The sequence below is a fragment of the Streptomyces sp. NPDC038707 genome (assembly GCF_040636485.1).
In the GTDB taxonomy this organism is placed as follows: Bacteria; Actinomycetota; Actinomycetes; order Streptomycetales; family Streptomycetaceae; genus Streptomyces.
The window spans coordinates 187,667-236,436 of record NZ_JBEZUP010000012.1; the positions used below are offsets into that span (position 1 = coordinate 187,667).

At 74.0% G+C, this 48,770-nt stretch carries 34 protein-coding genes; 19 read left to right on the forward strand and 15 right to left on the reverse strand.

The genetic code is table 11. The features are described from left to right. Positions 1–432 precede the first annotated feature (432 nt). From AB0E62_RS18995 to AB0E62_RS19005, 3 genes are all read right to left on the reverse strand, one after another. Positions 433–1,560 (reverse strand): mechanosensitive ion channel family protein, encoded by a 1,128-nt coding sequence (locus AB0E62_RS18995; RefSeq protein ID WP_362194484.1) that lies wholly within the window; start codon positions 1,558–1,560, stop codon positions 433–435. A 177-nt stretch (positions 1,561–1,737) separates the two neighbouring features. Further along, positions 1,738–3,273, reverse strand: a complete 1,536-nt coding sequence (locus AB0E62_RS19000) for an amino acid permease (RefSeq protein ID WP_362194487.1) — start codon at positions 3,271–3,273, stop codon at positions 1,738–1,740. Between the two features lie 63 nt (positions 3,274–3,336). After that, entirely contained in the window at positions 3,337–4,323 is a 987-nt protein-coding gene (locus AB0E62_RS19005) for a hypothetical protein (RefSeq protein WP_362194490.1), read from the reverse strand. A 268-nt stretch (positions 4,324–4,591) separates the two neighbouring features. Between AB0E62_RS19005 and AB0E62_RS19010 the strand changes: the two genes are divergently transcribed. From AB0E62_RS19010 to AB0E62_RS19075, 14 genes are all read left to right on the forward strand, one after another. Next, positions 4,592–6,022, forward strand: a complete 1,431-nt coding sequence (locus AB0E62_RS19010; protein ID WP_362194493.1) for an FGGY family carbohydrate kinase — start codon at positions 4,592–4,594, stop codon at positions 6,020–6,022. After that, a complete protein-coding gene (locus AB0E62_RS19015) occupies positions 6,019–7,422 on the forward strand; it encodes an FAD-dependent oxidoreductase (protein ID WP_362194496.1) in 1,404 nt (467 codons plus the stop codon). Before AB0E62_RS19010 ends, AB0E62_RS19015 begins: the two co-directional genes overlap by 4 nt. Beyond that, positions 7,419–8,687: an FAD-dependent oxidoreductase gene (locus tag AB0E62_RS19020; protein ID WP_362194499.1), complete on the forward strand. Its 1,269-nt coding sequence runs from the start codon at positions 7,419–7,421 to the stop codon at positions 8,685–8,687. The genes AB0E62_RS19015 and AB0E62_RS19020 overlap by 4 nt, the downstream gene beginning before the upstream one ends. A gap of 24 nt (positions 8,688–8,711) precedes the next feature. Beyond that, entirely contained in the window at positions 8,712–10,604 is a 1,893-nt protein-coding gene (locus AB0E62_RS19025) for an ABC transporter ATP-binding protein (protein ID WP_362194613.1), read from the forward strand. Positions 10,605–10,719: 115 nt separating this feature from the next. Continuing rightward, positions 10,720–11,250 (forward strand): 2Fe-2S iron-sulfur cluster-binding protein, encoded by a 531-nt coding sequence (locus AB0E62_RS19030; protein WP_362194502.1) that lies wholly within the window; start codon positions 10,720–10,722, stop codon positions 11,248–11,250. Beyond that, a complete protein-coding gene (locus tag AB0E62_RS19035; protein ID WP_362194505.1) occupies positions 11,247–12,242 on the forward strand; it encodes a xanthine dehydrogenase family protein subunit M in 996 nt (331 codons plus the stop codon). The genes AB0E62_RS19030 and AB0E62_RS19035 overlap by 4 nt, the downstream gene beginning before the upstream one ends. A gap of 20 nt (positions 12,243–12,262) precedes the next feature. Next, positions 12,263–14,383, forward strand: a complete 2,121-nt coding sequence (locus AB0E62_RS19040; protein WP_362194508.1) for a xanthine dehydrogenase family protein molybdopterin-binding subunit — start codon at positions 12,263–12,265, stop codon at positions 14,381–14,383. Beyond that, complete coding sequence (locus AB0E62_RS19045) at positions 14,380–16,746, forward strand: glycosyl hydrolase family 65 protein (RefSeq protein ID WP_362194511.1); 2,367 nt, start codon at positions 14,380–14,382, stop codon at positions 16,744–16,746. Before AB0E62_RS19040 ends, AB0E62_RS19045 begins: the two co-directional genes overlap by 4 nt. Before the next feature lie 93 nt (positions 16,747–16,839). After that, positions 16,840–17,835 carry a GNAT family N-acetyltransferase gene (locus AB0E62_RS19050; protein WP_362194514.1) on the forward strand — a complete coding sequence of 332 codons (996 nt, stop codon included), beginning with the start codon at positions 16,840–16,842 and terminating at the stop codon, positions 17,833–17,835. Beyond that, positions 17,832–19,145, forward strand: a complete 1,314-nt coding sequence (locus AB0E62_RS19055) for an ABC transporter substrate-binding protein (protein ID WP_362194517.1) — start codon at positions 17,832–17,834, stop codon at positions 19,143–19,145. Before AB0E62_RS19050 ends, AB0E62_RS19055 begins: the two co-directional genes overlap by 4 nt. After that, positions 19,139–20,098, forward strand: coding sequence for a sugar ABC transporter permease (locus AB0E62_RS19060; RefSeq protein WP_362194520.1), 960 nt, complete (start codon positions 19,139–19,141; stop codon positions 20,096–20,098). The genes AB0E62_RS19055 and AB0E62_RS19060 overlap by 7 nt, the downstream gene beginning before the upstream one ends. Beyond that, the gene (locus AB0E62_RS19065) at positions 20,095–20,964 is read left to right on the forward strand and encodes a carbohydrate ABC transporter permease (protein WP_362194523.1); all 870 of its coding nucleotides are present in this window, start codon (positions 20,095–20,097) and stop codon (positions 20,962–20,964) included. The genes AB0E62_RS19060 and AB0E62_RS19065 overlap by 4 nt, the downstream gene beginning before the upstream one ends. 120 nt (positions 20,965–21,084) lie before the next feature. Then, positions 21,085–21,888, forward strand: a complete 804-nt coding sequence (locus AB0E62_RS19070; protein ID WP_362194526.1) for a LytTR family DNA-binding domain-containing protein — start codon at positions 21,085–21,087, stop codon at positions 21,886–21,888. Between the two features lie 32 nt (positions 21,889–21,920). After that, positions 21,921–22,469 (forward strand): SRPBCC domain-containing protein, encoded by a 549-nt coding sequence (locus tag AB0E62_RS19075; protein WP_362194529.1) that lies wholly within the window; start codon positions 21,921–21,923, stop codon positions 22,467–22,469. A 25-nt stretch (positions 22,470–22,494) separates the two neighbouring features. On the opposite strand, the gene AB0E62_RS19080 is transcribed toward AB0E62_RS19075, so the two are convergent. The 8 genes from AB0E62_RS19080 to AB0E62_RS19115 form a co-directional block, all read right to left on the reverse strand. Next, the gene (locus tag AB0E62_RS19080; RefSeq protein ID WP_362194532.1) at positions 22,495–23,541 is read right to left on the reverse strand and encodes an amidohydrolase family protein; all 1,047 of its coding nucleotides are present in this window, start codon (positions 23,539–23,541) and stop codon (positions 22,495–22,497) included. A gap of 328 nt (positions 23,542–23,869) precedes the next feature. Further along, complete coding sequence (locus tag AB0E62_RS19085) at positions 23,870–24,502, reverse strand: TetR/AcrR family transcriptional regulator (RefSeq protein WP_362194535.1); 633 nt, start codon at positions 24,500–24,502, stop codon at positions 23,870–23,872. A 208-nt stretch (positions 24,503–24,710) separates the two neighbouring features. Further along, complete coding sequence (locus tag AB0E62_RS19090; RefSeq protein WP_362194538.1) at positions 24,711–25,136, reverse strand: cold shock domain-containing protein; 426 nt, start codon at positions 25,134–25,136, stop codon at positions 24,711–24,713. Positions 25,137–25,219: 83 nt separating this feature from the next. Then, on the reverse strand, positions 25,220–25,396 hold the full coding sequence (locus AB0E62_RS19095; RefSeq protein ID WP_362194541.1) for a hypothetical protein: 177 nt from the start codon (positions 25,394–25,396) through the stop codon (positions 25,220–25,222). Positions 25,397–25,421: 25 nt separating this feature from the next. Further along, on the reverse strand, positions 25,422–25,784 hold the full coding sequence (locus tag AB0E62_RS19100; RefSeq protein WP_362194544.1) for a hypothetical protein: 363 nt from the start codon (positions 25,782–25,784) through the stop codon (positions 25,422–25,424). A 98-nt stretch (positions 25,785–25,882) separates the two neighbouring features. Continuing rightward, entirely contained in the window at positions 25,883–26,932 is a 1,050-nt protein-coding gene (locus AB0E62_RS19105; protein ID WP_362194547.1) for a YihY/virulence factor BrkB family protein, read from the reverse strand. A gap of 145 nt (positions 26,933–27,077) precedes the next feature. Next, entirely contained in the window at positions 27,078–27,593 is a 516-nt protein-coding gene (locus AB0E62_RS19110) for a GNAT family N-acetyltransferase (RefSeq protein WP_362194550.1), read from the reverse strand. Positions 27,594–27,780: 187 nt separating this feature from the next. Beyond that, entirely contained in the window at positions 27,781–29,001 is a 1,221-nt protein-coding gene (locus AB0E62_RS19115) for a metallophosphoesterase (protein ID WP_362194553.1), read from the reverse strand. A gap of 290 nt (positions 29,002–29,291) precedes the next feature. Here AB0E62_RS19115 and AB0E62_RS19120 point away from each other — a divergent pair, with 290 nt between their 5' ends. Beyond that, complete coding sequence (locus AB0E62_RS19120; protein WP_362194556.1) at positions 29,292–31,364, forward strand: endonuclease; 2,073 nt, start codon at positions 29,292–29,294, stop codon at positions 31,362–31,364. A gap of 101 nt (positions 31,365–31,465) precedes the next feature. Here the strand turns inward: AB0E62_RS19120 and AB0E62_RS19125 are convergent, their stop codons facing one another. Next, the gene (locus AB0E62_RS19125) at positions 31,466–31,708 is read right to left on the reverse strand and encodes a hypothetical protein (protein ID WP_362194559.1); all 243 of its coding nucleotides are present in this window, start codon (positions 31,706–31,708) and stop codon (positions 31,466–31,468) included. Next, positions 31,705–33,024, reverse strand: coding sequence for a S8 family serine peptidase (locus AB0E62_RS19130; protein ID WP_362194562.1), 1,320 nt, complete (start codon positions 33,022–33,024; stop codon positions 31,705–31,707). The genes AB0E62_RS19125 and AB0E62_RS19130 overlap by 4 nt, the downstream gene beginning before the upstream one ends. A 270-nt stretch (positions 33,025–33,294) precedes the next feature. On the opposite strand from AB0E62_RS19130, the gene AB0E62_RS19135 reads away from it, so the two are divergent. The 3 genes from AB0E62_RS19135 to AB0E62_RS19145 all read left to right on the forward strand — a co-directional run bounded on the left by AB0E62_RS19135 (position 33,295) and on the right by AB0E62_RS19145 (position 35,936). Further along, complete coding sequence (locus AB0E62_RS19135; RefSeq protein ID WP_362194565.1) at positions 33,295–33,420, forward strand: hypothetical protein; 126 nt, start codon at positions 33,295–33,297, stop codon at positions 33,418–33,420. 70 nt (positions 33,421–33,490) lie between these two features. Beyond that, a complete protein-coding gene (locus AB0E62_RS19140; RefSeq protein ID WP_362194568.1) occupies positions 33,491–34,114 on the forward strand; it encodes a lasso peptide biosynthesis B2 protein in 624 nt (207 codons plus the stop codon). A 1-nt stretch (position 34,115) separates the two neighbouring features. After that, a complete protein-coding gene (locus tag AB0E62_RS19145; RefSeq protein ID WP_362194571.1) occupies positions 34,116–35,936 on the forward strand; it encodes an asparagine synthase-related protein in 1,821 nt (606 codons plus the stop codon). Here AB0E62_RS19145 and AB0E62_RS19150 read toward each other — a convergent pair. Then, complete coding sequence (locus tag AB0E62_RS19150; RefSeq protein ID WP_362194574.1) at positions 35,920–37,239, reverse strand: hypothetical protein; 1,320 nt, start codon at positions 37,237–37,239, stop codon at positions 35,920–35,922. The two genes, AB0E62_RS19145 and AB0E62_RS19150, sit on opposite strands and share 17 nt — an antisense overlap. 629 nt (positions 37,240–37,868) lie before the next feature. Continuing rightward, on the reverse strand, positions 37,869–39,038 hold the full coding sequence (locus tag AB0E62_RS19155; RefSeq protein WP_362194578.1) for a cytochrome P450: 1,170 nt from the start codon (positions 39,036–39,038) through the stop codon (positions 37,869–37,871). 841 nt (positions 39,039–39,879) lie between these two features. On the opposite strand from AB0E62_RS19155, the gene AB0E62_RS19160 reads away from it, so the two are divergent. Then, positions 39,880–48,770, forward strand: an 8,891-nt coding sequence (locus AB0E62_RS19160) for an SDR family NAD(P)-dependent oxidoreductase (RefSeq protein WP_362194581.1), incomplete at its 3' end; no start/stop codon positions are given.

Sequence of the window (48,770 nt, forward strand, 5' to 3'; positions counted from 1 at the left end):
AGGCCTTGTGGTCTGGTGCCTGCGGCTTTTCGGTTTGGGGCCCTGGGGTTTTGTGGGTTCGGCGGCCTGTGGGCCCCGGGGTCTGGTTTCTGAGGCTGTGGTGCCGGCTGCCCGTCGGCGGCCTCCTGGCCCGGCCATCTCCCGCCTTCCGGTCCGGTCTCATGAGGCCCGCAGTGCCGGCACCCCTCCGGCCTTTCGGCCTGACGCCGTGCGATCTTCCGGTCCGGCCCCCGTGGCCTTACGGCCCGGTCGCCCGAGGTTCACAGAACTGGCTTCCTCCGGCCCGGCGCCCTGCGGCTGCCCGCCCCGGCGGCCCCCCACGGCCTTCCGCCCGGCTTCCTGCGGCCTCCGGTCCCGGCCCCTGTGACCCTCCTCAGCCCCTTACGCCCCACGACCCTCGGAGCCGGCTTCTACGGCCCCCGCCCCGGCCCCCTACGGCGTTCCCCCCGGCCGTCGGTCCGGGGGCTGTACGGCCGGGGTTTCCGAGACCGCGTCCGTGTCCTCGGGGCTGCGCTGGTGCGGGATGGTCACCGAACCCTGCTGGAGGGCCACCGTGCGGGTGGGGGCCGGGATGCGGATGCCCTCGGCGCGGTAGCGGCGGTGCAGGCGCTTGATGAACTCGTGCTTGATCCGGTACTGGTCGCTGAACTCGCCCACGCCCAGGATCACCGTGAAGCCGATCCGGGAGTCGCCGAAGGTGTGGAAGCGGATCGCGGGCTCGTGGTCCGGGACGGCGCCCGTGACGTCCCGCATCACCTCCGTGACCACCTCCGCCGTCACCCGCTCCACGTGCTCCAGGTCGGAGTCGTAACTCACCCCCACCTGCACCAGTACGGTCAGCTCCTGCTCGGGCCGGGTGTAGTTGGTCATGTTGGCCTTGGCGAGCTGGCCGTTGGGGATGACCACCAGGTTGTTGGAGAGCTGGCGGACCGTCGTCTGGCGCCAGTTGATGTCGACGACATAACCCTCCTCGCCGCTGCTCAGCCGGATGTAGTCGCCCGGCTGCACGGTCTTGGAGGCGAGGATGTGGATGCCCGCGAAGAGGTTGGCGAGCGTGTCCTGGAGGGCGAGTGCGACGGCCAGACCGCCCACGCCCAGTGCGGTGAGCAGCGGCGCTATGGAGATGCCGAGCGTCTGCAGCACGACCAGGAAGCCGATGGCCAGCACCAGCACCCGGGTGATGTTGACGAAGATGGTCGCCGATCCCGCCACCCCCGAGCGGGACTGGGTGACCGAGCGGACCAGGCCGGCGATGACCCGGGCCGCGGAGAAGGTCACCACGGCGATCACCCAGACCTGGAGCACCTCGTTGATGTGGTGCTGCACGGCCCCCTTCAGCGGCAGCACGGCCGTCGCCGCCGCCGCGCCGCCCGCGATGGCCGCCCAGGGGACGACCGAGCGCAGCGCGTCCACGATGACGTCGTCCCCGCTCCAGCGGGTCCGCTTGGCGTGCTTGGCCAGCCAGCGCAGCAGGGTGCGCGACATGAAGGCGAGCGTCAGGCCCGCCGCCAGCGCGATGCCGGCGAGGACGAGGTCGTCCAGGGTCGGCGTGCGGTTCACCGGTCACCTCCGGGGCGCTCGGCGGCTGCGGGAGGCCGGTTGTGAAGTCTCGTCACGTTGTCACCTGCTCGATGTCCGGGATGTGCGACCGCGCCGGCCGGAGGAACTCCGGGAACCGGCGCGCTCGTTCATCCTGCCGCATCCCGCACACCGGTCCGTACCGCGCACGCCCCGCGCTCAGACGATGCCCTCCGCGAAATCCGCCTGGTCACGGCCGCTGCCGTAGGCGGCCGTGGGGGTGCCGTACGACCGGCGGGCGACGAACCACCACACGGTGGCGAGGACCAGCACCACGGCGAGCGCGACGGAGGCGTAGTTCATCGTGCCCACCGTGACCGGCGAGGTCTGCGGCAGGCAGAACAGGACGGTCACGCACGTCACCCACCCGACCGCGATCCACCCCACCGGCCTGCTCCAGCGGCCCAGGTGCCACGGCCCCGGCCGGAAGCGGTCGCCGGCGCGCAGCCGCAGCAGCACGGGGATGGCGTAGGCCGGGGTGATGCCGATGACGTTGATGGCGGTCACCGCGTTGTACGCCGTCGCCGAGTACAGCGACGGCAGCGCGAGCACGCAGGCCACGACCACGGACAGCCAGACCGCGGCCACCGGGGTCTGGGTGCGGCCGCTCACCTTGCGCCACAGGTGCGAGCCGGGCAGCGCCCCGTCCCGGCTGAACGCGAACACCATCCGGCTGGCCGCGGCGACCTCGGCGTTCCCGCAGAACAGCTGGGCGACGATCACGACCAGCAGCAGCGCGCTCGCGCCGTCGGTGCCGAGGCCGTCCAGCATGATCTGCGCGGGTGGCACCCCGGTGTCCGTGGTGCGCGTGGCGTCGTAGTCCTGGATGGCGAAGGTCAGCCCGGCCAGCAGCACGAAGCCCGCGAGCCAGGACACCCAGATGGCGCGGACGATGCCCCGCGAGGCCGCCACCGACGCGTGCGAGGTCTCCTCCGACAGATGGGCGGAGGCGTCGTACCCGGAGAAGGTGTACTGCGCGAGCAGCAGGCCGACCGCCGCCACGTACACCTGGTTGTCCCAGCCGGTCTTGTTGACGAACTCGGTGAACACGAAGGACGCCGAGCGGTGCCGGTCCGGGACGGTCACCAGCGCCCCCACGATCAGCGCCACGCCCGCCAGGTGCCACCACACGCTGACCGAGTTCAGCAGGCTGACCAGGCGCACGCCGAACAGGTTCAGCACCGCGTGCAGCAGCAGGATGACGCAGAAGACCAGCATGGTCCTGCCGGGCGTCGGCACGAAGCCCCACTGGAGGTTGGCGAACGCCCCGGCGAACAGGGCGGCGCCGTAGTCGATGCCGGCGATCGCGCCGAGCAGGCCCAGCAGGTTCAGCCAGCCGGTGTACCAGCCCCAGCGCCGGCCGCCGAGCCGGTCGGCCATGTAGTACAGGGCGCCGGAGGTCGGGTAGGCGCTGGTCACCTCGGCGAGCGCGAGGCCGACGCACAGCACGAACAGGCCGACGCCCGCCCAGCCCCACAGCATCACGGCCGGACCGCCGGTGTTCAGGCCGAAGCCGTAAAGGGTCATGCAGCCGGACAGGATCGAGATCACCGAGAAGCTGATCGCGAAGTTGCCGAAGCCGCCCATCCGGCGGGCCAGCACCGGCCGGTAGCCGAGTTCCCGCAGACGCTGCTCCTCGTCCTGCTGCGGCAGCCCCGGGGAGGGCACGGGCGACGGTTCGGGGGTGGGGGACACGCAGGGGACCTCCGGGTCGTGGGTGCCGAACGGTTGTCGGACTGGCGTGCTCCGGTGCGCGGTTCAGGGGCCGGATCCCGCCGCGGCGGCCCGGCAGCGGTCCCGGGCCTGCGTGAAGACCTCCGCCGCGCGGTCCCGGTCCCGGGTGCGGTACATCCAGGGCGGCGGCGTGAAGTACGGCCCGATCGCCTCGAACACCCGGGCCGCTTCCCGGAACCGGCGGGACCCCCACAGCGCGTGGGCCAGGTGGTTGAGGTCCGGCAGGGTGCGCTCCTGCGGCCGCGTCCGGTCGAACCAGGACTCCAGTGCCCCCCGCGCCTCCCGCACCGCCTCCTCCACCACCCAGTACAGGGTCGGCACCGCGTCCTGCCCGCTGTCCCGGCGATAGCGCTCCACCCGCACGTACAGCGGCAGCAGATGCAGCGCCGAGCCCTGCGGCGCCCGGTCCGCCGTCCACCGCGCGTACCCGGACGCCTCCGCGAGCCGTCCCGTCCCGCCCCGCGCGTACAGGAACTGCAGCATCCGGTGGTGGGCCTCCCGGTTGAACGGATCGCGCCGGTTCGCCTCGGCCAGCAGCTCCCAGGGGCCCGGCGGCAGCGCCGGATCCGGCGGGGCGGCCCGGTGCTCCTCCCAGCGCTGCTCCGGATCGAGCTGGGCCAGCGCCAGCAGACACACCCAGGGCACCGGGTCCCGGGGCGCGGCCACGGTGGCCGTCTGGGCCGCGTCCCACGCCTCGATCCACAACTCGTGGGTGCGCCGGTGCCTCTCCCGCCGGGCCCGCAGCGCCCGCTCCACGCCGACCCGGGCGAGCATCACCGCCGCGTGCGCGCTGTCCGGCTCCTCGGCGAGCCAGGCCCGCACCACGTCGGTGCCGGCCGCGGCCGTCGCCAGCACCTGGGTGCGCTGTGTCCACCGCGGCCACTCGGCGGTCTCCGCCAGCAGGGTGCGCATGGCCATCCAGCGGCCGGTGCGCAGCTCCTGGAGCGCGGCCCGCAGCGCGTGGTCGGGGCCGGCGGGATCGTAGGAGGGGCGGGCTCCGTCTCTGGCCATCAGCCGCCGGCCCCCGGCCGCCGGCACACCTGAGGTAGCAACGGCCCTCCCCTGGGCGGTGAAGTGGTCACGCGTGGTCGGCGGTCACTATAGAGGTGACCGTTCGCCCTATCCATTGTTGCCAAGTCAACTAAGCAATAAGGGCAGTTGACAATTCAGTCAGCAGCGGTCCCGCCCGCCGTGCGGACGGGTGGGCACGCTTGACGCCGGGCCCGCCGCGACGGCAGTCTGGCGCGGTGATCTTCAGGGCCGGAGCGGAGGACGCGCGATGACGGGGCCGGTGCTGGCCGTCGACCAGGGCACGTCCGGCACCAAGGCGCTCGTCGTCTGTCCCGAACGCGGCGTCCTCGGCACCGGCTTCGCCGAGGTACACCCCCGCCACCTGCCCGGTGGCCTGGTCGAGGCGGACCCGCGCGAGCTGTACGACTCGGTGGTCGAGGCCGGCCGGCGCGCGCTCGCCGAGGCCGGCGAGGACGTCGTCGCGCTCGGCCTCGCCAACCAGGGCGAGACCGTCCTCGCCTGGGACCCGGCCACCGGCCGCCCGCTCACCGACGCCCTGGTCTGGCAGGACCGGCGGGCCGCGACCGTCTGCGCGGAACTCACCGACCACGCCGAGGAGTTGCGGCAGCTGACCGGGCTGCCCCTCGATCCGTACTTCGCCGCGCCCAAGATGGCCTGGATCCGCCGCCACCTCACCCGCGACGGCGTCGTCACCACCTCCGACGCCTGGCTGGTGCACCGCCTCACCGGCGCCTTCGCCACCGACGCCGCCACCGCCGGCCGCACCCAGCTCCTCGACCTGGACCGCACCGAGTGGTCCCCGCGCGCCCTCGCCCTGTACGGCCTGACCGGGGAACGCCTGCCCGAGATCACCGACAACGCCCACCCGGTCGGCACCACCACCGCGTTCGGCCCCGAGATCCCGCTCACCGCGTCGATCGTGGACCAGCAGGCCGCCCTCCTCGCCCAGCGGATCACCGGCCCCGGCACCGCCAAGTGCACCTACGGCACCGGCGCGTTCCTGCTCGCGCACACCGGCGACCGGCCCCGGCGCGGCGCCTTTGGCCTGGTCTCCTGCGTGGCCTGGCGCATCGCCGGACACCCCGGCTACTGCCTGGACGGCCAGGTCTACACGGCCGCCTCCGCCGTCCACTGGCTCACGAGTCTCGGTGTCATCTCCGCCGCCGCCGACCTCGACCCCGTCGGCGGCAGCGTCCCCGACAGCGGCGGGGTCACCTTCGTCCCCGCCCTCGCCGGACTCGCCGCCCCCTGGTGGCGCGGCGACCTGCGCGGCTCGCTGACCGGCCTCGGCCTCGACACCACCGCCGGGCACCTGGTGCGCGCCCTGTGCGAGGGCATCGCCGCCCAGGTCGCCGAGCTGGCCGAGGCCGCCGCGGGCGAACTGGGCGCCCCGCTGGACACGCTCCGCGTCGACGGCGGCCTCACCCGCTCCGCGCTGCTCATGCAGACCCAGGCCGACCTGCTGCAACGCCCCGTCGAAGTGTCCGCGCTGCCCGACGCCACCGCGCTCGGCGCCGCCGCCCTCGCCCGCCTCGGCGCCGAACCCGGGCTGCGCGTCGAGGACGCCCTGCCCGACGGGAGACCCGCCGCCGTGTACGAGCCCCGCATCCCGGCCGACCGGGCCGCCGAACGCCGCGACCGGTTCCGCGCCGCCGTCGCCGCCCTCCTCGGCCCGTGACCGTCACCGCGACCGGGCCGCTCCCGCGGACGCCGTACGACGTGGCCGTCGTCGGCGCCGGCGTGGTCGGCTGCGCCGTCGCCCGCGAACTCGCCCGCCACCCCCGGCTGCGGATCGCCCTGGTCGAGGCCCAGGACGACGTCGGCCAGGGCACCTCCAAGGCCAACACCGCGATCCTGCACACCGGTTTCGACGCCACCCCCGGCACCCTGGAGGCCCGGCTGGTCCGCGAGGGACACAGCCTGCTCGGCGCCTACGCCGCCCGCAGCGGCATCCCCGTCGAACGGGTCGGCGCCCTGCTGGTCGCCTGGGACCGGGACCAGCTCGCCGCCCTGCCCCGGCTCGCCGAGAAGGCCGGACGCAACGGCTGCCACGACACCGCCCTGCTCGGCCCCGAGGAGCTGTACGCCCGCGAGCCGCACCTCGGCCCCGGCGCGCTCGGCGCCCTGCACATCCCCGGCGAGAGCGTCATCTGCCCCTGGACGACCACCCTCGCCTACGCCACCCAGGCCGTGCGCGCCGGCACCGACCTGCACCTGAACACCGCCGTACGCGACGTGGCCTGGGACGGCGGCCACCGGCTGACCACCAGCCGGGGCACCCTGTACGCCCGCCACCTGGTCAACGCGGCCGGACTGCACGCCGACACCCTGGACCGCGCCCTCGGCCACGACGACTTCACCGTCACCCCGCGCCGCGGCCAGCTCCTCGTCCACGACACGTTCGCCCGCTCCTTGGTGCGGCACATCCTGCTGCCCGTGCCGACCGCCCTCGGCAAGGGCGTCCTGGTCGCGCCCACCGTCCACGGCAAGGTCCTGCTCGGCCCCACCGCCGAGGACCTCAACGACCGGCACGCCACCGAGTCCACCGCCGAGGGGATCGCCGCCCTGCGGGAGAAGGGCCGGCGCGTCCTGCCCGCCCTGGCGGAGGAGGAGGTCACCGCCGTCTACGCCGGGCTGCGCGCGGCCACCGGACACGAGGACTACCGCATCACCGCGCACCCCGGCCAGGCGTACGTCACCGTCGGCGGCATCCGCTCCACCGGTCTGACCGCCTCGATGGCCATCGCCGCCCACGTCACCGGCCTGCTGGCCGGCGCCGGACTCGACCCCGGCCCGGCGCGCGAACCCGAGCCGGTGACCATGCCCCAGCTCGGCGAGGCCTTCCCGCGCCCGTACCAGCGGGCCGACCTGATCGCGGCCGACCCCGAGTACGGCATCCTCGTCTGCCACTGCGAACGCGTCTCCCGGGGCGAGATCCGCGACGCCCTCGCCAGTACGATCCCGCCGCGCGGCCTGGAGGGGCTGCGCCGCCGCACCCGCGCCCGGGCCGGCCGCTGCCAGGGCTTCCACTGCGGGGCGGCGGTCCGCGAGCTGTTCGAACGGGGAACGGGAGCATGACGGCCGTACGGCACGTGGACGTCCTCGTCGTCGGCGCCGGCCCCGCCGGACTCGCCGCCGCCGCCCGGCTGGCCGCCGCCGGCGCCGGGCGGGTGGAGGTGCTGGAACGGGAGACCGAACCCGGCGGGGTGCCCCGGCACTGCGCCCACGGCGGCTTCGGCACCCGGGCCCGCCCGCTCACCGGCCCCCGCTACGCCAGGCTGCTCACCGAGGCCGCCGTGGGGGCCGGCGCCACCCTGCGCACCGGGGTGACGGCACTGGACTGGGCACCCGAAGGGCCCGCGCTCACCACCGTCGGCCCCGGCGGACCGGAGACCGTCCGGGCCCGGGCGGTCGTCCTCGCCACCGGCGCCCGCGAACGTCCCCGCGCCGCCCGCCTGGTGCCCGGCACCCGCCCCGCCGGCGTCTGCACCACCGGTGAACTCCAGCAGGCCGTCCACCTGTTCGGGCAGCACATCGGCACCCGCGCGGTCGTCGTCGGCGCCGAGGACGTCTCGTACGCGGCGGCCGGCACCCTGCGCGCGGCCGGCGCCGAAGTCGTCGCCCTGGTCACGGAGGACCCGCGGGCCCGGGCCGGCCGCGCCCGCGCCCAGGCGGCCCGGCTGTACCACGGCATCCCGCTGCTCACCTCCGCCACGGTCACCGGGCTCCTCGGCCACGGACGCCTGTCCGGCGTCCGGATCCGGCACCGGGACGGCCGCACGGCGGTCCTGCCCTGCGACACCGTGGTGTTCACCGGCGACTTCGTGCCCGAGCACGAACTGGCCCGGCGCGGCGGCCTCGTCCTCGACCCCGGCACCCGCGGGCCCGCGACCGACGGCGCCTGGCACACCTCGCGCCCCGGCGTCTTCGCCGCCGGCGACCTGCTGCACGCCGCGGAGCCCGCCCGCACCGCGGCCCTGGAGGGCGCCCGGGCGGCCCGCGCGGTCCTCGCCCACCTGGCGGGCGCCCCCTGGCCGGACCCCGGGGTCCCCGTCCTGGTGTCCGCGCCGCTGCGCCGCATCACCCCGAACCGCGTCACTCCGGGGACACGGCCCGAGGGCCACCTCCTGCGCACCGGCACCCCGCTGCCCCGCCCGGTCCTGTACGTCCACCAGGACGGCCGCCTCCTGCACCGCGCCCGGCTCCTGCCCGGCACCGCCCTCCCGCACCGCGCCCTCACCCTCACCGCCCGCTGGCACGACCGCGTCGACCCCGGGGGCGGACCGGTACGGGTGAGCGCCGGCCGGGCAGCGCACGCCGACCTTGACCTCAACGACGCTTGAGGTCCTACCGTCGTCGGCATGAGCATGGAGACCACCGCCTGGACACAGCTGCACAGCGTGATGAACGCGCAGTCCCAGCGCCGCCCGTTCGCCCGCGCCACGCTGCGCCGGATCGCCGCCTTCGCCCGCCCGCACCGCGCCGGCATCATCCGGTTCGTGCTGATCGGGGTGGTGACCGCGCTGCTCGCGGTCGCCACCCCCGTGCTCGCCGGACGCGTCGTCGACGCGATCGTGGCGGGCCACGACTCCGCCGGCGTCATCCGGCTCTCCCTGCTCATCGCGCTGGTGGCGCTCGCCGAGGCGGCACTCGGCATCCTCGGCCGGCGTCTGTCGGCGACGCTCGGCGAGGGACTCATCCTCGACCTCAGAACGGCCGTGTTCGATCATGTGCAGCGCATGCCCGTCGCCTTCTTCACCCGTACCCGTACGGGAGCGCTGGTCAGCCGGCTCAACAACGACGTGATCGGCGCCCAGCGCGCCTTCGCCTCCACCCTGTCCGGCGTGGTCAGCAACCTGGTCACGCTGCTGCTCACGCTCGCCGTCATGCTCACCCTGTCCTGGCAGATCACCCTGCTCGCGCTGGTGCTGCTGCCGGTGTTCGTACTGCCCGCCCGCCGCATGGGCAGCCGGATGGCCCGGATGCAGCGCGAGGCGGCGGCCCTGAACGCGGCCATGGGCACCCGGATGACCGAGCGGTTCTCCGCCCCCGGCGCCACCCTGGTCAAGCTGTTCGGCCGCCCCGAGGAGGAGTCGGCCCAGTTCGCGGCCCGCGCCGCCCGGGTCCGCGACATCGGCGTCCGCACCGCCACCGCCCAGTCCGTCTTCATCACCTCCCTCACCCTGGTCTCCGCCCTCGCCCTGGCCCTCGTCTACGGCCTCGGCGGCTGGTTCGCCCTGCACGGCACCCTGGAGCCCGGCGCGGTCGTCTCCCTCGCCCTGCTGCTGACCCGGCTGTACGCCCCGCTGACCGCGCTCGCCGGGGCCCGGGTCGAGGTGATGAGCGCGCTCGTCAGCTTCGAGCGGGTCTTCGAGGTACTGGACCTCAAGCCGCTCATCGAGGAGAAGCCCGACGCCCGCGAGGTCCCCGAGGGCCCGGTCGCCGTCGAGTTCGAGGACGTCCGTTTCGCCTACCCCGCCGCCGACCAGGTCTCCCTCGCCTCCCTGGAGGAGGTCGCCGCGCTCGACACCCGCGGCGGCACCGAGGTCCTGCACGGCGTCTCCTTCCGCGCCGAACCCGGGCAGACCATCGCACTGGTCGGCTCCTCGGGCGCCGGCAAGTCCACCATCGCCCAGCTCCTGCCGCGCCTGTACGACGTCGGCTCGGGGGCCGTCCGCGTCGGCGGGGCCGACGTCCGCGACCTGACCTCCGCCTCGCTGCGCGCCACCCTCGGCATGGTCACCCAGGACGGCCACCTCTTCCACGACACCGTCCGCGCCAACCTGCTGCTCGCCCGCCCCGACGCCGGCGACGACGACCTGTGGGACGCGCTCGGCCGGGCCCGGCTCGCCGACGTCGTCCGGTCCCTGCCCGACGGCCTGGACACGGTCGTCGGCGAGCGCGGCTACCGGCTGTCCGGCGGCGAACGCCAGCGCATGACCATCGCCCGGCTGCTGCTGGCCCGGCAGCGCGTCGTCATCCTGGACGAGGCCACCGCCTACCTGGACAACACCTCCGAGGCGGCCGTCCAGGAAGCGCTCACCGAGGCGCTGGAGGGCCGTACCGCCGTGGTCATCGCCCACCGCCTGTCCACCGTGCGCGCCGCCGACCAGATCCTGGTCGTGGAGGAAGGCCGCATCGTGGAGCGCGGCACCCACGACGCGCTGCTGGCGGCCCAGGGACGCTACGCCGAACTGCACCGCACCCAGTTCGCGGGGCCCGACGAGACAGTGGCCGCGACGGCGCCCACGGCCGGCTGAGCGGCACCGGCACCCCGCGGGACGGCCGCCGGGACGTGTGAGGCGGGGGCGACTGGATACGCGGTCTGCACGGCAGCATCGGCAGCATCGTCCGTCCGGAAGGTCATCCCCGCCCATGACCAGCGCACCCCACCACTCCGAGGTCACCCTCCGGGTCAACGGCAAGCCCCACACCCTGCGCGTCGACCACCGGCGCGTCCTGCTGGACCTGCTGCGTGAGGACCTGGACCTCACCGGCTCCAAGAAGGGCTGCGACCACGGCCAGTGCGGCGCCTGCACCGTACTGGTCGACGGGCGCCGCCTGAACAGCTGTCTCCTGCTCGCGGTCGCCCTCGACGGCAGCGAGATCACCACCGTCGAGGGCCTCGGCGGCGACGGCGAGGAACCGCACCCGCTCCAGCGGGCCTTCCTCGACCGCGACGCCTTCCAGTGCGGCTACTGCACCCCCGGCCAGCTCTGCTCCGCCGTCGGCATGCTCGCCGAGGCCGCGGCCGGCCACCCCTCCCACGTCACCGGCCCCGCCGTCCCCTCCGGCCGGCCCGTCCCGCTGGACCGGACCGAGATCCGCGAACGGATGAGCGGCAACCTCTGCCGCTGCGGCGCCTACCCCCGCATCGTCGAGGCGATCGAGGACGTGATCGAGTGAACGGCTTCGGATACCTGCGCCCCGAAACCCTCCAGGAGGCCGCCGAGGCCAGTGCCGCCCACCCCGGCGCCCGCTACCTGGCCGGCGGCACCAACCTGGTCGACCTGCTGAAACTCGGCGTGGAACGGCCCGCCGTCCTCATCGACGTGGGCCGGCTGCCCCTGGACACCATCGAGGAACTGCCCGACGGCTCCCTGCGCGTCGGCGCCACCGTCCGCAACAGCGACCTCGCCGCCGACCCGCGCGTCCGCGACCGCTGGCCCGCCCTGTCCCAGGCCCTCCTCGCGGGCGCCTCCGCCCAGCTGCGCAACGCCGCCACCACCGGCGGCAACCTCCTCCAGCGCACCCGCTGCCCCTACTTCCAGGACCTGGACAAACCCTGCAACAAACGGGAGCCCGGCAGCGGCTGCGGCGCCCGCGACGGCGTCCACCGCGACCACGCCGTCCTCGGCCACTCCGCGCAGTGCATCGCCACCCACCCCTCCGACATGGCCGTCGCCCTGGCCGCCCTGGACGCCCAGGTCGAGCTGTACGGCACCGAGGGCACCCGACGGCTCCCGGTGGCCGACTTCCACCGGCTGCCCGGCGAACACCCCGAACGGGACACCTGGATCCGCCCCGGCGAGCTGATCACCGCCGTGGTGCTCCCGGCCGCCACCGCCGGCGTCCCGTCGGCCTACCGCAAGGCCCGGGACCGGGCGTCGTACGCCTTCGCCCTCGCCTCCGTCGCCGTCGCGCTGCGCGTCACGGACGGGGTCGTCGACCAGGTGGGCGTCGCCTTCGGCGGGCTCGCCCACCGCCCCTGGCGGGCCCGGCACACCGAACTCGCCCTGCTCGGCGCCCCCGCCACCCCCGAGGCATTCGAAGGGGCCGTCGCCCTCGAACTCGCGCACGCCGAACCCCTGCGGGACAACGCCTACAAGGTGCCCCTCGCCCGCAACCTCGCCCTGGACGTCCTGAACCGCCTCGCCCCGGCCCCCGCGACGGCCTGAGCCGACCCTGGAGGACCCCCATGACCGGTACGACCGGCACGACCGGCACCGCGCTGGGCGCCCCCGCCGAGCGCCGCGAAGGACGCCACAAGGTCACCGGCGCCGCCCGCTACGCGGCCGAGTACCCCCTGCCCGGGCGCGCCTGGGCCTGGCCCGTGCCCGCGGCGGTCACCCACGGCCGGGTCACCGCCGTCGACCCCGCCGCGGCCCTCGCCCTGCCCGGTGTCCTCGCCGTCCTCACCCCCGGCGCCGCGGCCGGGCTCGGCGAACCGGAGGACGGCACGCTCGCCGTGCTGCGCGGCCCGGACGTGCCGCACCGCGGCTGGTGCGTGGCCCTCGCCGTCGCCGACACCCTGGAGACCGCCCGCGCTGCCGCCCGCGCGGTCCGCGTCGAGTACGCCCCCGCACCCCACGGTCTCACCCTCGACCCCCGCCACCCGGACGCCTACGAGCCGCAGGACGCCGGCGGCCAACCCGGCCGGCTGGAACACGGCGACCCCGAGGCCGCCTTCGCCGCCGCCGAGGTCCGTGTCGACGTCACCTACCGGACCCCGCCGCTGCACAACCACCCCATGGAGCCGCACGCCAGCACCGCCCACTGGGACGGCGACCGGCTCACCGTGCACACCTCCACCCAGGGCGGCACGACCGTGGCCTCCGTGCTCGCCGGGCTGTTCCACCTGCCCGAGGACCACGTCACCGTCGTCTCCGAGCACGTCGGCGGCGGCTTCGGCTCCAAGGGCACCCCCCGCCCCGACGTCGTCCTCGCCGCCCTGGCCGCCCGGCACACCGGCCGCCCCGTCACCCTGGCCCACCCCCGCCGGCACCTGCCCACCACCGTCGGCCACCGCGCCCCCACCGTGCAGCGGCTGCGGCTCGGCGCGACCCCCGACGGACGGCTCACCGCCCTGCTGCACGAGGTCACCGCCCACACCTCCCGGGTGCGCGAGTTCGTGGAACACGCCGCGGTGCCCTCCCGCGTCATGTACGCCACCCCCGCCCTGCTCAGCACCCACCGCGTGGTCCCGCTCGACATCCCCGGCCCGTCCTGGATGCGCGCCCCCGGCGAGGCGCCCGGCATGTACGCCCTGGAGTCCGCCGTGGACGAACTCGCCCACGCCCTCGGCACGGACCCGGTGGAGCTGCGGGTGCGCAACGAACCCGAGCGGGAGCCGGGCAGCGGCAAACCCTTCAGCAGCCGGCACCTCGTGGAGTGCCTGCGCGAGGGCGCCCGCCGCTTCGGCTGGGCCGGCCGCGACCCGCGCCCCGGCGTCCGCCGTGACGGCCCGCTGCTGCTCGGCACCGGCGTGGCCGCCGCCACCTACCCCGCCCAGGCCGCCCCGTCCACGGCCGCCGCCCGCGCCCTGCCCGACGGCACCTTCACCGTCCGCACCAACGCGACCGACATCGGCACCGGCGCCCGTACCGTCCTCGCCCAGGTGGCCGCCGACGCCCTGGGCGTGCCCCTGGACCGGGTGCGCATCGAGGTCGGCCACAGCGACCTGCCCCCGGCCCCGCTGGCCGGCGGATCCATGGGCACCGCCTCCTGGGGCTGGGCCGTCCACGACGCCTGCGCCGACCTGGCCTCCCGGCTGGCCGCACACCCCGGGCCGCTGCCCGCCGAGGGCATCGAGGCCCGCGCGGACACCACCGGCACGGCCGGCGCCGACAGCCCGTACGCCAAGCACGCGTTCGGTGCCCACTTCGCCGAGGTCGCCGTCGACACCGTCACCGGCGAGATCCGGGTGCGCCGGCTGCTCGGCGTCTACGCCGCCGGCCGGATCCTCAACGCCCGCACCGCACGCTCCCAGTTCACCGGCGGCATGGTCATGGGCCTCGGCATGGCCCTGACCGAACACAGCACCCTGGACCCGGCGTTCGGCGACTTCACCGAGGCCGACCTCGCCTCGTACCACGTGCCCGTGCACGCCGACGTCCCCGACATCGAGGCCCACTGGATCGAGGAGGACGACCCCCACCTCAACCCCATGGGCAGCAAGGGCATCGGCGAGATCGGCATCGTCGGCACCGCCGCCGCCCTCGGCAACGCCGTCCACCACGCCACCGGCATCCGCTTCCGCGAACTCCCCCTCACCCCCGACCGGATCCTGTCCGGCCTGTTGTCCGAGGGACGACGGTGACCGGACCCACCTGGGAGTACGACGGCTACCGGCCCGGCGAGGAACGCCTGCGGGAATCCCTGTGCACCCTCGGCAACGGCTACTTCGCCACCCGGGGCGCCCTGCCCGAGTGCACCGCCGACGCCGTCCACTACCCCGGCACCTACGCGGCCGGCTGCTACAACCGGCTCACCTCCGAGGTCGCCGGACGCCGGGTCGAGAACGAGGACATGGTCAACCTCCCCAACTGGCTGCCCCTGCGCTTCCGCCCGGCCGACGGCGACTGGCTCACCCCGGACACCACCCCCGTCACCGAACACCACCAGATCCTCCACCTCGACCCCGGAGTGCTGGAGCGCCGCACCCGCTACCCGCTCGGCGCGGACCGGAGCCTGCTCGTGCGGCAGCTCCGCCTGGTCCACCTGGCCGACCCCCATCTCGCCGCCCTGCGCACCGAGTTCACCGCCGAGGGCGGCCCCCTCGACCTGGACGTGGAGGCCGCGCTCGACGGGCGGGTCACCAACTCCGGCGTCGCCCGCTACCGGGAACTGGACGGCCGCCACCTCACCCGCGTCGAGGCCGGCGCCGACGCCCCAGGCACGGTCTGGCTGCGCTGCCGCACCCGCGCCTCCGACATCGGCTTCGGCCTCGCCGCCCGGCTCACCGCCGGGGCACCGGTCCGCCACACCGACGAGGACCGCCGCGCCGTCCAGCGGCTGCGGCTGCGCCTGCCGCCCGGCCGGACGGCCACCGTGGACAAGACCGTCGCCCTGCACACCTCCCACGACCCCGCCATCAGCGACCCGCTGTGCGCCGCCCTCGACCGGACCGCCACCGCGCCCCCCTTCGACGAGATGCTGGAGGCCCACCGCACGGCCTGGCAGCAACTGTGGCGGCGCACCGCCCTGGACGTGCCCGGCGAGGCGGGCAGCATCCTGCGCCTGCACCTCTTCCACGTGCTGCAGACCCTTTCCCCGCACACCGCCGACCTGGACGTCGGCGTGCCCGCCCGGGGACTGCACGGCGAGGCCTACCGGGGCCATGTCTTCTGGGACGAACTCTTCGTCCTGCCCTACCTCAACCTCCACCTGCCCGAGGTCTCCCGGGCTCTGCTCCGCTACCGCCACCGCCGGCTGGACGCTGCCTGCCACGCCGCCGCCGCGCTCGGCCGGCGCGGCGCGCTCTACCCCTGGCAGAGCGGCAGCGACGGCCGCGAGGAGACCCAGCAACTGCACCTCAACCCGCGCTCCGGCCGCTGGCTGCCGGACCACTCCCGGCTCCAGCACCACGTCGGCTCCGCCGTGGCGTACAACGTCTGGCAGTACTGCGAGGCGACCGGCGACACCGAGTTCCGGCACGGCGAGGGCGCCGAGATGCTGCTCCAGATCGCCCGCTTCTGGGCGGACTCGGCCGTCTGGGACGACCACCTCGGCCGCTACCGCATCCGGGGCGTGGTCGGCCCCGACGAATACCACGACGCCTACCCCGGCGCGACCCGCCCCGGCCTGGACGACAACGCCTACACCAACGTCACCGCCGCCTGGGTGCTCGGCCGCGCCCTGGAACTGCTGGCCGGCCTGCCCGAACCGCGCCGCCGCGAACTGACCGAGTACTCCGGCCTCGCCGAGGACGAACCCGCCCGCTGGGAGCAGGTCTCCCGCCGGCTGCACATCCCCTTCCACGACGGCGTGATCAGCCAGTTCGACGGCTACGCCGACCTGGCCGAACTGGACTGGAACGGCTACCGCAAGCGGTACGACGACATCCGGCGCCTGGACCGGATCCTGGAGGCCGAGGGCGACACCGTCAACCGCTACAAGGCGTCCAAGCAGGCCGACGTCCTGATGCTCGGCTACCTCTTCTCACCCGGCGAACTGCGCGGCCTGTTCCAGAGCCTGGGGCACCCGCTGGACGAGCACACCTGGTCCGCCACCGTCGACCACTATCTGCACCGCACCAGCCACGGATCCACCCTCAGCGGCCTGGTCCACGGCTGGATCCTGGCCCGCGCCCGCCGCGCCGACGCCTGGCGGTTCGTCCAGGAGGCGCTGCGCGGCGACATCGCCGACCTCCAGGGCGGCACCACCGGCGAGGGAGTCCACCTCGGCGCGATGGCCGGCACCCTGGACCTCGTCCAGCGCGGGCTGACCGGCCTGGAGACCCGGGGCGGGCTGTGCCTGGACCCCGTCCCGCTGCCCGAGCTGTCCTCCTACGGCTTCACCCTGCGCTACCACGGCCACTGGGGCGTACGGCTGCGGCTGCGCAGCGGCCTGCTGGAGATCGCCGTACCGGCCTCCGACCGCTCGCCCATCGACATCCGGCTGCGCGACCGGGTGGTGCCGGTCGGGCCGGGGGAGACGGCCCGGCTGGTGCTGCCGGACTGAGCCGCCCCGGGCGCGTCCGGCTCGACATTCCCGGACGGACCAGTAGATTTCCAGCCACCGTTTCGAGAGGGCGCCGGCAGACGGGGGCACAGGATGAGCCAGACGGGGGCACAGCACGTGACCCGGCACGACGGGGCCGTGCTCCGCGGCTTCCGCGCGGGCGACGGACCGGGGGTGGTGGAGGCGTGGCGGCGCAGCGCGCCGGCCGACCCGCTCAGCCCGGACCGGTTCCGCTCCCTGGTCCTGCTCGACGCCAACTTCGACCCCGAGGGCCTCCGGATCGCCGAGGCCGGCGGCCGGATCACCGGCGCCGCCTACGCGGTGCGCCGGCTGGTCCCGCTGACCGGCACCGACCTGGAGCCGGAGCAGGGCTGGATCCCGTTCTTCTTCGTCGACCCGGCCGCCCGCGGGCGCGGCCTCGGCCGCCGGCTGCTGACCGACGCCCTCGCCTGGCTGCACGGCCACGGCCGCACCCGGGTGGACTTCGCGTCGTACACCCCGAACTACCTGCTGCCCGGCCTGGACACCGGGACCTACCCGGAAGCGGCCGGGCTGCTCGCCTCGCTGGGCTTCCGCACGCTGTACGAGGCGGCGGCGATGGACCGCACCCTGGTCGGCTACCGCCTCCCCGACGAGATCGCCCGCCGCCGGGACGACCTGACGGCACGCGGCTACCGGTTCGCCACCCCCGCCGACGACGACCTGGTGGACCTGATCGCGCTCGCCGGCACCCACTTCGGCCCCGACTGGGCCCGCGCGATCCGCGAGTGCTGCGCCGCCGGCACCCCGCCGGACCGGATCGTCGTCGCCCGTGACCCCTCGGGCCGCCTGGCCGGCTGGGCGATGCACGGCGCGTACGAGGCGGCCCTCGAACGGTTCGGCCCCTTCGGGGTGCGGACGGAACTGCGCGGCACCGGCCTCGGCAAGGTCCTGCTCCACCTGGTCCTGGAGCGGATGCGGGCACGCGGCGCGCACGGCGCCTGGTTCCTGTGGACCGGCGAGAACTCCCCGGCGGGCCACCTGTACCGCGCGGCCGGCTTCACCACGACCCGGGTGTTCCGCGTACTGCGCCACGAGGCCGCCCGGTGACGCCCCCCAGCCGCCGTCACTTCGCGCTCGCCCTCCCCTCGGCGCTGCTCGCCGCCGGCTGCGCCGCCCCGCACCGGGGCTCCGGGCGGCCCGGCGATCCGGTCGTCCTCACCCTGCTGTCCCACTACGCGAGCGGCACCCTCCGCCAGGCCCTCCAGGACCCGGTGGACGAGTGGAACGCCACCCACGACCGGGTCAAGGTGCGCACGAAGGCCGTGGAGTTCACCGACCTGCTGACCACCTTCATGGTCCGGCAGGCCGCCGGCCAGGGCGCCGACATCCTCCACCCGTACTGCCTGTGGAACGGCCAGCTGGTGCGCGCCGGCGTGCTGCGGCCCGCGCCGCCCGAGCACGCCGAGCGGATCCGGCGCGACTACGGCGCGGCCGCCGTCGGAGCCGTGACGGTGGACGGCACGGTCTACGGCTATCCCACCGAAGCCCAGACCTACGCCCTCTACTACAACCGGCGGCTGCTGCGCGAGGCCGGCGTCGACGGCCCGCCGGCCACCTGGCCGGAGCTGGAGGAGGCCGCCCACCGCACCACCCGGCGCGACCGGTACGGCAACCCCCTCGTCCAGGGGTTCGGACTGTCGGCCCACGACGACGCCACCACCGTCGGCCAGACCCTCGCCCTGCTGCACGCCGCCGGCGGACGGTTTCTCACCCCCGACGGCCGGGCCACCGCCATCGACTCCCCGGCCGGCCGGGACGTGCTCGCCCTGGAACACCGGCTCGTCACCCACGGGGCGAGCGCCCCCGCCGTCGACGTCTACCAGGCCTTCCCGTCCGGACAGGTGGCCCTGGTGATCGGCGCCGGCTGGTGGACCGGGAGCCTCAGGCCCCTGATGGGCAGCGCCTACCGGGACGTCGGGGTCGCTCCCGTGCCCGTGCCCGCGCCGGGCGCCCGGCCCGCCACCCTCGCCACCGGCTTCATGCTCGGCGTCAACACGGCGAGCCGGCACCCGCGCGAGGCCTGGGAGTTCCTGCGCTGGCTCAACGCCGACCGGGTGACCGCGCGCAACGGCACCACGGCCACCCGGATGAGCGCCCTCCAGGTGTCCGTCGGCTCGCTGACCGCCCGCGCCGGCGACATGCGCGCGCTCGCCGGCACCGGCGGCGACCCGAACCTGCGCCCGTTCCTGGACGCGCTGGCCTACGCCGTGCCGGAGCCGAACGGACCGGGCGCGGCCCGGGCCAAGGCGCTGCTGCGCAAGAACATCGAGGCGCTGTGGACCGGCCGGCAGTCCGTGACGGAGGCGCTGCGCACCACCCGCCGCCAGGTCGACCAGGAGGTGTCCCGGCCATGGTGAACGTGCTGACCCCACCGACGCCCGAGCGGGCGCCCGCCCCCGGGCCCGCCGCTCCCGCCGGCCACGCCCGCCGCCGGGCCCGGCACCGCCAGACGGCCGTCGCCTACCTCTTCCTCGCCCCGGCGCTGCTGTTCTTCGCCGTCTTCCTGCTCCTGCCGCTCGGCTTCGCGCTGCTGCTGTCGCTCTCCCACTGGACCGGGTTCGACCTCGGTGCCGTCGAACCGGCCGGCCTGGACAACTTCGGCGCCCTCTTCGCCGGTGGATCGACGTTCCTGGTGCCGGTCCTCACCAACACGCTGCTGTTCGCCCTGGGCACCGTGGCACTGGCCCTGACCGGCTCGGTGGCCGTCGCCGCCTGCGTGGAGCGGCTGCGGTTCCAGGGACTGTGGCGCACCCTGTACTTCCTGCCGATCGTCACGACCGTCGTCGCCGTCGGCAACGTCTGGAAGTACATGTACGAGCCGGGCGGCCTGGCCAACGGCCTCCTCAACGCCCTCGGACTCGGCTCGGTGGCGTTCCTCCAGGACCCGGACACCGCCCTGCCCTCCGTCGTGGTCGTCCAGGCCTGGGCCTCGCTCGGCTCGGCGATCCTCGTGCTGACCGCCGGGCTGAAGTCCGTCCCCGCCTCCTATTACGAGGCCGCCGAGCTGGACGGCGCCGGGCCCCGCACCGTGTTCTGGCGGATCACCCTGCCCCTGCTGCGGCCCTCCCTGCTGTTCGTGTGCGTCACCCAGTTCCTCACCGGTCTCCAGTCCTTCGCGCTGATCACCGTGATGACCCGGGGCGGCCCGGGCGACGCCACCGACGTGGCCGCGCTGGAGATGTACCGGCGGGCCTTCGACTACGGCGACTGGGGCACCGCGAGCGCCGCCGCGTTCGTGCTGTTCGCCGTGGTCCTCGTGGTCACCCTGGCCCAGTTGTGGATCTTCCGCCGGGCGGGGGAGGACGCGTGAGCCGGCGGCGCGTCCCCTGGCTGTCGTACCTGGTCGTGGCGACCGGCGCGGTGCTCACGGTGGTGCCGTTCCTGGACATGGTGCTGACGTCCTTCAAGGGACCTGGCGAGGCGGGCACCCTGCCGTACCGGTTCTGGCCGAAGGCGTTCGGCCTGGCCAACTACCGGGCCGCCACGGTTCAGCTGAACCTGCCGGTACTCTTCCGCAACAGTGTCGTCGTCACCGTCGTGATCACCGCCTCGGTGCTGCTCACCTCGTCGCTCGCCGGCTACGCGCTGGCCAGACTCCGCTTCCCCGGCCGCGACCTCGTCTTCCGGCTGGTGCTGTCGACCATGATGTTCCCGCCGTTCCTCTTCCTCGTCCCGCGCTTCCTGATCCTGGTGCACTGGCCGCTGGCGGGCGGCAACGACCTGCTCGGACGCGGCGGCGCGGGCCTGACCGTCAGCATCGCGGCCCTCGCCGTGCCGTTCCTCGTCAACGGCTTCGGGATCTTCCTGACCCGCCAGTTCATGCTGTCCCTGCCGGCCGAGGTCCTGGAGGCCGCCCGCATCGACGGGGCCGGCGAGTTCACCGTGTGGTGGCGGATCGTGGTCCCGCAGACCAAGCCGGTCCTGGTCACGCTCGGGCTGCTCACCTTCGTCGACGCCTGGAACGAGTACATCTGGGCGCTGCTCGTCTCGACCGCCAACCCGGACCTGATGACGCTGCCCGTCGGCATCCAGCTGCTGCGGGACCACGTCGACCCGGCCCGTACGATGCCCGTCGTCATGGCCGGCCTCGTGCTGAGCGTCCTGCCGGTCCTGGTGCTGTTCCTGCTGCTGCAGAAGCACTACATCCGCGGTGTCATGCTCAGCGGCCTCAAGTGACGCGTCCCGGGCCCCGGGCATCACGGCCCGGACACACCGCCGTCCGCGATCTCGACGGCGGCGGCCGGCGGGGACCACCATGGGGGAGCGGCCGAGGACGAGGAGAGGAGCGGTGCGGACATGGGAGTGACCGACGCGCCCTTGCGCGTCCTGGCCGTGGACGACGAACGTCCCGCGCTCGACGAACTGCTGTACCTGCTGGGCGAGGATCCCCGGGTCGGCACGGCCGTGCCCGCGCGGGAGGCCACGGAGGCGCTGCGCCTGCTCGGCCGGGCCGTGGCACACGGCCCGGACGGTCCCGAGGGCTTCGACGTCGTCTTCCTCGACATCGACATGCCCGGCCTCAACGGCCTCGAACTGGCCCGCACCCTCGGCGGGTTCGCCGCGCCGCCGCTGATCGTCTTCGTCACCGCGTACGAGGACTTCGCCGTGCGCGCCTTCGACCTCAAGGCGGTGGACTACCTGCTCAAACCGCTGCGCAAGGAGCGCTTCGCCGAGGCCGTACGGCGCGTCGCCGACCTGGTCCGGGCGGGTCAGGGCCCCCGCCCGGCCGCGCTCCCGGCGCCCGCGCCCACCGCCCCGGGCGACCAGGTGCCCGTCGAACTCGGCGGGGTGACCCGGTTCGTGCCCCTCGCCGACATCACCCATGTCGAGGCGCAGGGCGACTACGCGCGGCTGCACACGGGCGCGGGCAGCCACCTGGTGCGGATCCCGCTGTCCACCCTGGAGGAGCAGTGGCGCGCGCACGGCTTCGTACGGATCCACCGCAGCCGGCTGGTCGCCCTCGGCCGGATCGAGGAACTCCGGGTGGAGGGCGGCAATCTGACCGTCCGCATCGGTGACCGGACCCTCGCCGTCAGCCGCCGCAACGCCCGTGAACTGCGGGACCTGCTGACCGGCCGCGCGACCGGCCGGGCGCGCTGAGACGGGTCCGGCACGGGTGTTAGGTTGACGCCATGGACGCAGGTCAACTCACCGGGGCCCGGGAGCACCCGGTGCCGCCCGCGCGGCACGGCTCGTTCTCCGTCGGCACGGACTTCACGGTGAGCCGCGCCGAGGTCTTCCGCGGCTTCGCCGAACCCTCCCTGCGCGGCCGCTGGTTCCGGCTCCCCGGCCCCCTCGGCACCGCCGCACACGAGCTGGACTTCCGGGTCGGCGGCGGCGAGAACGCCCGCAACGTCTTCGTCTCCGGTGACACCGAGGAGCGTCTCGCCTACCGCTCGCGCTTCCTGGACATCGTCCCGGACACCCGGATCGTGTACGTGTACGAGGCCGAGGTGGACGGCACCCGCCGCTGGGTCTCCCTCGTCACCGTCGAACTCTCCGACGTACCCGCCGGCTCCCGTCTGACCTGGACCGAGCAGTACACCTGGCTCGTGCCCACCGGTGACGACGCCCAGGACGCGGCCCATCTGCGCGGCGGCACCCGCCTGCTGCTCAACGGCTTGTCCACGGTGGTGAATCCGGACCGCCACCCCGGCCTCCGGCCGGCGCCCCGCCGCTGACCGGGACGTCCGCCGGGGCCGGCGGTCAGTCGGCGCCGGGCTGGACCAGCTTGAAGGCGAGCCGGGCCCCGGCCCGGTGCACGGACTGGCGCAGCCGCGCGGTCAGGGGGCGGACGGGGGGCGCCGGCGGCCGGGTGGCCAGACGGGGGAACAGCGCCTCGGCGTTCGTACGGTTGACCGCGGCCAGCGTGTCCGGGCCCACGTGGGTGTCCAGGCCGGCGGCGAAGTACTGCCCGGCGGCGGTGGGCGCGAACGGCCAGTCACTGCCGAACAGCACGTGCCCGGGCCGGGCGAAGCCCAGCAGGGTGGGCAGGGCCGCCGGACTGGAGGAGAGCGCGGTGTCGAAGTAGAAGGACCGGAAGTCGTCCAGCACGTCCCGCGGGCAGCGCCCCGTGTCGTTCGCGATCGTCACGGCCATGCGGTGGGAGGCGTACGGCACGAAGCCGCCGCCGTGGCTCAGCACGAACCGGATGTTCGGGAAGTCGCGCACGATGCCGCCGCGCACCAGGAGGTAGGCGGCGCGGGTGGTGTCGAGCAGGAAGTCGGCGGCGAACGGCGGGATGTCCTTGATCGCGGGCGCCGGCAGCTCGGCCGGGTGGACGAACACCACCGCGCCGTGCTCGTCCAGACACCGCCACAGCGCGTCCTGGCCGGGCGAGCCCAGGTAGACGCCCTGGGTGTTGGCGAGCAGGGTGACCCCGTCCGCGCCCAGCGAGAGCAGGGCCCGGCGGGCCTCGTTGACGGCGGCCTCGGCGTCCGGCATGGGCAGCGTGGCGAACCAGCCGAAGCGTCCGGGGTGGTCGGCGGCCAGGGCGGCGGAGAAGTCGTTGAGCCGCCGGGCCAGGCCCGCGGCCTCGGCCGGGTCGGTGAGGAAACCGGTGCCGGGCGTGGAGACGGACACCATCGCGGTGGCGGTGCCCAGCAGGTCCATCGACTCCAGCGCCGCCGCGGGGTTCCAGTCGGGCAGGGCGCGGCCACCCGCCTCGGCGATGCCCGCCTGGGCGAGCAGGGCGCCGTAGAAGGGCGGTGTGACGTGCTGATGGACGTCGATCCGGCGAAGTGCGGCGGGCATGCGGTGACCTGCTGACTCTCTCTCGGGGATGGATTTCCGGACGGCACGGGTGGGCGGCGGTTGCCCGCCGGAGGTCACCGGCACCGGGCCCAGGCGGCCGGGGCGCGCCTCGGCCGGGCCGGCCGTCGCCGGCGGCGGGCGCGGCGGTCGAGGCGCCGGGAGATGTCCGCCGGCCGGGGTCCGGGGCGGTGCCGTAACCGGTGCGGACGACCGGCCGGCACCGCGGCGGGAGCCCCGGGGGGTGCGCACCGGAACCGGCCGGCGCACGCGTGTCCCGCGTCCCCGCTCGACGGCGGGGCGTACGCGGTGTGTCGCCGGCCGGCGGGGGTCATCGGATGCGCTCCGCCGCCATGCGGATGCCCGTCTCGTACACCAGCCGGGCGTGGAACTGGAACATCTCGACCAGATCGACGCCGTCGCCGTTGAACTCCCGCTGGATGAACAATCCGTCGGCCCCGGCGATGGCGTAGGTGGTGAGGACGCGCACCGCGTCCTCGTCCAGCTGGGGCAGCACGAACCGGACGACTTCCTCGATCCGTTGCCGGGCGATGTGCCGGACCTGGAAGAACACCGTCCGGCTCCGGGGTTCCTCGGGCCGCCGTTCCAGGGCCAGCATGAGGCCGAGACGCAGGAAGTCCGGTTCGTTGACCAGGGACTTGGCCACGTTCGCCGCCATGATCAGGGCCCGGTCGAGCGGAGTGCCGGCCTCCTCGCCGGGCAGTTCCACGGCCGCGAGCCAGGTCTCGAAACTGCGCTCGATGACGGCGGCGATCAGGTCGTCCTTGTCCCTGAAATGCCAGTAGATCGAGCTGGCCGGCAACCCGCACCGGGCGCTGACCGCCGCGATCGACGTGCCGTCGTACCCGCGTTCGCCCGCGATGGCCACCGCCGCGTCGAGGATGCGCTGCCGCGACTCCACGCCGTTGGCGCGCTTCTTGCCACTCGTCCGCGGCCCGGTCATCCAGAAGACCCTTCCGTCGCCCCGCCCTTGACCCTCTCGTGCGCGATCTTACCGTAATGCCTGCTCCAATTGGAGCAGGCATTACAGCAACTCGCCGGACCGGTGACGGCGGCCACAACGACGAGGGGCGTGAACCCGATGGTTCACGCCCCTGCCGCGCCGGCCGGCCCCGGTGCTCCGGTGCGGTGCCCTGGACCGCCCGTGCGGGTCAGTCCTCGACCCAGCCGTGGCTCTCGCTGAACTTCACGAGGGCGCTGCGGATACCGAGGATCTGCTCCGCGGTCAGCAGCGGACTCGCGTTCAGCAGCAGCTCCGTCACCTCGCGGCGGTACTCCGCGGCGCTGAGCACATCGCACATCGGGTGGCCGGACTCGTCCAGCACCACCGACCGCGGTGCCGCGGCCGGCCGCCGCAGCGGGCCGGGATCGACGCCCTCGGGGAGGCGGATGTTCGACGCCTTCGGCCCCCGCTCGCCGTTCTCCACGTCGAACTCCACGACCAGCCCCGAGCGCACGTACTCCTCGGGGATCAGCAGATCGTTCACATGCAGGAAGACGTCCTCTCCGCCGCCTTCCGGCGCCACGAACCCGTAACCGCGCGAACTGTCGAACCGGACGACACGACCCGCGACCATGCGGAACCCCCAACTCTCGACACCACGAACCACCCGGGACCTGTTCCCGGAACTCTGTACGGATGGTAGCCGCGTACGAGGACTCACCCGTCACCGCTGCGGTGGACCGGGTCCACGTCGTGCCACAGCCACATCGCACCGACGTGCAGACCGCTGCCGACGGGGCGTGCCGGAGGAGGGAACTCCGCCACCCCGAGCGGTTTCGGAGAGTCCCGCGCCGCCGAGGTGACGGTCCGCAGGACCGGACCGCGATCTGTCATGGCCGGCATGATCGATGGGCGGTACTCACGGCGCGGCCGGGGCACCGTAACGCTCGAGGACCGCGTCCCGCTCCTGCTCCCAGGTCCAGTGCGGGTCCCGGCGGCGGAACTCGGTGACGGCCAGCTCGAAGAACTGGCCGGACGGCTTGCGGCTGGAGCCGTTGACCACCAGCGCCGACAGCATGGGGTCGGGGCCGTCGCTGTCCCGGCGGCAGACGTCCCCCAGCAGGAGCGACATCATCCGGCCCTGCCAGTGCACCCGGTGCTCCGGCGCCAGGGCCTCGCTCAGCGCTTTGTAGGTACCGGTCCGGCCCTGCCGGGCCCACCCCCGCAGAATCTCCACCGCGGCGGCCACGGCAGCCTTGTAGTCCGCATCCTGATACTTCATGTGAACCCCCTCCGACCGACTGGACCTACACGGTAGCCAGACGTGCCGGCCCCCTGTCATCGCCGTGCGGCGGGCCGTTGCGCCGGCCGGTCAACCGGTCAGGCCTCGCCCAGCCGCCGTCGGTCGTTCTCGTCCCACTCCCGGGTGTCGCGGGGCTGGGTGTACGGCTCGGTGCCGGGCGGCAGGCCGCCCGCGATGGCCCGCTGGCGTACGGTCTCGGCGTCGAACTCGAGACCCAGCAGGATGGCCAGATTGGTGATCCACAGCCAGACGAGGAACACGATGACGCCGGCCATGGTGCCGTAGGTCTTGTTGTAGGAGGCGAAGTTCGCGACGTAGAACGCGAACCCGGCCGAAGCGATCAGCCAGATGAAGAGGGCCAGGAAGCTGCCCGGGGTGATCCACCTCAAGCCCTTCACCTTCACGTTGGGGCACGCCCAGTACAGGATCGCGATCATCGCGGTGGCCAGGACGACCAGGACCGGCCACTTGGCGATCGACCACATCGTCAGGGCCGTGTCGCCCACGCCCAGCAGGGCACCGGCCCGGCGGGCCAGCCCACCGGTGAACACCACGATCAGCGCGCTGGCCACGGCGAGCACCATCAGCACGACGGTCACGCCCAGCCGTACGGGAAGCACTTTCCAGACCGGACGGCCCTCCGGCATGTCGTAGACGGCATTCGCCGCGCGGATGAACGCGGCCACGTATCCGGAGGCCGACCACACCGCCAGCACGATGCCGACGACGGCCATGACGGAGCCGACGCCGGCGTTGCCCTGCAACTGCTCCACGGCCCTCGTGATGATGTCCCGGGCCGAGCCGGGAGCGAGCTTCTCGATGTTGGCCAGCACGGTGTCGGTCGCGGACTCGCCGGTGATGCCCAGCAGGGACACGAGCACCAGCAGCGCCGGGAACAGCGACAGCACCCCGTAGTACGTCAGGGCCGCCGCCCGGTCGGTCAGCTCGTCGTCCTTGAACTCCCGCAAGGCTCCCTTGAACACACCGCCCCAGGCTCGTTTGGACAGCTCCGTCGGCGTGTCCGGTGCCCGGCGCTCCACTTCGGGTCCGGGCCCGACCTCCTCGGGTGCCGGTGTCCCGTCGCTGCCGCGGTGTGCTTTCCGTCCAGGAAGATGAAGCCTCGCCATGTCCGTCGGATAACCCTCACGGCCCCGCCTACGCCACCACGGGCCGCCCCATGCGCGCGCGGTCTGCGCACGGGGCGGCGCAGGCGGTCCCGGGGAGTCCGGTGAACGGCCGGCCGGCCACAGGAGGTCGACCGTGGATCTGTGGTCAGCTGATCGTCAGCTCCCATCGGATCTCTCCGTCGTGCCACTGGCCGGTGGGAGTGAGGCCGGCCGCGGCGGCGACGGCGGCGGATGCCCTGTGGTCCGGGTGGATGTGGGCGGTGACCGTGTGCACGAGGTGATTCCCCAGCCAGGTGACGAGACTTCGGGCAGCCTCGGTGGCGATGCCGCGCCGCTGCCAGGGAGTTCCCACCACCCAGGCGATCTCCGCAGCCGATCCGTGATCCTCGGCGGTGACCGTCGCCTGGACACAGCCGGTCAGGCAGGCAGCGTCGCGGAGCCGGACGACCCAGTTGCACCAGGATTCGCCGGGGCGGGGTGAGCCGGCCACCAGGCGTTCGTAGCGGGCGCGCAGGTCCTGGGCGGTGTCCGGTGCCCCGCCGATGAAGGCGTGCAGGCCGGGGTCGGACAGCACCGCGGCCATCTCCTCGGCGTGCCCGACCCGCAGGGGAAGCAGGGTCAGCCGACCGGTGTGGATGGGTTCGGGCTCGAGGGTGGTCACGCTGCCTCCAGGTCGGGACGTTCGACGAGTATGCCCGCCCGGACCCGGCCGCCGGCGCCCTCACCGCGGCCTTGGCCAGGCGGACGGTGCTGGAGGGCGCGCCGCCCACCGCGGTCACCGGACGGGGCCGTACTCGCTGTTCCGTCTCTCCCGGACAGCCGCGAGCGGATGTGCCGGTCCGCCGGTGCTACGGCGAGGTGGGCCGGTGCGGGCTGCGGAGCACGAGCAGGGTGATCTCGCTGGGGGCGAAGACGCGGAACGGCGGACCCCAGAAGCCGGTGCCACGGCTGGTGTAGAGGAGGGTACGGGGACCGTGGTGGCTGAGGCCGGCGAGGGCGGGCTGGTCGAGACGGACCAGGTGATGGAAGGGCCAGATCTGCCCGCCGTGGGTGTGGCCGGAGAGCTGGAGGTCGATGCCGGCGGCCGCCGCCCGGTCGACGAACTTGGGCTGGTGGGCCAGGAGCAGGACGGGCAGGTCGGGGTCGGCGCCGTCCAGGGCGCCGGCGAGGTGGGCGCGGTGGCCCGGCAGGCCGGAGGACCCGGCGGTGACGTCGTCCACGCCGGCGACCACGAGGGTGTCGCCTCCGCGTTCGAGCAGCACATGGCGGTTGCGCAGCGGCTCCCAGCCCAGCTCGTCCATCAGGTCGACCCAGCCCTGCGCCTCGCTGTAGTACTCGTGGTTGCCGGTGACGTACACCCGGGCCCGGGTGGCCCGCACGGTACCGAGCGGGACGGCCTGGGCGCGGCGGCGACCGGCGGTGCCGTCCGCGATGTCGCCGGTGTGGCAGACCACGTCGGCTTCGAGAGCGTTCACGGTCTCGCACACCCGCGCCGACCAGCGGGCGCGGTCGAGCGGGCCGTAGTGGGTGTCGGTGATGAGCACGACCCGCAGACCGTCCAGCCCGGCGCCCAGCCGCGGGAGCCGCACGTCGAGCCGGCGCACGCGCGGCACACGGCGGGCCTCGGCGTGGCCCCAGGCGAGCAGTACGGCGGTGACGCCGAGGACAGCCCACGTGACGATGCGGGCCTGGTCCTGGCTCTCCCCGGCACCGCTCACGGCCAGGGCGACCCGCCCCAGGACGCCGACCAGAACGGACCAGGTGAACAGGACCCAGCTGGTGCCCAGCAGGATGTCACCGATGATCGCCGCCCGGTCCTGTTGGCGCCGGCCGTGGCCGCGTGCCATCGCGAACGGCATGCACAGCAGGCCGAGAGCGAACAGCGCGGTGCCGGCCGACGTGACGGGCACCGGCCAGTCCTGGCCGGTGTACAGGAGCACCCAGCAGGGCACGGCCCACAGCAGGAAGGGGGCGATCAGGGGGAGGTGGCGCAGCAGGCGGTGCAGCCGGCTCCGCCGCGGTGCTCTCGCGTCCCCCTCGGCGGGCCGGGTGCTGCTGGTGTCGGTCACGCTTCCCCTCTCGGACCGGGCTGCCGTCTCGCGCACTGTATCCCGTGGCCGCGGAGATGGTTGACCAGGTGACTGTTGAACCGATGACCGTCCGTACGAGGAGAAAACACCGTGACCGGCGGACACAATGGGGGAGGGGAGCGGATCGAGGGAGACGTTCGATGATCACCGCGGAACACGTTCCTCAGGCGGAAACGGATTACCTGACGCAGCTGGAAAATGCGGCGAAACGTTTCGGCAGCCGGACCCCGCAGCGAGAGGAAACCCTTCAGACCCTCGATAGCCGGGGCGTGCTGTACGCCGACGAACCCAGTCGGGTCAAGAAGCGACTGGCGCGACTGAACGCCGACTGGTCGCTCGCCAAGGCGATCGAGCAGATACCGACGCAGCCCGTCACGACGGCTGGCAGTACGTTGCCGCTGTCACCGGACGCGTTCGGCGCCGATGTCCTCGGCCTGGAACGCCTGATGGGACGCAACAACCTCACGGGAGTGGCCTTCCTGGAGGGAGGATATCTGGCCGCCCGGTCGATCGGGCGGGTCTCCGTCCGCACGCCGGAGGGCGGACATTACGGCACCGGTTTCCTGGTGTCTCCTTCCCTCCTCCTCACCAACAACCACGTACTGCGGAGCCCGGAGGAAGCGGGCCACGCAGTCGTCGAATTCGATTTCCAGGCGGGCGTGGACGGGCGCCCGCTGGTTCCGGCGGCCTTCCGTATCGATCCCCACGGTTTCTTCGCCACCGACCGGGAGCTGGATTTCACCGTCGTCGCGGTGGCCGAGCACAACCAGGAGGGCACGCGGCTCGCCGACTTCGGCTGGCTGCCGCTGGACGGTGCGCAAGGGAAGGCCATCCTCGGGGAATTCGTCAACATCATCCAGCATCCCAACGGCGAGCCCAAGCAACTCGCCCTGCGCGAGAACCAGATCGTCGATCTGCTGGACCTGTTCGTCCACTACGTGACCGACACCTCGCCGGGGTCCTCCGGGGCCCCCGTCTTCAACGATCAGTGGGAAGTCGTCGCGCTGCACCACTCGGCCGTGCCGGAGACCGGTCCCGACGGCCACCCCCTGGCCACCGACGGCACGCCCTGGCGGCCGGGGATGGGCGAGCACCGCCTGGCGTGGAAGGCCAACGAGGGAGTGCGTGTCAGCCGTGTGCTGCAAGCGCTGAGCCGGCTCACGCTGACCGGGAACGCGGCCCGGCTGCGCGACGAACTGTTCCAGCCGCCGGACGGGCCGCGCCCCGAGGGGGCTCCCCTGGTGGCGGGGAAGCCGGGGCCGGACGGATCCGTGCCGGACGGTTCCGCACCGCTCACCCCCGGTACCGCCGTCGGTATCACCGTGCCGCTGCGGATCACCGTGGGCGTCGACGCGCAGGCGCCCGGGGGGCGCGGCGCCGACCGGTCCGCCGGTCCGCGGGTGACCGCGGTGGCCGCCGGCGGCGCCGTCCCCGCCCCAGCGGGGCGGGCGGCGGGGCGCTCCGTCGTCAGCGACGCCGTCGCGCAGGACCTGGACGCGGCCCTGCTCAACCTCCGGCTCGGGGAGTCTCGCCCCTACTACGTCCGCGAGGACGACCGCGCCGCACGGGACGCCTACTACGCGCACGTCGACGCCGACTCGTACGGCGAGCCACTGCGACAGGCGCTGACCGCGCTGCTGGAGGAGACGCACGGGCCCCGCCCCTCCTACAAACCGGCGCGCATGCTCTACCCGTGGGTCGACCTCCACCCCGACCGCCTCCTGCGCAGCGTCTACTCGGGGCGGGCCTTCACCGCGGAGGAACTCATCCGCGCCGACGCCGCCGCCGAGGCGTCCCGGCTCCAGGGCATGCAGGAGTTCCTGCTGCGGGAGAGCGCGGCGAGCGCGGACGAACTCGTCGCGGAACTGGATGTCCTGGAGGCGTCGTTGCCGTTCAACTGCGAGCACGTCGTCCCGCAGTCCTGGTTCGCCAAGCGGGAGCCCATGCGGGGTGATCTGCACCATCTGTTCGCCTGCGAACCGGCGTGCAACAGCTTCCGCGGCAACTACCCCTACATGGACTTCCCGGGGTTCGAGGAGGCCGTGCGGGCCGACTGCGGCATGCGCGAGAAGAGCGGGTTCGAACCGGAGCACAGCAAGGGAGCCGTCGCCAGGGCCACCCTGTACTTCCTGTTGCGCTACCCCGGACTCGTCGGGGACAGGGCGGGGGAGTTCCCCGAGGAGCGGCTGCCCATCCTCCTGGAGTGGCACGAGAACGAACCCGTGACCGAGTACGAGTCGCACCGCAACGCCGCCATCGCGGGGATACAGGGGAACCGCAACCCCCTGATAGACCACCCCGAGTGGGCCCGGAGCATCGACTTCTCCGGCGTCTGGCCCTGACGGTCCGGGCCGGCCGCACCGGACCTGGCCTCCCCGGCCGGCCCGGTGCGGCCGGCCGGGGAGACGGTGACCCTCGTGGGCACCTCCCCCGTCGTCCGTCGTCACCGGTCCGGCGGCTCGGGCGGTGGCAGGCGGACGGCGCGGGCCCGTTCGACGGCCTCCACGCCTTCCACCGCCCGCAGCAGCGGGATCCGGTCCTCGGCGATGGTGCCGGCGGCCGTGCCGATGAGCGGCTGCTCACTCGTCACGGTGAGCCCGACGGCCTGTGCCGCACCGATCGTCTCGGCGAACCGCCCGGGGTCGTCGACGGACAGGATGACGTCCACCCGCGGGGATTCGGTCACGGAGTCTGTCCCAGACCGGCACCGACGCTCGCGGGCAGTTGCGCGAGCCGGTACGCGCCGGAGAGCAGGCGCTTCCTCAGTTCGGACGCCGGGGCGTCCGGCGCCGCCTGGGCCAGCAACGCGACGATGCCCGCGACGTGCGGGGTGGCCATGCTGGTCCCGCTGATCGTGTTGTAGACCTGGGGCATCGGCCAGGCGGAGCGCACCTCCACCCCGGGCGCGGCGATGTTGATCTCGGCACCGAGGAGCCCCTGGCCCCGGCAGGAGAACGGCGCCACGTCCAGCGCCTTGCCCACAGCCGCGACAGCCAGGATCGAGGGGCAGTTGGCCGGGTGGTTGACCGGCCCGCCGTCGTTGCCCGCCGCCGCGACGATCAGCGTGCCCGCGGCGACGACCCGCTTGGCGAGGCTCTCGAAAACCGGTGAGAACAGCTGGCCGGGGCTGACCGGGGCGCCGAGTGACATGGAGATCACCCTCGCCCCCTGGGAGAGCGCCCAGGCGATCCCCGCGAGGATCTGCCCGTCGCTCCCGCTGCCCTGATTGCTGAGCACCTTGCCCGCCAGGATCTGTGCCTCGGGCGCGATGCCGTAGCGCGGCCGTTGCTGCGGCTCCGCCGGTCCTGCCGCCGTGCCGATGCAGTGGGTGCCGTGGCCGTTGCCGTCCTGCACCGACTGCCCCGGCACGAAGGACGCGGTCCCGGCGATGCGCGCGGACAGGTCGGGGTGTCCGGTGTCCACTCCGGTGTCGAGCACCGCGACCCCGACGCCCTGGCCCGTCAGATGGGAATGATTGGCCCGCACCGCCTGCAGGCCCCATGTGTGGTCGGTCTCGTCCCAGGCCGGGCCCAGCGAGACGGCCATCGCCGCCGTGGTGTGCCGCTCCAGGACGTCCTCGTCGCTGCGGTACGTGGGGTAGTACCCCTTCACCTCCCGCGAGCGGTCCGTGATCGTCGAGATGTAGACCAGGCGCTCGGGTTCCGCGGCGATGACCGACGGCTCCTCCTGAGCGGCCGTCACCAGGGCCTCGCGCTGGTCCGGTGCCACGTCGACGACGGCGACGCCCAGCTCCGGGAAGAGCGCGTTCACGTCCGGTTCCTCGAGGACGCGCACCGCGTTCTCCGCCTCGGCACCGCGCACCGGTTCCGCGCTCGCGATGCCGGCCTGGGAACGCAGCACCTCCATGCCGCGCTCCCCTTCCTCGCAGTCGAGAAGCACGAGGTACTTGCCCGTGTAGGCGTTCTCACGCTTGAGGACGCTCTGGTCGTAGAGTCCGAACTGCCCGTCGCCCGCACGGCGGTCGAATGATTCGTTCGTCATGGTGTCTCCGCTCCGACTGCCCCCCGTGCATCCGGTGACCGCCCCGGCCGCACGCCCGAGACACCTTCGGCGAGCGGATACCGCACGTCCGGCCGTACGGTGAGTCGGCGCGTCCGAGCCTGCTGTGCCGCCTTTCTTCCACCCTGGTGCCGACCACGGCCGCCCGCAACTCGCCCGGAGCGATCCCGTGCCCGCGGCCGGTCCGGTTGCGGGGCATTCCGTGCGTAGTAGCCTGAAATCGCCCGGTACTGCCCCACCTGGAGGTAGGCCATGTCTCTCCCGTTTCTCCGACTGTTGCGGCGCCGTGTGCCGTGCGGCCTCGTTCTCCTCGGCAACGGCCGTCTGATCAGGGGCTTCAGCGGCGGCATGTACGACGGTCACGGCTACCTGTCCTGACCTCGTCGCCGCAGTGGGCCGGCGCCCGCCGTCGCACCCGCCGCGGGGGCCCGATCCTGGAGGATGACTGGTGACGGAGGATGCCGACGCGTTGCTGGCCATGACCCGGCTGCTCGCACCGCACTGCAGGGTCACCAGACTGTCCGACGGCGTCCTGATCGCCGACTGGAAGAGGACGCGTTTCCTCGGAATGACGACGACGGACCTGCGGGCCTTCACCGACGCGGCTTCCGGCAGACGCCGCGAACTCGTCACCGGCCTGATCCGTGCGGGCTGTGTGCCGAGCCGCGGGAAACGGCGTCCGGGCGCCTCGGTCGGGCTGTGGCTGCGCGGCGTCCACCTGCTGATCCGGGTCATCGGGTTCGGACGGGTCCTGCGGCTCCTCTCGGTGGCCGCCCCCGAGTACGCCCGCGCGGACCCCGCCCCGGCCGAGCACGTCGCACGGCTGAAGAAGGCGGTGCAGTCGTACGGCCGTGGCAGCTGGTTCGTCGACGACGACTGCAAGACCGAGGCCGTGACCGCTTTCGTCCTGCTGCGCCGGCAGGGCCTGCAGGCGGTGCTCCACGTCGGCGTGCGCGAGCGCCCGTTCGCCCTGCACGCCTGGACGTCCGCGGCCGGTCTCTGCATACCCGACGCGGACCCGCGCGGCCACGCGTTCGCCCCGGTGCTCTCCATCGGCGGCGGAGGACAGTGACGTGCGCGCCCTCCTGCTGGAGTGGGCCGGCGGCGCCCCGAAGCTCTCGGTGTCCGCGGCCCTGGCCGGGCGGGGACTGGTGACGACGGTGGCCTCCCCGGCCGGCACCGCGGTGGTCGTCGGCTGGGCGGGCTCGGCCCGTGACCGCGCGGCGGGCGCCCGCCGCCTGCTCGACGCCTTCGCCCGGCCGGGACCCTGGCCGCGGCTGCCGGCCGGCGACTACGCGGCCGTCCTGCTGTGCCCCGACCGCGTCCTGCTGATGAGGGACGCACAGGCACGCGTCCCCCTGTTCCTCAGGGAATCCGGTGGCCGGGTGCACGCGGTCAGCACGTCGGCGCGCCGCCTGAGCGAGGGGGCGGAGCTGGACCGCCGCTACTTCTGCCGGTACCTGGCCGGTGCCGCCGCGCAACCGCACTGGGAGTCCACCCCTTTCCGCGGGGTGCGCCGGGTGCTGGGCGGCGAGGTGGTGGAACTCTCGCCCACCGGGCGGATACGCGGCCGTGCGGCAAGGGGCTCCCGCCAGACGTACGAGGCCTCGGCACCGGAAGCGGACGCCCGTGACCTCGGCGGCGCCGCGCGGGACCTGCGCCACGCGCTGGAGAACGCCGTTGCGCGCCGGCTGGGCGGGGTGACGGCATGCCACCTCTCCGGCGGTACCGACTCCACCAGCGTCGCCCTGCTCGCCGCACGCCTGCCGGCCGCCGGGCAGGACGGCCCGGGAGACCTCGTCCTGCTCGCCGGGCGCTTCGGCACCGGGGAACTGGCCGGGGAGCAGCCGTACGTGGACCAGGCGGTGGAAAGCGTCCGCCGGCACGCTCCCGGCGCCCGCCTGGTGAGCGTCGACGCCGACGACGTGTCCGACTTCGACGACTTCGAGCACCATGCCGCGGACGCCGACGAGCCGCACGCCCACGCCTTCCGCGCGCCGTTCTGGAGCAGGCTGCACGGCGCCGCGGCGGGACTCGGCTGTGATGTGCTCCTGACCGGCTGCGGGGCCGACCCCGTCGCCGACGCCAACCCGCTGCACCTGCACAGGCTGGCCCGCACGGGACAGCTGCGGCAGCTGACGAGGCAGGCGCGGGCCTGGGCCGCGGACGGGGAGCGGGGCCTGCGGGACGTCGTGATAGCCAACGTCGTGCGGCCGGCCCTGCCGCGGGCGGCCGAACGGGTCACCATGGCCCTCGACGGCCGGGGAACCGTACTCGGCGGCCTCGGCGGCTTCTCGCGCCCCCCGTGGCTGCGGCGCGCGTTCGCGCGGGCCCACGGCTACCGTCAGGCCGGCGGCGCCGAGGCCCGCTTCCTGTTCGGGCGCCGGCCGGAGGAGTCCCTCTACGACGCGGCCAACTACCTGGCCGCGCCCGACCCGCTGTCGTGGCGCCGCGCGCGGCAGGACGGTTTCCTCCTCTCGCACCCCTTCCTCGACCCCGAGGTCGTCACCACGATGCGCCGCCTGCCCGCCGAGGCGGTGTTCCGTCCGGGCCGTCCGAAAGCGGTGCTGCGCGAGGCGATGGCGGATCTGCTCCCCGAGCCGATCCGCGGCCGCACCGCCAAGATCCCCTTCGACCAGTTGTACGCGCGCGGGCTGCGGACACACGGCGACGAACTCATCGACCTCTGCCGCTCCGCGAGGCATCCGCTGGTCACGGAGATGTTCGACGTGGAGACCCTCTGCCGGGCCGTGCGGGAAGCACGCCTGGGCCTCGGGGACGCCTACTCCTGTGACCGCGTGAACAGCGCCCTCGCCCTCGTGGTGTGGCTCGAAGGACTGGGCCGGCCGGATCTCACGGACGACGCGACGGTGCCGGTCACCGTTTCTTCTTGATGTCCCACAACGTCTGCTCGTACGGGCCAGTCGCCACGTTGACGATCCCGTACCGCTCCGCCAGCTTACGGCTCTCCTCCGTGGACAGGACGCGGTCCTCCTCGCCCTTCCGTGCGATGATCTCGGACAGGGTGACGCCGTGCGTGCCGAAGCACCAGTAGACGGTGACCCAGCGGGCATCCCGAATGTGTTCGTCGAGCTCGTTGTTCTCGTACAGCCTGCCGCGGTAGACGACCGCGTCGCGCCCCCCATGCGTCACCCAGTCGGGTACCTTGACACCGTTCCAGGAGTAGCCCTCCCGCTGCAGTGTCTCCAGGCGGAGCCGGTCCTTGCGCGCGAAGCTCGCGGTGGCATAGAAGGTGAGCTGGTCGTAAGGCGTGTTGATGGGCAGTTGCACGACGGTATGGGCGACGACCTTCTCGCCCGCTTCGATCCATTGCCCGGTGGACAGCCACGGCTGTGCCTCCAGCAACAGGCCGCGCTGATGGATCTCGCGCCGGGAGAGGGGGCGCAACTCCTGGTCGGACTTGCTCCACTGCTCGGCGTCGTCGCGCCACTGCTCGGACAGCCGGTCCTTCCGGCTCAGGGGCACTTTCTCGGCCATGGAGTGGAACTCGGTCCCGAGCATGTAGAAACCCACATCGGCGTGGTTCTCGAGCCTGAGGTCCACCGGCACGGCGAACGCCTTCCGGTCCGGGCGGAGCGTGATCTTCCCCACGGACATGGTGATGAGCGGCTTGGCACCGCGCTGGGACGGCTGGAAAAGGTGCTCATAGCCGAAATTGGCCGCCGCGAGAGCCGCGGAGGCGATCACCGCCGCCGCCACCGACTTGGGACTGGGGATGGAGATCCTGGAGCGGTACACCATGACGACGGCGCACGCGGAACCGGCGGTGAGCAGGCACCACAGGGTCAGATAGAGCCTGGAATCTCCGTCCTTCCACGTCTCCACCACCAGCAGGACGTTGGCCACGAGTGCCGCGAAAGCGCCGAGCAGCGCGACCAGGCCGGAGTGGGCAAAGCAGTTGCGATGCCAATGGTCCACCACGGCCGCGGCGCCCAGGAGCGTGACGATCCCGAGGAGGGTGAGGGCGGCGCCGGTGATGCGGCCCGGGTAGGTCAGGGCCTCGGTGAGATCCTGGAAGCCGAAGAAGCCCAGCATTCCCGTCGTCGGGAGGAGCACCGCCAGGATCAGGATCATGACCAGCGGTGACCGCCCTGTGGCGGTCGGCTTTCGTAGCACCTTCATCGGCGTTCGCAGCACCTTCAGGCGTGAGGTGCCGAACCCAGGGGGAATCTTCACGCGATCACCTCCGCAGGCAGGCGGTCCGCGACCCACCGACGGAGACCACGACCGGAGACGCACCCGAGCCGCCATGTCGGGGCTGGAACATCATTGTCTTCGGCATCCGGTCCGGTCACCATCCGGTTGCCTCCGGACGGATGAGCCGGTGGCGTTGGCCAATGGCCAGCCGGATCCCCGTCCCGGGTGGGTCCTGGAGGCAGCCACGGGGCGCCGTCGCCGGTGTCCCACAGACAGCACACTCCGCAGCCGGCGGCCCGTGAGGTCGGTGAACGCCTTGCTGATACTGGCCGACCAGTGCGTCGTCGGCGTCGCACAGGAGGGACGTGCCGAGTCCGGAGGTGCTTCTCGCGGAGCAGTCGACCGGCTCGCTGCTGAAGCAGGACGTGAACGGGAGGACGAGCCGCTCCCCGCCGGGCAGGGAGACCTCCACCGGCGGCACACGCCGGGCGGGCGGTGCCGGCCCGCCCAGACCGGCCGGCACCCGCCAGACCGGCCATGGGCCGGGTCGCCGGTCTGCTGCGGGAGGAGGACACTCCGACCACCGCGACACGGCCGCCGGCCGCATCGCGGTGTGAGCCCGTCCCTCACTCCAGAGCCGGAACAGAGCTGGTTCCGTAGACCACGGATCACCAAGTGACCGGCAGCGCCTGGAGGCCGCGGAAGACGAGTTCCGGCACGTAGGTCAGCTCGGACTCGTCGACGGCGAGGCGCAGTCCCGGAAAGCGTTTCACCACGGACCCGATCGCCACCCGCATCTCCCGGCGGGCCAATATCGCGCCGAGGCAGAAGTGCGGCCCGTGCCCGAAGGCGAGGTGCGCTGCCGGTCCTTCGCGCGTGATGTCGAAGCGGCCGGGATCCGGGTACACGCCGGGGTCGCGGTTGGCCGCGACGATGACCGGCAACACCGGTGCGCCCGCCTCCAGTCCGACGCCCTCCAGGGTGACGGGCTCGGTCGTGACCCGGACCTCGGCCGAGGTGAAAAGCCTGCTGTAGCGCAGTAGTTCGTCGACCGCCGGCCCGATCAGGTCCGGTGACGACCGCAGCAGCGCGAGCTGGTCCGGGTGGCGCAGCAGGGTCAGCAACGAGTTGCCCAGCTGGTTGACGGTCGTCTCGTGGCCGGCGATCAGCAGACCCTCGAGGTTGGCCAGCAGCTCGGGTTCGGTGAGGTGGTCGCCCTCGTCATTGGCCGCGACCATCGCCGAGATCAGTCCGTCGTCCGGCCGCGCCCGCTTCTGACGCACCAGATCGGCGAGCCAGTCCTGCATCTCGCCCTGTGCGGCCCGCAGTTCGTCCGGAGTGATGTCCGTGACGAACAGCCGCCTGGTCCACCTGCGGATGGCCGCCGCCTCGGAGTAGGGCACGCCGAGCAGCTCGCAGATGACCATCAACGGCAGCGGAGCGCAGAGACCTGCCACAAGATCCGCGGTGGGTTCGAGGGAGTCGAGCAAGGAGTCCACGACGGACTGCACGCGTGGTTCGAGCCGGTCGACCATGCGCGGGCTGAACGCCTGCGACATCAGCTTGCGCAGACGGGCGTGGCGCTCGCCGTCCTGGCTGGAGACCAGGAGCGGGTCGGCGGCGACGGACAGTTTCAGCGGGCTGCCCGGAAGCGTGGCCGCCTCCCGGCTGAACCGGCTGTCGCTCAGCACCTGGCGCACCGCCCGGTAGGAAAGGGCGAGCCAGACATCTGCCGCGCCCGCCGTCGCCCGGACGACCGGGGCCTGTGCGAGCAGAGCCTCGGCCGCGGGCTCGTTGTCGAGGTGGTGTGGTGTGGTGAAGGGGAACGTGGCGTGCATCGCTTCCTCCTGACTGGTGGTCACCGGGGCCGGGCGGCATCGGGTGCCGGGCGCGAACGGCCGGGACCGGCACATGGATCGGTGACAGCTGGAATCCGGGCCGCCGGGGGCGGTGGCGCTTCGCGATCGTCTCGAAGTCGATGGGGGTCGAACGGTTCGGCCGGAGCCGTCGGCGGCGCCGGTGGCCGGTTCGCTCGCCCCGGGTGGTGATCGCCGCGCGGAGGCCGTCCCGGGCGGCCGGATGACGGTCCAGGACGTTCTTCCGTGCGCGTGCGAATGGCGATTCTAGGGTGTTGCCACCGGCGGCGTCGACGCTGCCCGTCAACCCGGCCCGGTCAGGGCGGGTCAGGGCGTGGACGAACTTCCGTGACCTCACCGGCGGGTTCACCGGCGGATCCGCCGGCGGACACCGCGACGGGCCGTCCCCGGAAAACGACGCCCTTTCATCGGGCATGGGACAGATTTCGCCACGGTGCCGTTGTCGTGCAGGCATATGACGTTGTGATGTGCTGCGTTTCAGACAGCCTTGGGCTGGCCTATGGCGATGGCGTGATGTTGCTGCCATGCTCGTCTGCGCAGCGAGGCGATCATCGCCTCGGCCCCTACGCTCAGCGCACCAAGTGCATCTTCCTCAAAGATCGCCAACGCTGTCGCTTTCGAGGACCGCTCCACTGCTCCAGGCGCCCGAAGCGCGGTCGAGTCCGGGTTCGGACACGACCGGTCGCCGGGCTGCCCACGCACACGATCATCCGGTCGCTCGCGCGGCCGGGGCCGCACCGTGGGGACTGCTGCGGAAGCACCCCGCCTTCCTTCGTTCCCCGGCTCACGAGGTGTCGATGTGATGCGCTTCCCCCTGGATCCGGACGCTGATCGTGTCGCTGTCATCGGACTGGCGGGCAGGTTGCCGAAAGCCCCGGATCCGGAGGCGTTCTGGCGACTGCTGTGCGACGGGACCGACGCGATCACCGCGCCGCCCGTGGGCCGGCAGGGCGTACGGCACGGCGGCTACCTGGACCGGGTGGACGGCTTCGACGCGGCGTTCTTCGGTGTGTCCCCCCGTGAGGCCGCAGGCATGGACCCGCAGCAGCGGCTCATGCTCGAACTCGCCTGGGAGGCACTGGAGGACGCCCGGATCGTGCCGGGCACGCTGACGGGCGGCCCGACAGGGGTGTTCGTCGGCTCTATGTGGGAGGACTACACATCCCTGGCCCACTCCGGTCCCCTCACGCCGCACACGCTGACCGGCACCAACCGGGGCGTCATCGCGAACCGCGTCTCGCACTTCCTCGGTGTGCGCGGACCGAGCATGACGGTCGACACGGCCCAGTCGTCGGCGCTGGTCGCGGTGCATCTGGCGGTCGAGAGCCTGCGCCGCGGCGAGTCGGCGCTCGCCCTGGCCGGCGGGGTGAACCTCAACCTGACCACCGCCCGCGAGGAGGGAGCGGCGGAGTTCGGCGGCCTGTCCCCGGACGACCGCTGCTTCACCTTCGACGCCCGGGCCAACGGCTTCGTCCGCGGCGAGGGCGGCGCCTTCCTCGTCCTGAAACCGCTGGACCGGGCCCTGGCCGACGGGAACCGCGTCTACGGTGTCATCCGGGGCAGCGCGGTCAACAACGACGGCGCCACACAGAGCCTGACCGTGCCCAGCGCGCAGGCCCAGGAACAGGTCATCCGCGAGGCACTGGCCCGCGCCGGCGTGCGTCCCGCGGACGTGCAGTACGTGGAGCTGCACGGCACCGGCACCGCCGTCGGCGACCCCGTCGAGGCCGCCGCCGTCGCGGCGGCCTACCGCGCCCCGGCCGGATCCGGCGGCGCCGTGGGCGACGCCGGCAGCGCCCTGCGGGTCGGATCCGCCAAGACGAACGTCGGCCACCTGGAAGGCGCCGCGGGCATCGTCGGACTGCTCAAGGCCGTCCTCAGCGTGTACCACCGCGCACTGCCGCCGAGCCTGAACTACGAAACCCCCAACCCCCGCATCCCTCTCGACGCACTGGCGCTGCGGGTCCAGACCGCCCTGACCCCCTGGCCGCGGCCGGACGCGCCCCTGCTCGCCGGCGTGTCGTCGTTCGGGATGGGCGGCACCAACGCGCACGTGATAGTCGAGCAGCCGCCCGCTCCCGTCGCTGCGCCGGTCCGCCGGCCCGCCCCCGAGGCCCGGCCGGCGCCGTGGATCGTCACGGCGCGGACCAGACAGGCGCTACGGGCGCAGGTCGAGCGGCTGCACGCACACGTGCGCAGCCACCCGGACCTGACCGGCGCCGAGATCGCGCACGCCCTGGCCACCACCAGAACCCGCTTCGCGCACCGAGCCGTCCTGCTCGACTCCGCCCAGGTCGCCGCCGGCCGGGCCGGCACCCCGGGCCGTACCGTCTTCGTGTTCCCCGGCCAGGGCGCGCAGTGGGCCGGCATGGGCCGGGAACTGTACGCCGCGTACCCCGTCTTCCGGGCCGCCATGGACGAGTGCGCCCAGGCCCTGGCGCCGTACACCGACTGGTCCCTGGCCGACGTCCTGGACGGCGCCCCGCTCGACCGCGTGGACGTCGTGCAGCCCGCCCTGTTCGCGGTGATGGTGTCCCTGGCGGCACTGTGGCGCTCCTTCGGCGTCGAGCCCGACGCGGTGGCCGGGCACTCGCAGGGCGAGATCGCCGCGGCATACGTCGCGGGCGCGCTGCCGCTGTCCGACGCGGCCCGGATCGTGGCACTGCGCAGCCGCGCGCTGGCGGCGCTGACCGGCCGTGGCGGCATGGTGTCCGTGGCCCTGTCCGCCGAGCGGGCCGAGGACTACGTGTCGCGCTGGGACGGCGCGCTGACGGTCGCCGTGGTCAACACCACCGGCTCGGTCGTGGTGTCCGGCGACACACAGGCCCTGTCCGAACTGGTCGAGTCCTGCGCGGCGGACGGTGTGCGCGCACGCGTCGTCCCGGTGGACTACGCCTCCCACTCCGCGCACGTCGAGGCGATCCGCGAGCGGCTGCGCACCGAACTGGCCGGTGTGCGGCCCCGGCAGGGCACCGTCCCGTACTACTCCGCGGTCACCGGCGGCCTCCTCGAGGACACCACGCGGCTCGACGCCGGCTACTGGTACCGCAACCTGCGCGAGCCGGTCCGGTTCGACCTGGCCGCCGCCGCCCTGCTGGCGGACGGGCACGGTGTCGTGGTCGAGGTCAGCCCGCACCCGGTGCTGCTGCCCGCCCTCGAACAGACCCTGGAACAGGCCCGCGAGCGGACCGGCGTGACCGGCGTCGCCACCGGCACGCTGGGCCGTGACCGGGGCGGGCCGGACGTCTTCCTGACCGCGCTGTCCCGGCTGTTCGTGGCCGGCGTGCCGGTCGACTGGTCCCCGGCCGTCGCCGAGGCCGCGCCGGTCGACCTGCCCACGTACGCCTTCCAGCGCCGCTCGTACTGGCTGCCCTCGGCGACAGCGGGGCAGAGCGGACGGAATCCGGCCGGCCCGGGGACGCACGCGGCGCGGAGCGCCGCGCCCGGCCGCCCGGACGGCGGCCCGGAGACCCGCGACACCGGGGCGGGCGGCACGGAGCCGGGCGGTCCCGAGTCGGGCGGCACGGTCGGCGCGGGCGGCACGGACACGGGCGACGACGAGCCGGGCGGCACGGTCGACGCGGCCGCCGTGGTCACCGCGCAGATCGCGCTCGTGCTGGGCCACGAGGACCCCGCGGACATCGATCCCGCGCTCACCTTCAAGGACCTCGGTTTCGACTCGGTCACCGGGCTCGAACTGCGCAACCGCCTGGCCGGCGCCCTGGACCGGCAGCTCCCCTCCGGTCTCGTCTTCGACCACCCGACCCCCGCGGAGCTGATCGACTGGCTGCGCACCGGCCCCGGCGACCGGCCGGCCCCCGCCGCCCCGGCCGCCCACGACGACCCGGTCGTCATCGTGGGGATGGGCTGCCGCTTCCCCGGCGGGGTGGCCTCGCCGGACGACCTGTGGCGGCTCGTCGCGGACGGCACGGACGCGATCGGTGACTTCCCGGACGACCGCGGCTGGGACCTGGGCGGCCTGTACGACCCGGACCTGCGCGGCGCGGGCACCACGTACACCACCCGGGGCGGATTCCTGGAGGCGGTGGCCGGCTTCGACGCTCCGTTCTTCGGCATCTCGCCCCGCGAGGCGCTCGCCATGGACCCGCAGCAGCGGCTCGTGCTGGAGACGGCCTGGGAGACCTTCGAGCACGCCGGGATCGACCCGGCCTCGCTGCGCGGCAGCCACACCGGCGTGTTCACCGGCGTCTGGTCGTCCGGCTACGCGACCGGCCCGGGCCTGCCGGAGGACCTGGAGGGCTACCTGTTCACCGGCGTCGCGACCAGCGTCACGTCCGGCCGGGTCGCCTACCACCTCGGGCTGCGCGGTCCGGCGCTGTCCGTGGACACCGCCTGCTCGTCGTCCCTGGTCGCCGTCCACCTGGCCGCCCAGGCCCTGCGCGCGGGCGAGTGCTCGCTGGCGCTCGCCGGCGGTGTCACCATCATGGCGACACCGCTGGGCTTCACCGAGTTCTCCCGCCAGCACGGCCTCGCGGCGGACGGCCGCAGCAAGCCCTTCGCCGCCGCGGCCGACGGCACCAGCTGGGCCGAGGGCACCGGCCTGGTGCTGCTGGAACGCCTCTCCGACGCCCGCCGCAACGGCCACCGGGTGCTGGCGGTCGTCGCGGGCAGCGCGGTCAACCAGGACGGCGCGTCCAACGGCCTGACCGCGCCCAACGGCCCCTCCCAGGAACGCGTCATCCGCCAGGCGCTGGCGAACGCCGGGCTGGAGCCGTCCGACGTGGACGCCGTCGAGGCCCACGGCACCGGCACCACCCTCGGCGACCCCATCGAGGCCCACGCCCTGCTGACCGCCTACGGTCAGGACCGGGACGAGCCGCTGTGGCTGGGGTCGGTGAAGTCCAACATCGGCCACACCCAGGCCGCCGCCGGCGTCGCGGGCCTGATCAAGATGGTCATGGCGATGCGACACGGTGAACTGCCGCGCACCCTCCACGTGGACGCGCCCACCCCGCACGTCGACTGGGCCTCGGGCGGCGTCCGGCTGCTCACCGAGGCCCGGCCGTGGCCGGAGCACGAGCACCCGCGCCGCGCCGGCATCTCGGCCTTCGGCATCAGCGGCACCAACGCCCACCTGATCGTCGAGCAGTCCCCCGACCCGGACCCCGGCCGCCTTCCCGAACCCGCCGGCCGGGCCGCCCCCACCGCCTGGCTGCTGTCCGCGAAGACCGACGCCGCGCTGCGCGCCCAGGCCGGGCGGCTGCACGCGTACGCGACCGCCCACCCCGACGTCCCGGCCGCCGCGATCAGCCGCGCACTGGCCGCCCGCACCCGGTTCGCGCACCGGGCCGCGGTGGTCGGCGCCGACCGGGACGACCTGCTGTCCGGCCTGGCCGCGCTCCCGTCGGGACTGCCGGGCCTGCCGGCCCGTACCGGCGGGACCGTGTTCGTCTTCCCCGGACAGGGGGCGCAGTGGGCGGGCATGGGCCGTGACCTGTACGAGCAGTCCGACGTCTTCCGCGCCGGCATCGACGCCTGCGCCGCCGCCCTGGCCCCGCACACCGACTGGTCGCTGGTCGACGAACTGCGCCACGGCTCGCTGGACCGCGTCGACGTGGTGCAGCCGGCCCTGTTCGCCGTCATGGTGGCACTGGCCGACCTGTGGCGGTCCTACGGCGTGCGGCCGGACGCCGTGGTCGGCCACTCCCAGGCGGAGATCGCCGCCGCGTACGTCGCCGGCGCGCTGTCGCTGCCGGACGCCGCCAAGGTCGTGGCGTTACGGTCCAGGGCACTGGCCGCCATCGCCGGCCGGGGCGGCATGGTGTCCCTCGCGCTGTCCGCCGAACAGGCCGCCGGCTACCTGGCCCGCTGGGACGAGCGGCTGACCACCGCCGTGGTGAACGGGCCCGCGGCGGTCGTGGTCTCCGGCGGCCCCGACGTGCTGGACGAACTGCTGGCCGCCTGCGAGGCCGATGGCATCCGCGCCCGCCGCCTGCCCGTCGACTACGCCGCCCACTCCGCGCAGGTCGAGGCGATCCGCGAGCGACTGCTCACCGACCTGGCCGACATCACGCCCCGCTCGGCGGAGGTCCCGTTCTACTCCACGGTCACCGGCGAGCCGGCCGACACCCTGGACCTCGACGCCGGCTACTGGTACCGCAACCTGCGCGAGCCCGTACGGTTCGACCTGGCCACCGCCCGGCTCGCCGCCGACGGCCACGACCTGTTCCTGGAGGTCAGCCCGCACCCGGTACTGGTGCCCGCGCTGGATGCCGCCGCCACCGGGACACTGCGCCGCGACCACGGCGGCCTCACCGAGTTCCTCGCCGCGGCGGGACGCCTCTACGCCGCCGGGGCTGACGTCGACTGGACTCCGGTCCTGCCCCGCACCGCACCCGGGGCGGACCTGCCCACGTACGCCTTCCAGCGCGAGCCCTACTGGGTGACCGCGACCCCTCCGGTGCCCCGCCACGACGGGCGGTACAAGGTGGCATGGGCGCCGGTGAGCGGCACCGCGCCCCCGGTGGACCCGGCTCGCTGGCTCGTCCTGGCCCCGACCGGGCACCCGTGGGCCCAGGCCCTGCGCGCACGGGGCTTCACGGTGGCCGGCACCCGGGACGCGGCCGGCACCCCGGACGCCCGGCCCGGGTGGGACGGTGTGCTGTCGCTGCTGGCGCTGGACGAGGAGCCGCACCCCGACCACCCGGTGCTCCCGGCGGGCCTGGTCCGCACCCTGGACCTGGTCCGCGCCCTGGACCTGGTCCGCGCCCTGGACCCGGAGCGGACACCGGGTGCCCCGCTGTGGTGCGCGACCAGCGGCGCCGTGAGCACCTCGGGCACCGACCCGGTCACCAGCCCGGCCCAGGCCCTGGCGTGGGGCACCGGCGCCTCCGCGGCGCTGGAGTTCCCGCACGGCTGGGGCGGCCTGGTCGACCTTCCCGCCGTGCCCGACGAGGAGAGCGTGAACGCGCTGCTCGTCGTGCTCGCCGGCACCGGCGAGGACCAGGTGGCGATCCGCGGCACCCGGCGCTTCGCCAAGCGGCTGCGCCGCAAGGCCCCCTCGGGCCCGGCCGCGCGGCCCTGGCAGCCGCGGGGCACGGTCCTGGTCACCGGCGGCACCGGCGCGCTCGGCGGACATCTGGCCCGCCGCCTCGCCCGGCAGGGCGCGGAGCACATCGTGCTGGCCGCCCGCCGCGGCCCCGACGCACCCGGCGCGGCCGGCCTGCGCGACGAACTGGAGGCGGCCGGGGCGCGGGTGACGGTGGCGGCGTGCGACGTGACGGACCGGGACGCCCTGCGGGACCTCGTCGAACACGTCGGCGACATCCGCGCGGTCTTCCACACCGCCGGCGTGATCAGGGCGACCAGGCTGGCCGGCACGACACCGGCGGAGTTCGCCGAGGTCGTCGCGGCCAAGGTCGCCGGGGCGGCGAACCTGGCGGAACTCCTGCCGGACCTCGACGCCTTCGTCCTGTTCTCCTCCACCGCGGGCGTGTGGGGCGACGGCCACGGCGCGGCCTACGCCGCCGGCAACGCCTTCCTCGACGCCCTGGCCCTCCAGCACCGCGCCCAGGGCCGTGCCACGACCTCCGTCGCGTGGGGCATCTGGGCCGAAGGCGGCATGGCGGACCTGGAGTCCGTGCAGCACCAGCGCACCCTGCTCGGCCTCGGCGAACTGGACCCGGACCGGGCGCTCGACGCGCTGCAGGACGTCCTCGACCACGACGAGACCCTCGCGGTCGTCACCGAGGCGGACTGGGCACAGTTCGCCCGCGCCTACACCCACGCGCGGCCCAGCCGGCTGCTGCGGGACCTGCCCGAGACCCACAGCCGGCCGCCGGCCCCCAGACCCACGCCCCCCGCCGGCGGCACCGACCTGCTGGAGCTGATCACCACCCATGTCGCCGGGGTGCTGGGACACGCCGGCCCCGAACGGCTCGACCCCCGGCAGGCGTTCAAAGACCTGGGCTTCGACTCGCTGACCGCGGTCGAACTGCGCAACCGCCTGACCGCCGCGCTCGGGGTGAGACTGCCCGCCACCCTCGTCTTCGACCACCCCACCCCGGCACGGCTGGCCGCCCACCTGTCCGGCGAGTCCGGCGAGCGGGACGCGCCGCGGGCCCCGGCCGCGACGGACGAGCCGATCGCCGTCATCGGCATGGGCTGCCGCTACCCCGGCGGCGTCGACACCCCCGAGGACCTGTGGCGGCTGGTCGCGGACGGCGTGGACGCGGTCGGCGACTTCCCGGCCGACCGGGGATGGGACATCGACCGCCTCTACGACCCCACGGGAACCCGGCCCCGCACGTCGAGCACGTCCCGGGGCGGCTTCCTCGACGCCGCCGGCGACTTCGACGCGGCGTTCTTCGGGATCTCCCCCCGCGAGGCGCTCGCCATGGACCCGCAGCAGCGCATCCTGCTGGAGACCGCGTGGGAGACCATCGAGCACGCCGGTATCGACCCGACCACGCTGGAGGGCACACCCACCGGCGTGTTCACCGGCATCTGGTCCACCGGTTACGCCACCGGGCCGGTCCCCGACGACCTGGAGGGCTACCAGGTCACCGGCACCGCGTCGAGCGTGGGGTCCGGCCGGCTGGCGTACCAGCTGGGCCTGCTCGGCCCGGCACTGTCCCTGGACACCGGCTGCTCGTCGTCCCTGGTGGCCCTGCACCTGGCCGCCCAGGCGCTGCGCTCGGGCGAATGCTCCTTCGCCCTGGCCGGCGGCGTCACCGTCAACGCGGCACCCACGCTGTTCACCGAGATGTCCCGGCAGGGGGCGAGCGCGCCCGACGGCCGCAGCAAGTCCTTCGCCGCCGCGGCCGACGGGGCGGGCTGGGCCGAGGGCGCCGGTCTGCTGCTGCTGGAACGCCTGTCCGACGCCCGCCGCAACGGCCACGAGGTGCTGGCGGTCGTCCGGGGCTCCGCCACCAACCAGGACGGCGCCTCCAACGGCCTGACCGCGCCCAACGGCCCCTCCCAGGAGCGGGTCATCCGTCAGGCCCTCGCCCAGGCCGGGCTGGAGCCGTCCGAGGTGGACGCGGTGGAGGCGCACGGCACGGGGACGACGCTCGGCGACCCCATCGAGGCCCAGGCCCTCCTGGCGACCTACGGTCAGGGACGGGACGAGCCGTTGTGGCTGGGGTCGGTGAAGTCGAACATCGGCCACACCCAGGCGGCGGCCGGCGCGGCCGGCCTGATCAAGATGGTCATGGCGATGCTCCACGGCGAGCTGCCGCGGACCCTGCACGTGGACGCGCCCACCCCGCACGTCGACTGGGCCTCCGGCGCGGTCCGCCTGCTCACCGAACCGGTCGCCTGGCCCGGGACCGGGCGGCCACGGCGGGCCGCCGTCTCCGCCTTCGGCATCAGCGGTACCAACGCCCATGTGATCCTCGAACAGCCCGCCGAGGCCGACTCCGCCGCACCCTCCTCCCGGGGGCACGCGGACGACCAGGTCCTCTGGCCGCTGTCGGCCAGGTCGGGTGCGGCGTTGCGGGAGCAGGCGCGCCGGCTGGCCGCCTTCACCGCCGCACATCCCGAGGTGAGCCCGGCGGCGGTCGGGGGAGCGCTGGCCGCCCGCACCGTGTTCGAGCACCGGGCGGTGGTGGTGGGCACCGCAGAGGCCCTGGACGCCCTGGCGGAGGGCCGGCCGGCGCCGGGTCTGGTCACGGGGACCGCCCGTCCGCTGGGCCGGTCGGTGTTCGTGTTCCCGGGGCAGGGTGCGCAGTG

Excerpts from the sequence above, each read along its gene's own strand:
- AB0E62_RS19005 (WP_362194490.1), bottom strand. The coding sequence starts at position 4,323 with ATGGCCAGAGACGGAGCCCGCCCCTCCTACGATCCCGCCGGCCCCGAC.
- AB0E62_RS19010 (WP_362194493.1), top strand. The coding sequence starts at position 4,592 with ATGACGGGGCCGGTGCTGGCCGTCGACCAGGGCACGTCCGGCACCAAG.
- AB0E62_RS19020 (WP_362194499.1), top strand. The coding sequence starts at position 7,419 with ATGACGGCCGTACGGCACGTGGACGTCCTCGTCGTCGGCGCCGGCCCC.
- AB0E62_RS19025 (WP_362194613.1), top strand. The coding sequence starts at position 8,712 with ATGGAGACCACCGCCTGGACACAGCTGCACAGCGTGATGAACGCGCAG.
- AB0E62_RS19030 (WP_362194502.1), top strand. The coding sequence starts at position 10,720 with ATGACCAGCGCACCCCACCACTCCGAGGTCACCCTCCGGGTCAACGGC.
- AB0E62_RS19040 (WP_362194508.1), top strand. The coding sequence starts at position 12,263 with ATGACCGGTACGACCGGCACGACCGGCACCGCGCTGGGCGCCCCCGCC.
- AB0E62_RS19050 (WP_362194514.1), top strand. The coding sequence starts at position 16,840 with ATGAGCCAGACGGGGGCACAGCACGTGACCCGGCACGACGGGGCCGTG.
- AB0E62_RS19060 (WP_362194520.1), top strand. The coding sequence starts at position 19,139 with ATGGTGAACGTGCTGACCCCACCGACGCCCGAGCGGGCGCCCGCCCCC.
- AB0E62_RS19070 (WP_362194526.1), top strand. The coding sequence starts at position 21,085 with ATGGGAGTGACCGACGCGCCCTTGCGCGTCCTGGCCGTGGACGACGAA.
- AB0E62_RS19075 (WP_362194529.1), top strand. The coding sequence starts at position 21,921 with ATGGACGCAGGTCAACTCACCGGGGCCCGGGAGCACCCGGTGCCGCCC.
- AB0E62_RS19080 (WP_362194532.1), bottom strand. The coding sequence starts at position 23,541 with ATGCCCGCCGCACTTCGCCGGATCGACGTCCATCAGCACGTCACACCG.
- AB0E62_RS19085 (WP_362194535.1), bottom strand. The coding sequence starts at position 24,502 with ATGACCGGGCCGCGGACGAGTGGCAAGAAGCGCGCCAACGGCGTGGAG.
- AB0E62_RS19090 (WP_362194538.1), bottom strand. The coding sequence starts at position 25,136 with ATGGTCGCGGGTCGTGTCGTCCGGTTCGACAGTTCGCGCGGTTACGGG.
- AB0E62_RS19095 (WP_362194541.1), bottom strand. The coding sequence starts at position 25,396 with ATGACAGATCGCGGTCCGGTCCTGCGGACCGTCACCTCGGCGGCGCGG.
- AB0E62_RS19100 (WP_362194544.1), bottom strand. The coding sequence starts at position 25,784 with ATGAAGTATCAGGATGCGGACTACAAGGCTGCCGTGGCCGCCGCGGTG.
- AB0E62_RS19105 (WP_362194547.1), bottom strand. The coding sequence starts at position 26,932 with ATGGCGAGGCTTCATCTTCCTGGACGGAAAGCACACCGCGGCAGCGAC.
- AB0E62_RS19130 (WP_362194562.1), bottom strand. The coding sequence starts at position 33,024 with ATGACGAACGAATCATTCGACCGCCGTGCGGGCGACGGGCAGTTCGGA.
- AB0E62_RS19135 (WP_362194565.1), top strand. The coding sequence starts at position 33,295 with ATGTCTCTCCCGTTTCTCCGACTGTTGCGGCGCCGTGTGCCGTGCGGC.
- AB0E62_RS19155 (WP_362194578.1), bottom strand. The coding sequence starts at position 39,038 with ATGCACGCCACGTTCCCCTTCACCACACCACACCACCTCGACAACGAG.